56 protein-coding genes and 1 pseudogene (2 of these 57 only partly in view) are annotated in these 55,285 nt (G+C 67.2%); 18 read left to right on the top strand and 39 right to left on the bottom strand.

Features of this window, described 5'->3' with window-relative positions:
- Together K307_RS33360 and K307_RS33355 are read left to right on the top strand one after the other, a co-directional pair.
- A protein-coding gene (locus tag K307_RS33360; protein ID WP_042885263.1) for a thiolase family protein crosses the window boundary here: on the top strand, positions 1–579 show its end. Its footprint begins 591 nt before the window's first position; 579 of the gene's 1,170 nt are visible here — the last part of the coding sequence; its start codon lies off the left edge, out of view; its stop codon occupies positions 577–579.
- Positions 576–887 (top strand): Zn-ribbon domain-containing OB-fold protein, encoded by a 312-nt coding sequence (locus tag K307_RS33355; RefSeq protein ID WP_042885261.1) that lies wholly within the window; start codon positions 576–578, stop codon positions 885–887. Before K307_RS33360 ends, K307_RS33355 begins: the two co-directional genes overlap by 4 nt.
- A 12-nt stretch (positions 888–899) precedes the next feature.
- Here K307_RS33355 and K307_RS33350 read toward each other — a convergent pair whose 3' ends face one another.
- Positions 900–1,241, bottom strand: coding sequence for a cupin domain-containing protein (locus tag K307_RS33350; protein ID WP_042885260.1), 342 nt, complete (start codon positions 1,239–1,241; stop codon positions 900–902).
- Between the two features lie 32 nt (positions 1,242–1,273).
- Positions 1,274–4,804, bottom strand: coding sequence for a DNA translocase FtsK (locus tag K307_RS33345; RefSeq protein ID WP_042885259.1), 3,531 nt, complete (start codon positions 4,802–4,804; stop codon positions 1,274–1,276).
- A 252-nt stretch (positions 4,805–5,056) separates the two neighbouring features.
- On the opposite strand from K307_RS33345, the gene K307_RS33340 reads away from it, so the two are divergent.
- Positions 5,057–6,277, top strand: coding sequence for an EAL domain-containing protein (locus tag K307_RS33340; protein WP_042885258.1), 1,221 nt, complete (start codon positions 5,057–5,059; stop codon positions 6,275–6,277).
- An 18-nt stretch (positions 6,278–6,295) separates the two neighbouring features.
- On the opposite strand, the gene K307_RS33335 is transcribed toward K307_RS33340, so the two are convergent.
- The 3 genes from K307_RS33335 to K307_RS33325 form a co-directional block, all read right to left on the bottom strand.
- Positions 6,296–6,865 carry a DUF4136 domain-containing protein gene (locus K307_RS33335; protein WP_042885257.1) on the bottom strand — a complete coding sequence of 190 codons (570 nt, stop codon included), beginning with the start codon at positions 6,863–6,865 and terminating at the stop codon, positions 6,296–6,298.
- A 124-nt stretch (positions 6,866–6,989) separates the two neighbouring features.
- Positions 6,990–7,409, bottom strand: coding sequence for a DoxX family protein (locus K307_RS33330; RefSeq protein ID WP_042885255.1), 420 nt, complete (start codon positions 7,407–7,409; stop codon positions 6,990–6,992).
- Between the two features lie 213 nt (positions 7,410–7,622).
- Positions 7,623–8,570, bottom strand: coding sequence for a LysR family transcriptional regulator (locus tag K307_RS33325; protein ID WP_042887701.1), 948 nt, complete (start codon positions 8,568–8,570; stop codon positions 7,623–7,625).
- Between the two features lie 170 nt (positions 8,571–8,740).
- Between K307_RS33325 and K307_RS33320 the strand changes: the two genes are divergently transcribed.
- A complete protein-coding gene (locus K307_RS33320) occupies positions 8,741–9,364 on the top strand; it encodes an FMN-dependent NADH-azoreductase (protein ID WP_042885254.1) in 624 nt (207 codons plus the stop codon).
- A 195-nt stretch (positions 9,365–9,559) separates the two neighbouring features.
- Entirely contained in the window at positions 9,560–10,849 is a 1,290-nt protein-coding gene (gene egtB, locus K307_RS33315; RefSeq protein WP_042885253.1) for an ergothioneine biosynthesis protein EgtB, read from the top strand.
- On the opposite strand, the gene K307_RS33310 is transcribed toward egtB, so the two are convergent.
- The 8 genes from K307_RS33310 to mltG all read right to left on the bottom strand — a co-directional run bounded on the left by K307_RS33310 (position 10,846) and on the right by mltG (position 16,618).
- Positions 10,846–11,235 carry a YkvA family protein gene (locus K307_RS33310; RefSeq protein WP_042885252.1) on the bottom strand — a complete coding sequence of 130 codons (390 nt, stop codon included), beginning with the start codon at positions 11,233–11,235 and terminating at the stop codon, positions 10,846–10,848. The two genes, egtB and K307_RS33310, sit on opposite strands and share 4 nt — an antisense overlap.
- A 15-nt stretch (positions 11,236–11,250) precedes the next feature.
- Positions 11,251–12,018, bottom strand: coding sequence for an ankyrin repeat domain-containing protein (locus K307_RS33305; RefSeq protein ID WP_051975266.1), 768 nt, complete (start codon positions 12,016–12,018; stop codon positions 11,251–11,253).
- The gene (locus K307_RS33300) at positions 12,011–12,805 is read right to left on the bottom strand and encodes a TatD family hydrolase (RefSeq protein WP_042885251.1); all 795 of its coding nucleotides are present in this window, start codon (positions 12,803–12,805) and stop codon (positions 12,011–12,013) included. Before K307_RS33300 ends, K307_RS33305 begins: the two co-directional genes overlap by 8 nt.
- 46 nt (positions 12,806–12,851) lie before the next feature.
- Positions 12,852–13,376, bottom strand: coding sequence for a GNAT family N-acetyltransferase (locus tag K307_RS33295; protein ID WP_042885250.1), 525 nt, complete (start codon positions 13,374–13,376; stop codon positions 12,852–12,854).
- A gap of 37 nt (positions 13,377–13,413) precedes the next feature.
- The gene (locus K307_RS33290) at positions 13,414–13,806 is read right to left on the bottom strand and encodes a PilZ domain-containing protein (protein ID WP_022534618.1); all 393 of its coding nucleotides are present in this window, start codon (positions 13,804–13,806) and stop codon (positions 13,414–13,416) included.
- 66 nt (positions 13,807–13,872) lie between these two features.
- The gene (locus K307_RS33285) at positions 13,873–14,886 is read right to left on the bottom strand and encodes a DNA polymerase III subunit delta' (protein ID WP_042885249.1); all 1,014 of its coding nucleotides are present in this window, start codon (positions 14,884–14,886) and stop codon (positions 13,873–13,875) included.
- Between the two features lie 117 nt (positions 14,887–15,003).
- The gene (tmk, locus tag K307_RS33280; RefSeq protein ID WP_042885248.1) at positions 15,004–15,615 is read right to left on the bottom strand and encodes a dTMP kinase; all 612 of its coding nucleotides are present in this window, start codon (positions 15,613–15,615) and stop codon (positions 15,004–15,006) included.
- 7 nt (positions 15,616–15,622) lie between these two features.
- Entirely contained in the window at positions 15,623–16,618 is a 996-nt protein-coding gene (gene mltG, locus K307_RS33275; RefSeq protein WP_042885247.1) for an endolytic transglycosylase MltG, read from the bottom strand.
- Between the two features lie 223 nt (positions 16,619–16,841).
- Between mltG and K307_RS33270 the strand changes: the two genes are divergently transcribed.
- The 3 genes from K307_RS33270 (at position 16,842) to K307_RS33260 (ending at position 19,081) form a co-directional block, all read left to right on the top strand.
- Entirely contained in the window at positions 16,842–17,870 is a 1,029-nt protein-coding gene (locus K307_RS33270; protein WP_155301312.1) for a YgfZ/GcvT domain-containing protein, read from the top strand.
- A 16-nt stretch (positions 17,871–17,886) separates the two neighbouring features.
- Positions 17,887–18,177 carry a DUF4936 family protein gene (locus tag K307_RS33265; protein WP_042885246.1) on the top strand — a complete coding sequence of 97 codons (291 nt, stop codon included), beginning with the start codon at positions 17,887–17,889 and terminating at the stop codon, positions 18,175–18,177.
- Positions 18,178–18,253: 76 nt separating this feature from the next.
- Positions 18,254–19,081 carry an NRDE family protein gene (locus K307_RS33260; RefSeq protein WP_042885245.1) on the top strand — a complete coding sequence of 276 codons (828 nt, stop codon included), beginning with the start codon at positions 18,254–18,256 and terminating at the stop codon, positions 19,079–19,081.
- A gap of 15 nt (positions 19,082–19,096) precedes the next feature.
- Here K307_RS33260 and K307_RS33255 read toward each other — a convergent pair whose 3' ends face one another.
- Positions 19,097–19,525, bottom strand: a complete 429-nt coding sequence (locus tag K307_RS33255; protein ID WP_042885244.1) for a GNAT family N-acetyltransferase — start codon at positions 19,523–19,525, stop codon at positions 19,097–19,099.
- Positions 19,526–19,726: 201 nt separating this feature from the next.
- Between K307_RS33255 and K307_RS33250 the strand changes: the two genes are divergently transcribed.
- From K307_RS33250 to denD, 7 genes are all read left to right on the top strand, one after another.
- Complete coding sequence (locus K307_RS33250; protein ID WP_042885243.1) at positions 19,727–20,479, top strand: FadR/GntR family transcriptional regulator; 753 nt, start codon at positions 19,727–19,729, stop codon at positions 20,477–20,479.
- Positions 20,480–20,531: 52 nt separating this feature from the next.
- Positions 20,532–21,425, top strand: a complete 894-nt coding sequence (gene ltnD / locus K307_RS33245; protein ID WP_042885242.1) for an L-threonate dehydrogenase — start codon at positions 20,532–20,534, stop codon at positions 21,423–21,425.
- 14 nt (positions 21,426–21,439) lie between these two features.
- Entirely contained in the window at positions 21,440–22,738 is a 1,299-nt protein-coding gene (gene otnK, locus K307_RS33240) for a 3-oxo-tetronate kinase (protein ID WP_042885241.1), read from the top strand.
- On the top strand, positions 22,738–23,391 hold the full coding sequence (locus K307_RS33235; protein ID WP_042885240.1) for an aldolase: 654 nt from the start codon (positions 22,738–22,740) through the stop codon (positions 23,389–23,391). The genes otnK and K307_RS33235 overlap by 1 nt, the downstream gene beginning before the upstream one ends.
- A gap of 131 nt (positions 23,392–23,522) precedes the next feature.
- Complete coding sequence (locus K307_RS33230; RefSeq protein WP_196251630.1) at positions 23,523–24,896, top strand: MFS transporter; 1,374 nt, start codon at positions 23,523–23,525, stop codon at positions 24,894–24,896.
- Between the two features lie 68 nt (positions 24,897–24,964).
- Positions 24,965–25,747 (top strand): 2-oxo-tetronate isomerase, encoded by a 783-nt coding sequence (otnI, locus tag K307_RS33225; protein WP_042885239.1) that lies wholly within the window; start codon positions 24,965–24,967, stop codon positions 25,745–25,747.
- A gap of 37 nt (positions 25,748–25,784) precedes the next feature.
- Positions 25,785–26,759 carry a D-erythronate dehydrogenase gene (denD, locus tag K307_RS33220; RefSeq protein ID WP_042885238.1) on the top strand — a complete coding sequence of 325 codons (975 nt, stop codon included), beginning with the start codon at positions 25,785–25,787 and terminating at the stop codon, positions 26,757–26,759.
- A gap of 101 nt (positions 26,760–26,860) precedes the next feature.
- Here the strand turns inward: denD and K307_RS33215 are convergent, their stop codons facing one another.
- The 4 genes from K307_RS33215 to K307_RS33200 all read right to left on the bottom strand — a co-directional run bounded on the left by K307_RS33215 (position 26,861) and on the right by K307_RS33200 (position 30,066).
- The gene (locus K307_RS33215; protein ID WP_042885237.1) at positions 26,861–27,229 is read right to left on the bottom strand and encodes an EF-hand domain-containing protein; all 369 of its coding nucleotides are present in this window, start codon (positions 27,227–27,229) and stop codon (positions 26,861–26,863) included.
- 239 nt (positions 27,230–27,468) lie between these two features.
- Positions 27,469–27,906: a YbgC/FadM family acyl-CoA thioesterase gene (locus K307_RS33210; protein ID WP_042885235.1), complete on the bottom strand. Its 438-nt coding sequence runs from the start codon at positions 27,904–27,906 to the stop codon at positions 27,469–27,471.
- Between the two features lie 111 nt (positions 27,907–28,017).
- A complete protein-coding gene (locus tag K307_RS33205; RefSeq protein WP_042885233.1) occupies positions 28,018–29,004 on the bottom strand; it encodes a tripartite tricarboxylate transporter substrate binding protein in 987 nt (328 codons plus the stop codon).
- A gap of 48 nt (positions 29,005–29,052) precedes the next feature.
- Positions 29,053–30,066, bottom strand: coding sequence for an alpha/beta hydrolase (locus K307_RS33200; protein ID WP_051975473.1), 1,014 nt, complete (start codon positions 30,064–30,066; stop codon positions 29,053–29,055).
- Positions 30,067–30,418: 352 nt separating this feature from the next.
- Here K307_RS33200 and K307_RS33195 point away from each other — a divergent pair, with 352 nt between their 5' ends.
- Together K307_RS33195 and K307_RS33190 are read left to right on the top strand one after the other, a co-directional pair.
- The gene (locus K307_RS33195) at positions 30,419–31,567 is read left to right on the top strand and encodes an iron-containing alcohol dehydrogenase (protein ID WP_042885229.1); all 1,149 of its coding nucleotides are present in this window, start codon (positions 30,419–30,421) and stop codon (positions 31,565–31,567) included.
- A gap of 82 nt (positions 31,568–31,649) precedes the next feature.
- Entirely contained in the window at positions 31,650–32,171 is a 522-nt protein-coding gene (locus K307_RS33190; protein ID WP_042885227.1) for an O-acetyl-ADP-ribose deacetylase, read from the top strand.
- 43 nt (positions 32,172–32,214) lie between these two features.
- Here K307_RS33190 and K307_RS50700 read toward each other — a convergent pair whose 3' ends face one another.
- The 16 genes and pseudogenes from K307_RS50700 to K307_RS33115 form a co-directional block, all read right to left on the bottom strand.
- Entirely contained in the window at positions 32,215–32,763 is a 549-nt protein-coding gene (locus K307_RS50700; RefSeq protein ID WP_419187191.1) for an ABC transporter permease subunit, read from the bottom strand.
- 19 nt (positions 32,764–32,782) lie between these two features.
- Positions 32,783–33,496 (bottom strand): annotated as a pseudogene (locus tag K307_RS33180) (ABC transporter substrate-binding protein); the annotation flags it as partial.
- Between the two features lie 434 nt (positions 33,497–33,930).
- Complete coding sequence (locus K307_RS33175) at positions 33,931–35,067, bottom strand: IS110 family transposase (protein ID WP_042885223.1); 1,137 nt, start codon at positions 35,065–35,067, stop codon at positions 33,931–33,933.
- A gap of 84 nt (positions 35,068–35,151) precedes the next feature.
- Positions 35,152–35,610 carry a GntR family transcriptional regulator gene (locus tag K307_RS49945; protein WP_230626209.1) on the bottom strand — a complete coding sequence of 153 codons (459 nt, stop codon included), beginning with the start codon at positions 35,608–35,610 and terminating at the stop codon, positions 35,152–35,154.
- Positions 35,592–35,912, bottom strand: a complete 321-nt coding sequence (locus K307_RS49940; protein ID WP_230626380.1) for a GntR family transcriptional regulator — start codon at positions 35,910–35,912, stop codon at positions 35,592–35,594. Before K307_RS49940 ends, K307_RS49945 begins: the two co-directional genes overlap by 19 nt.
- Before the next feature lie 438 nt (positions 35,913–36,350).
- Positions 36,351–37,292, bottom strand: a complete 942-nt coding sequence (locus K307_RS33165; RefSeq protein ID WP_042885221.1) for an alpha/beta fold hydrolase — start codon at positions 37,290–37,292, stop codon at positions 36,351–36,353.
- A gap of 30 nt (positions 37,293–37,322) precedes the next feature.
- A complete protein-coding gene (locus K307_RS33160) occupies positions 37,323–38,225 on the bottom strand; it encodes an SDR family oxidoreductase (protein ID WP_042885219.1) in 903 nt (300 codons plus the stop codon).
- A gap of 59 nt (positions 38,226–38,284) precedes the next feature.
- On the bottom strand, positions 38,285–39,220 hold the full coding sequence (locus K307_RS33155; RefSeq protein WP_042885217.1) for a glutathione S-transferase family protein: 936 nt from the start codon (positions 39,218–39,220) through the stop codon (positions 38,285–38,287).
- 91 nt (positions 39,221–39,311) lie between these two features.
- On the bottom strand, positions 39,312–40,154 hold the full coding sequence (locus tag K307_RS33150) for a class II aldolase/adducin family protein (RefSeq protein ID WP_042885215.1): 843 nt from the start codon (positions 40,152–40,154) through the stop codon (positions 39,312–39,314).
- An 82-nt stretch (positions 40,155–40,236) separates the two neighbouring features.
- The gene (locus tag K307_RS33145; protein WP_042885213.1) at positions 40,237–41,247 is read right to left on the bottom strand and encodes an NADP-dependent oxidoreductase; all 1,011 of its coding nucleotides are present in this window, start codon (positions 41,245–41,247) and stop codon (positions 40,237–40,239) included.
- A gap of 105 nt (positions 41,248–41,352) precedes the next feature.
- Positions 41,353–41,790 carry a PaaI family thioesterase gene (locus tag K307_RS33140; protein WP_042885211.1) on the bottom strand — a complete coding sequence of 146 codons (438 nt, stop codon included), beginning with the start codon at positions 41,788–41,790 and terminating at the stop codon, positions 41,353–41,355.
- A gap of 110 nt (positions 41,791–41,900) precedes the next feature.
- Entirely contained in the window at positions 41,901–42,683 is a 783-nt protein-coding gene (locus tag K307_RS33135) for an SDR family oxidoreductase (RefSeq protein WP_022534586.1), read from the bottom strand.
- Between the two features lie 48 nt (positions 42,684–42,731).
- Positions 42,732–44,594 carry an acyl-CoA dehydrogenase gene (locus K307_RS33130; RefSeq protein WP_042885208.1) on the bottom strand — a complete coding sequence of 621 codons (1,863 nt, stop codon included), beginning with the start codon at positions 44,592–44,594 and terminating at the stop codon, positions 42,732–42,734.
- 302 nt (positions 44,595–44,896) lie between these two features.
- A complete protein-coding gene (locus tag K307_RS33125; RefSeq protein ID WP_042885206.1) occupies positions 44,897–46,075 on the bottom strand; it encodes an acetyl-CoA C-acyltransferase in 1,179 nt (392 codons plus the stop codon).
- Positions 46,076–46,122: 47 nt separating this feature from the next.
- Complete coding sequence (gene pncA, locus K307_RS33120; RefSeq protein WP_042885204.1) at positions 46,123–46,767, bottom strand: bifunctional nicotinamidase/pyrazinamidase; 645 nt, start codon at positions 46,765–46,767, stop codon at positions 46,123–46,125.
- Positions 46,768–46,797: 30 nt separating this feature from the next.
- The gene (locus tag K307_RS33115; RefSeq protein WP_042885202.1) at positions 46,798–48,879 is read right to left on the bottom strand and encodes a 3-hydroxyacyl-CoA dehydrogenase NAD-binding domain-containing protein; all 2,082 of its coding nucleotides are present in this window, start codon (positions 48,877–48,879) and stop codon (positions 46,798–46,800) included.
- A gap of 502 nt (positions 48,880–49,381) precedes the next feature.
- Between K307_RS33115 and K307_RS33110 the strand changes: the two genes are divergently transcribed.
- A complete protein-coding gene (locus tag K307_RS33110) occupies positions 49,382–50,905 on the top strand; it encodes an amino acid permease (protein WP_051975265.1) in 1,524 nt (507 codons plus the stop codon).
- Between the two features lie 179 nt (positions 50,906–51,084).
- On the opposite strand, the gene K307_RS33105 is transcribed toward K307_RS33110, so the two are convergent.
- The 5 genes from K307_RS33105 to K307_RS33085 form a co-directional block, all read right to left on the bottom strand.
- The gene (locus K307_RS33105; protein ID WP_042885196.1) at positions 51,085–51,798 is read right to left on the bottom strand and encodes an ABC transporter ATP-binding protein; all 714 of its coding nucleotides are present in this window, start codon (positions 51,796–51,798) and stop codon (positions 51,085–51,087) included.
- Positions 51,798–52,571: an ABC transporter ATP-binding protein gene (locus K307_RS33100; RefSeq protein ID WP_042885194.1), complete on the bottom strand. Its 774-nt coding sequence runs from the start codon at positions 52,569–52,571 to the stop codon at positions 51,798–51,800. Before K307_RS33100 ends, K307_RS33105 begins: the two co-directional genes overlap by 1 nt.
- Positions 52,568–53,881 (bottom strand): branched-chain amino acid ABC transporter permease, encoded by a 1,314-nt coding sequence (locus K307_RS33095; RefSeq protein ID WP_042885192.1) that lies wholly within the window; start codon positions 53,879–53,881, stop codon positions 52,568–52,570. Before K307_RS33095 ends, K307_RS33100 begins: the two co-directional genes overlap by 4 nt.
- Before the next feature lie 4 nt (positions 53,882–53,885).
- On the bottom strand, positions 53,886–54,833 hold the full coding sequence (locus K307_RS33090; RefSeq protein ID WP_042885191.1) for a branched-chain amino acid ABC transporter permease: 948 nt from the start codon (positions 54,831–54,833) through the stop codon (positions 53,886–53,888).
- Positions 54,834–55,022: 189 nt separating this feature from the next.
- Positions 55,023–55,285: the final stretch of a branched-chain amino acid ABC transporter substrate-binding protein gene (locus K307_RS33085; protein ID WP_042885189.1), read on the bottom strand. The gene runs 988 nt beyond the window's last position; 263 of the gene's 1,251 nt are visible here — the last part of the coding sequence; its start codon lies off the right edge, out of view; it ends in the stop codon at positions 55,023–55,025.

The raw sequence follows: 55,285 nt of genomic DNA, 5'->3' as shown, positions 1-55,285 counted from the left end.
CCGATGGTCGCGGATCCGCTGGGCCGTTTCGATTGTGTGCCCGTGGTCTGCGGCGCCAATGCCGTGATTGTGGCCCGAGCCGATTTGGCGCGCCGCGCGGGCGTTGCCGTATGCGTGCGGGCGCTGCAATGCCGCTATAACCTCGATCATCAGACCGGTGACGGATTGCAGACCGGGCTGGTCGCGCTGGCGGACGATCTGTGGCGGCAGGCCGGCGCCAGCCCGCACGACATGGATCTGGTGTCGGTGTATGACGATTACCCGGTCATGGCGCTGGTGCAATTGGCCGATCTCGGCTTTGCGCCAGACGGGGATTTACGCGGCCTGATTGCACGCATCGCCTCGCATGAATTGCCGGTGAATACGTCCGGCGGCCAGCTGTCCGGCGGCCAGGCGGGCGCCGCCGGGGGCATGCATGGATTGGTCGAAGCGATTACCCAGTTGCGCGCGCAAGCCGGCGCACGGCAGGTGGCTGGCGCCCGTCTTGCGGCCGTGAGCGGCTATGGCATGGTCGAATATCGCTACGGCATGTGCGCGAACGCCGTGGTACTCGAACGGGTGGACAAGGAAGCGAGATGAACCTTATCGTTTTTCATTGCCGGCAATGCGACGCGGTGCTGTTTCCCGCGCGCTATCTCTGCCCACACTGCGGCACGTCGGACTGGGAAGAGCAGGTCGCGGAAGGGGGCACGATCGAGGAAATAACGGTTGTGCGCCATCGCGTCGGCGCGCAGCGCGGTGAAGACGTGCACTTGGCCACGGTCAGGTCGACGGCCGGGCCCGCGGTGATTGCCCGTCTCGATGAAGCCATGCGCCCCGGCGCTAAGGTTCGGCTGGAATTGGACGCCGCGATGCGCGTTCTCGGACATGCCGAATCAGCGCATTGACGCACAGCGTGGCTAGCTGTCGACGCCCCCGTGATGCACCGCCAGCCAAACCGTCGGCCCCGCCGCAGCGGTCCATGCCACGCGATGCCGGCAATGCGCGGGCAGGTGCAGCCAGTCGCCAGGCTGCATCGTGTGCAGCCCTGGCTGGCCTTCCAGCTCCAGCGCGGCGCTGCCGCTGACCAACAGCACCCACTCATCGTCCGCACTGTCATACCAGAACCCCTCAGGGCTGCTCTGCCCGTTGGAGACGATGCGCTCGATCTTCAGGCCGGGGCGCGCCAGCAGCGGCTGGAAAATCTCCTCCGCCGCATTCGCCGGCACCTCTGCCAGCAGGTTTCCATGCTCAGGCTTCATCCGTGCCTCCCGAAGGTCGTGGTGCCGGAACCTCAGTCGCCCGGCCCAGGCGCCAGCACATCGCGCGCGCCGTTGCGGCCCATCGGCGACACCAGCCCCGCAACTTCCATCTGTTCGATCAGCCGCGCCGCACGGTTGTAGCCGATGCGCAGCTGGCGCTGCACCGCCGAGATCGAGGCGCGGCGGCTGGTCAGCACGAAGCTGGCGGCCTCGTCGTAGAGCGGGTCGGCCTCGCCATCGCCGCCGCCGTCGCCAAACAGGTCGGCGCCGCTGGCCTCGGCCGGATCGCCGGCGAGGATGGCTTCATCGTAGTCCGGCTCGCCGAACTGCTTCCAGTGCTCGACCACGCGGTGCACTTCGTCGTCGGCGACAAAGGCGCCATGCACGCGCTGCGGATAGCCGGTGCCCGGCGGCAGGAACAGCATGTCGCCCTGGCCGAGCAAGCTTTCCGCGCCCATCTGGTCGAGGATGGTGCGCGAGTCGATCTTGGACGAAACCTGGAACGCCACCCGCGTCGGGATATTGGCCTTGATCAGGCCGGTGATCACGTCCACCGACGGACGCTGCGTGGCCAGGATCAGGTGGATGCCGGCGGCACGCGCCTTCTGCGCCAGCCGCGCGATCAGTTCTTCGATCTTCTTGCCGGCGACCATCATCAGGTCGGCCAGCTCGTCGATCACCACCACGATCATGGGCAGCCGCGACAGCGGCTCGGGCGCGTCCGGGGTCAGCGAGAACGGGTTGGGCACCTTCTGCTCCGCGGCCTCGGCGGCGCGAATCTTCTGGTTGTAGCCGGCGAGGTTGCGCACACCCAGCGCGGACATCAGCTTGTAGCGCTTCTCCATCTCGCCAACGCACCAGTTGAGCGCGTGCGCGGCCTGCTTCATGTCGGTGACCACCGGCGCCAGCAGGTGCGGGATGCCTTCGTAGACCGACAGCTCCAGCATCTTGGGGTCGATCATGATCAGGCGCACGTCTTCCGGCGTGGCCTTGTACAGCATCGACAGGATCATGGCATTGACCGCCACCGACTTGCCCGAGCCGGTGGTGCCGGCCACCAGCAGATGCGGTGCGCGCGCCAGGTCGGTGACGACCGGGTTGCCGGTGATGTCCTTGCCCATCGCCAGCACCAGCCGCGAATGGTGGGCCTGGAACGAGGCCGCGTTGACAATCTCGGACAGGCGGATCATCTGCCGGCGCGCATTGGGCAGCTCCAGCCCCATGCAGGTCTTGCCGGGAATGGTCTCGACCACGCGGATCGAAGTCACGCCCAGCGCGCGCGCCAGGTCCTTCATCAGCCCGACCACCTGCGCGCCGCGCACGCCCATCGCGGGCTCGACCTCGAAGCGCGTGATTACCGGGCCGGCGCCGGCGCCGACCACGGCGACGGGCACCTTGAACTCGGCCAGCCGCTGGGCGATCAGTTCGCCGGTTTCGCGCAGGCGTTCTTCTGAAACCTGCTCGGCGCTGTCGACTTCGCTTTCGAGCAGGTCGAAGGGCGGCAGGCGGTAGTCGACGATGGGGCGCGCTGCTGGCGGTACCGGGGCCGGCGCGGGAACTGCCGCGGGCTGGGCGGCGGCCAGCGGCACGGTGCGGCCGACCACGGCGGGCAGCACGATGCGAGGCTTGGCTGCCGGGGCCGCGGGCGCAATGTTGGCTGGAGGTTCGATGGCTTCGGCAGCTTCGATGTCCTCGATCGTTTCGACGGGTTCTGCTGCTTGCGCGGCTTCGGCTACTTCGGCAGCTTGCGCTATTTCGACGCCTTCGTCAGATTCAGCAGATTCGGCCGGCGCTGCCGTGGTTTCGGAATCGGCATAGGCATCCTCGCCGACCAGCCCGTTGGCATCCACCAGCGCCTCGGCATCGCCGTCGGCGGCTGCCTGCGCCACGAAGGGCTCCGGCGCACTCCCCTCCTCCGCCATCGCGGAGGTGGCCACGGCTTGCGCCACGGCCTCGGCACCAGTGATCTCAGCCTGGGCCTCAGGGACTTCGAGCACGTCCTCCTGTACGGGTACCGGCTCTGCCCGAACTGTCTCTACCTGGCCTTCGGCTTCGGCTTCGGCTTCGGCTTCGGCTTCGGCTTCGGCTTCGGCTTCGGCTTCGGCTTCGGCTTCGGCTTCGGCTTCGGCTTCGGCTTCGGCTTCGGCTTCGGCTTCGGCTTCGGCTTCGGCTTCGGCTTCGGCTTCGGCTTCGGCTTCGGCTTCGGCTTCGGCTTCGGCTTCGGCTTCGGCTTCGGCTTCGGCTTCGGCTTCGGCTTCGGCTTCGGCTTGCAGGGCGATGCTGTCGGGCACGGCAAGTTCCGGATCGGCGGGAATATCGGCAGCCGTCTCCGTGGTGGCGGCGGTTACCGGCTCCGGTTCGATCGCAGCTTCCGGCATCGGAACAGGCTGGGGCACTGCCGACTTGCGCGACAAGGCCTGTAGTTCGGCCAGCAGGTCCAGCGCTTCCTGGCGGATGGCGGCCAGCGTGACTTCGTCGGCCTCGTCGGCGCTGGCGTCCGGCGCATCGTCCGCTTCAGCCGCAGCGTCCACCGCGCCCACTGCGGAACCGGGCTGGGCCGGCGCTGCGATGGCACTCGCCTCGGCTTCACAAATTGCAACAGACGGTGCCGGGGCGGCCACCGGCTCGGTCGCAGCCACGGTTGCCGCAACCGGCGCAGGCGCGACGGATGCCACCGCAGCCGGTGCCGCTACTGCAGCCGCTGCAACGGTCGCCGTAGCCGTCTTGCCGGCAGCCTCCGGCAGCGTCGTGATTGCCGCACGATCCAGCGGCCGCGGCTGGCGGAACGGGCTGCTGACGACAGTCGCGCGCAGCGCTTGCGCCGGCCGCGACGCCGCCGCGGGTGCCGGCGTGGCGGTATTGACAGGCTTGCGCGCCGCCGGCGGCGCGGGGCGCGGTGCTGGTGCCGCTGGCGCGGGCGGCACAGGCGGCACAGGCGACGACGCACGCGCCGGCTTCGTCGCCCCGGGAGAATCGGCATGGTGCAGCCAGATCTCGCCCGGCTGCGGCGGGGATTCGCGCGTGCGGCGCGGCGGCTGCCAGGCGGGCTGGCGGCGTGCGGACACGGCTTCGAAGCTGCGGTGGCGCGGGGTCGGAGCAGTCCAGCCGGCATTGCCGACTACGGTGGTATCCCGGCGCTCGGTCTCGCGCAGCGGTTGCGTAGCGGCGAACACCGCCGGCGCTTCGTCCGGCGCGGCATCGGCAGCCGGCGTGCGGCGCGGCTTACGCGAGAACAGGCCGCGCCAGGTCTCGCCGAACACCATCGGCGCGGCCAGCGCCAGCACGCCCAGCATCAGCAGCAGCGCACCGGTCCAGCCGAACAGGTTGCCCATCATGCCGGCCAGCGCGCGGCCGGCCGAGCCGCCGGCGCTCGATTCCGGATCGCCGCCTGCGGTGAGCGCCTCCAGGCTGGCGCTGGCGCACAGCACCGCCAGCGTGCCGAGCCACACGCGCAGCGAGCCCGGCCCCGCGAGCCGGCGCTCGCCGGCAAGCCAGCGCGAGACCAGCCGCCACAGCAGCGGCACTACCCAGAAGGTCGAGAATCCGAACCAGCCAAAACCCATTATCGACATGCCATGTTCAAAACTACGGGCAGCGATTGTAGCGGTTATGGCAGGCAGCCATTGGGTCGGAAAGCGCAAATATTCGTAACGCCGTGCATCTGATGCGTGTTTTCCACGAGGCAGCATGACAAACCCGGCGCCAGTCGATGGTTCGCTCCGCCGTGCGGCGCTACCATGGGGCAATCCCCGCGTCCGACTACACGCGACCACACCACAACCGCATTCCAGCGCGCCCCGGTGCCCGCCCTCCCCATGCCGATCCGCTACGCCAGCCTGCGCATCCTCGTCGTTGAAGACCATCCGCTCCAGCGGGTCGTGGCCGAAGGGCTGCTGCACCAACTGGGCGTGCAGGCGGTGGTGTCCGCGGAAAACGGCACGCAGGCGGCCGAGATCCTCGGCCGGGAGCGCTTTGACGTGGTGTTCTGCGATATCGAGATGCCCGGCGGCAACGGCCCCGAGCTGATTGCCGAGCTGCATGCGCGCGGCCCGCGCGCCTTTGCCGGGACGCCGCCAACGTGGGTATGGGTCACGGCGCTGACCGAAGACATCCTGGAATCGAACCGCGGGCTCGCGCATGCCGCCGGCATCGCGCGCGTGCATGCGCTGCGCAAGCCGCTGTCGCGCGATGCGGTGGAAGAGATCCTTTCCGGCGCGCTGGTGCACGAACCCGCCGGCGCGGCGGCCGCGCCCGCCCGGTCGCCCGACGACGCCGAGCTGCTCGCCGCCGCGCGCTCCGGCGACGGGCTGCTGGTCATGCTGCAATCCCAGCACGACATCGCCAGCGGCCGGCTGGCCGGGGCCGAGGCGCTGGTGCGCTGGCGCCATCCCGGGCACGGGCTGATGCAGCCGGACCAGTTTATCCCGCGGCTGGAAGCGCTGGACGCGGCCGACCCGGTGTTCTTCTTCGTCGCGCAGCAATGCCTGCAGGCGCAGCAGCGCCTGCGCGCGGCGGGCATCGAGATCCCGCTGAGCATCAATGCCTCGGCACAAACCCTGTGCCGGCCCGGCGTGGTGGAGCAGTTCGACGCGCTGGTGGGCATCAGCGGCGTGCCGCGCCAGACGCTGACGGTGGAACTGACCGAAGGCCACCCGGTGCCCGACCCGCTGGCGCTGTCGGTCGCCATGAACCGACTGCGGCTGATGGGCTACGGCGTGGCCATCGACGATTTCGGGGTCGGCATCGCCACGCTCAAGCTGCTGGCGGACCTGCCCTTCACGCAGCTGAAGCTCGACCGTTCCTTCGTGGCCGAGATCGACCGCCCCGGCCCGCGCGCCGCCATCTGCCGCAGCATGATCGGCATGGCCCTGGACCTGGGGCTGGAATGCGTGGCCGAAGGCGTCGAGACCGACGCGCAGCGCGGCGCGCTGGTGGCGCTGCGCTGCCCCCTTGGCCAGGGCTACCTGTGGTCGGCGCCCAAGCCGGTGGAGGCCTTCGTCGCCGATGCCATCGACCGCGCGGTGCCGCCGGCCTAGCCGGTAGCAAGCCCGTCGCTACTGCCCGGCGCGGAACGGGTACTTGGCGAAGATCTGCGCCACCACCTTGTCAATACGCTGCTGCGCGTTGGCCTGGTCGCGCGCATTGACGCTGCCCACCGCCACGCCTTCCCACACCAGCTTCTTTTCCCTGCGGTCGACCAGGTCGATATTGAGCGTGCCTTCGGTGTAGGTGTAGACGTCGTTGTAGAAGCCGTAGCCGGGCCAGGGCGCATAGAGGCCGCCTCGATAGCCGTAGTAGCCCATCATCGGCGCCGGCGACGGGCTGACCTGCACCTTCTCCTGCAGCTGCGTATTGAAGTTGACCAGCAGGTCGGGCGACTGCGCCGCGTAGCGGTAGCCGCGCGCGTCCATCTCACGATGCACGGCGGACTTCAGGTACTGGGTGGTCAGGCTTTCGTAGCCCTGCCGGTCGGTGCCGGGGTTGTCGACAAAGCCGAAGCTGCGGTAGGCGCTGAAGTTGGTGGTGCGGCTGTAGTCGGTCTTGATGTCGGGCACGCTGGCACAGCCCGCCAGGGTCAGTACCGCCACGGCCAGCGCCGGGCACAACAGCCGGAAGGATTTCACGATACACCCCCGTGAGGCCGCACCCGCGCGCGGGCGCAGCCCTTGCAGTCCGTCATCTTCAGTCCGTCATCGTCGGCGGCGCCGGGACGCGCTGCGGCGCCGTGGACTGCGGCAAGCCGGCGGACTAGTTCAGCTTGCCGTTGAGACCACCCACGCTGAGCCGGCCGGCGCCCAGCAGTGCCACTGCCAGGGCCGCGCCCAGATACATGCCCTGCAGCTCCAGCGCCCAGCCGCCGGTATCGGCCAGCATGCCGAACTGCTTGCTGTGCACCAGCGCCAGCGCAAACAGCATGTTGATGGCGACGATCACCGCCGCCAGCCGGCTCCACAACCCGATGATCAGCAGGATCGGCGCCACCACTTCCCCAATATAGACACCGTAGGCAACCCATTCCGGCAGCCCCGCGCCCGCGGCCACCTTCGCCACGAAGCCGATGCCGGATGCGCCAGTCAGCTTGGCGATCCCGTGCAGCAGGATCAGCGCGCCAAGCACGATGCGCAGCAGCGCCTTGCCCAAGTCCTGGGAACCCTGAGAGCCACCCATGCCATTCTCCTTGCCGAGTTAAATGCCGAAATCCAGCGGGACAGGCTCTGGCCGGTAATGGCCACAGCCATGCGCCTTTACCCTCACGCGCAGCGTCCGCCCATGTACCTTAGTGCGAGGCGGCGTGAAGGTAAAGCCGCAGGGATCAGACAAGCGCTTCCCCGGATGCGGCGAGGGCACCACCTTGCCAATGCCGCCGCGCCATGCGTCGCGCTACACCACCCGATGCATTGCCGGCTGCCGCGGCTCGTGCATGCCGACCTTTTGCACACACTCGGGCAGGACTTCGCCGAGAAAATCCAGGAAGCGCCGGGTGGCCGGCGTCACGCCCTTGCGCGACGGGAACACCGCGTGCAGCGTGCCGACCGGCATCTCGTACTGCGGCAGCACCAGCTCCAGCTCGCCGTTCTCCAGCGCCTCGCGGCAATACATGCGCGGCAGCATCGCGACGCCGACGCCGGCGATCGCCGCCTCGCGCAGCAGCGCGAATTCATCGGTGATCAGGCGCGGGTCGTAGGCGATCTGGACCGATTCGCCGGTCTTGCTGCGCAGCGTCCAGACATGCTTGCCGTCGTGCGGCTTCTGGCCCACGCCCGGCATGCCGTCCAGCGCCTGCGCGGTGCGCGGCCGGCCGATGCTGTCGAGCAGCGCGGGGCTGGCCACCAGCATCACCTGGCTTTCGCCGAAGGTGCGCACCACCAGGCTGGAGTCTTCCATCACGTCGCGCACACGCAGCGCCACGTCGAAGCCCTCGCCGATCACGTCCACGCGCCGGTTGGTGGCTTCGAGTTCGATCCGCACCGCCGGGTTGGCGCGCATGAACAGGCCGATGGCCGGCGCCAGCAGGTTCTGGGCGACGCCAACCGGGCAGCTCACCCGCAGGTCGCCGCCGGGCTGTTCGCGCGCCTGCTCGATGACTTCGCGGGCGGCCTCGGCCTCGTTGAGCATGGCGCGGCAGCGTTCGTAGAAGGACTCGCCAAGCGGCGTCACGCGCACCTGGCGCGTGGTTCGGCGCAACAGCTGCACACCCAGGTCACGCTCGAGCTGGGCAATGCGCCGGCTCAACCGCGACTTGGGCACGCCGGTGGCGCGGCTGGCGGCGGAAAAGCTGCCGTGTTCGACCACCTGGGCGAACAGGGACAGGTCGTTAAGGTCTTGCATGAAAGGCTCCGGGATCACCGCGCAGGGCTTGTCTGGCAGGAGGATGGCCGTAATACCCGCCAGATTGGCGTTGCATCGGTAGAACAATCCTTTGCATTTTGCCTCACTACCGATACCAATGGCCAGCCAGTATCTTTCATCCATCGCAACCGCCCCTTGTGGAGAAAGACATGAACATCCTGCAGATCGATTCCAGCGTCCTCGGCGACAACTCCGTTTCGCGCAGCCTGACCGCCAGCGTGGTGGCCGACCTGGTCGCCGCCAACCCGGGCGCCACCGTGACCGTGCGTGACCTGGACACGGACGCGCCGGCGCACCTGTCGGGCAACCTGCTGCCCGTGCTGGGCGGCCCCAAGGACGGCCTGAACGCCGCGCAGGAAGCCGAGCTGCAGCGCACCGAGCAATGGCTGGCTGAGTTCCTGGCCGCCGACGTGCTGGTGGTGGGCGTGCCGCAGTACAACTTCGGCATCCCAAGCCAGCTCAAGGCCTGGATTGACCGCATTGCGCAAGCCGGCCGCACCTTCACGTACACCGAGAACGGCCCGGTGGGCCTGGCCGGCGGCAAGCGCCTGATCGTGGTGTCGTCGCGCGGCGGCGTGCGCCAAGATGCCAATGAGCTGGACCTGCACGAGAAGACTGTCGACGTGGTGTTCCGCTTCCTCGGCATCACCGACATCACCTACGTGCGCGCCCACGGCCTGGCCATGGGTCCGCAGTTCCGCGAAGCCGGCCTGGCCAGCGCCCGCACCGAGATCGCGGCGCTGAACGACGCCAGCCGCCTGGCCGCCGCCTGATCGCGGTTGACGGGCTGCCCCGCTAGCGGCCGGCGCTGTAGGACGGCGCCGGCTCGCTCCGGGGACAGATCAGGTCTATGATGGATCGGGGCGCTACGGCGCCCCGCGTGCCATGGGCGGCGCGCTGGCGCAGGGCGCAAGCCCGGGCTGGCAGGCCGCCTGCAGTCATCGACCGATCCACCTCCGGGAGCCCGCATGACTTCAGCCCTGTTGCCCGCCGCCGCCGTCCATCCCCCGCACGAACCCGCCCTGCTTTCGCAGTATCGCCATGTACGCGCCGCCACCGAAGCGATGGTGGCCGACCTGTCCGATGCCGATGCCACCGTGCAGTCGATGGACGACGCCAGCCCGGCAAAGTGGCACCTGGCGCATACCACGTGGTTCTTCGAGGAATTCGTGCTGGCCGCCCGCATCCCCGATTACGAGCCGGTGGACCCGGACTACCGCTACCTGTTCAACTCCTACTACGAGGCCGTCGGCCCGCGCCACCCGCGCCCGCAGCGCGGGCTGCTCAGCCGCCCCTCGCTGGACGAGGTGCTGGCCTACCGCGAGGGCGTGGACGATTCGATGATGTCGCTGCTGGGCAAGGCCCAGACCGACGATGAAGCGGCGCTGATCACGCTCGGCCTGCAACATGAACAGCAGCACCAGGAACTGCTGCTGACCGACATCCTGCACCTGTTCGCGCAGAACCCGCTGCGCCCCGCCTTCGCGCCGGAGCTGACCGCGCCGGTGATCGCCGACCCGCGGCCCGCGCCGGACTGGATCGGCTTTGACGGCGGCGTGGTCGAGATCGGCCATGGCGGCGAGGACTTTGCTTTCGACTGCGAAGGGCCGCGCCACAAGGTCTACCTGCAGCCGTTCCTGCTGTGCTCGCATCCGGTCAGCAACCGGCAATGGTTCGAGTTTATCGAGGACGGCGGCTACCAGACCGGGGGCCTGTGGCTGTCGGACGGCTGGCGCTGGGTGTGCGAGCAAGGCATCCAGGCCCCGCTCTACTGGGAGGCGCGCGAAGGCACCTGGTGGCAGATGACGCTGCGCGGCATGCATCCGGTCGACCCGGACAGCCCGGTGACGCATGTCAGCTTCTACGAGGCGGAGGCCTTTGCGCGCTGGGCCGAACGCCGGCTGCCGACCGAGGCGGAATGGGAGCATGCGGCGCGCAGCCTGCCGGCGACGGGGAATTTTGTCGAGGGGCGCGCGCTGCGGCCGCTGCCGGACCGGCAGAGCACCTCGGGCGTGCTGCGCCAGATGTTCGGCGATGTGTGGGAATGGACCGGCAGTGCTTTCCTGCCATACCCGGGCTTCCGCCCCAGGGCGGGCGCGGTGGGCGAGTACAACGGCAAGTTCATGAGCGGCCAGATGGTGCTGCGCGGCGGGTCGTGCGTCACGCCGGAATCGCATATCCGGGCGACGTACCGCAACTTCTTCTATCCGCACCAGCGCTGGCAGTTCACCGGGGTGCGGCTGGCGGACGATGTCTAGGCGGGCGCCAGCCAGCGCCACGCCAGCCAGGCCAGCACTACCCACACCAGCACGATGACCACGGCGGCCGCGCGATTGCGCGGCCGTTTTGCATGCGTCGCCTGCCATGCATCGGCCCGGCTGCGGCATTCATCCTTCACCGCCACCGGAACCATCCGCAACGTCAGCCAGATGCCCAGCGGTACCAGCAGCACGTCATCGACATAGCCCAGCACCGGGATGAAATCCGGGATCAGGTCGATCGGGCTGAAGGCATAGGCCACCACCAGCGCGCCCAGCAGCCGCGCCGCCCGGGGCGTACCGGGGTGGCGGCTGCAGAACCACAGCGTCAGCAGGCTCGCCTTGAGCCCGCGCGCCCACTGGCGCAGGTGTGCGCCGACGGCCATCGCCGGGCTCCGCGCTTACCAGCCCTTGGTCTTGGGCTGCTGCGCCGCGGGTTGCTGCGCCGCGGGCTGCTGCCCGCCCGGCTCGCCGGTGGGCGCCTTCAGTGGCGGCGCCGCCACGATCGGCGTCTGCGGGTACAGCTTCTGCCAGCGGGCCTTCAGGCCCTTGGCGATCTCGGCCTGGTTGTAGCGCTCGGCAAAGTCGATCACGGTCATGCCCTGCTGGTTCTTCAGGCGCATGTCGGCGCCCTCGTCCAGCAGCAGCTTGACGGTCTCGATATGGCCCGCGCGCGCGGCCATCATCAGCGGCGTGGTGCCGTTGGGGCTTTCGGCATCGATATAGGCGGCATGGTCGACCAGGTACTTGACCACGTTGTTGTGGCCATTGGTGGCCGCGTAGTGCAACGGCGTCCAGCCGGTCTTGTTGATCTCGGCCTCCATGTCGTCGACCATCAGCTTGACCATGTCGAGCTGGCCCTGCAGCGCCGCCATCATCAGCGGCGTCTCGCCGGCCGGGTTGGCCTTGTCGAAGTCGATATCCTTGGCGCGGATCAGCACCGTGGCCGCCTTCAGCGATTTCTCGCGCAGCGCCAGCACCAGCGCCGGGTTGCCGCGGCTGTCCACCACGTTGGGATCGACGCCTTTGGCCAGCAGCTTCTTGACGGTGTTGGCGTCGTCGAATTCGACGGCCTTGCGCATGTCGTCGGCGGGCGCGGCCTGCGCCAGCGTGGCGGCGGCCAGCACCGCGACGCCGGCGGCACGGCGGACAAACTTCATGTCAAACATGAGAATTCCTGTCGATATGCTTGAAAAGATTGAAGAAGTTTTCGGTAGTCTGCTCGGCTACCTGCTCCACCGGCACCCCGCGCAGCTGGGCGATAAACTCGCCCACATGCCGCACCCAGGCCGGTTCGTTGGTCTTGCCGCGGTACGGCACCGGCGCCAGGTAGGGCGAATCGGTCTCGATCAGCATCCGGTCCAGCGGTACCTTGCGCGCGGTCTCCTGCAGGTCAGCCGCGCTCTTGAAGGTGACGATGCCGGAGAACGAGATATGGAAGCCCTCGTCCAGCGCCTGGCGCGCGACGTCCCAGGTCTCGGTAAAGCAGTGCATCACGCCGCCGGCTTCGCGTGCGTTCTCTTCGCGCATCAGGCGCAGCGTGTCCTCGGCCGATGAGCGGGTATGGATGATCAGCGGCTTGCCGGTCTGCTTCGCCGCGCGGATATGGGTGCGGAAGCGCTCGCGCTGCCATTCCATCTCGGCGATGGTGCGGCCGTTCAGGCGGTAGTAGTCCAGCCCGGTTTCGCCGGTGCCGACCACGCGCGGGTGGGCGGACAGTTCCACCAGGCGCTCGAGCGTCGGGTCCTCGCCTTCCTCGTAGTCCGGATGGACACCCACCGACGCGTACAGGTTGGGATGCTGCTCGGCCAGCGCCAGCACGCGCGGGAAGTCTTCCAGCGTGACGCAGATGCACAGCGCATGCGTGACCTGGTTGGCGCGCATGTTCTCCAGCAGCTCCGGCAGCCGCGCGGCCAGCTCGGGGAAATCGATATGGCAGTGGGAATCAACAAACATGGGAAATCTCTTTTGCGGGGGCGCACAGGCCCGGTTCAGGCCCGATTCAGGCCCGCTCGGCGCCGTCCACGCGGCGACCGAGGATGATCAGGTCGCGCTCGACGCCGTCGAGCACGGCCACGCGCGGCAGGTCGCCCCAGCGCGTGAAGCCCATCGCCTCGAACAAGCCCAGGCTGGGCGCATTGTGGCCAAAGATAAAGCCGAGCAGCGTGTTCACGCCGACCCGGGGCGCGTGTTCGATGGCCTGATGCAGCAGGTAGCGGCCCAGCCCCTGGCCGCGGCGCTGCGCGTCCAGGTAGATCGACACCTCGGCGGTGCCGCCATAGGCCGGGCGGCCATAGAAGTCAGAGAAGCTCATCCAGCCGGCCATCTGGCCGTCGGCGTCCTCGCAAACCCACAGCGGCCGGCGTCCGGGCTGGTGCGCGTCGAACCAGGCCTGGCGCGAGGCCACGGTGACCGGCTCGGTATCGGCGGTGACCATGCGCGATGGCACGGTGCTGTTATAGATGGCAACGATGCCCGGCAGGTCGCGGGGTTCGGCAATGCGCAGGGAGAATGCAGAAGAATTCATTGAAAATCAAAATATTGCGACAACAACTTCGCAACGTTCATAAGGTTTGCGTGGGGCGCCCGGACTCCAGCGTCTTGCCCAGGATCTCCTCCACCGCGCGGCGCAGGTTGCGCCCGTTGTCGTCGTCGGGGAAATGCACGCCGACGCCGGGGGTCTTCATCGGCGTGCCCGCCGGGGTGATCCAGGCCACATGGCCCGCGATCTGGTATTTCTGCGGCCGGTCCAGCAGCGACAGTACCAGGAACACCTGCTCGCCCAGCCGGAACGGCCGGTTCGACGGCACGAAGATGCCGCCGCGCGCCAGGAACGGCATATAGGCCGCATAGAGCCCGGCCTGGTCCTTGATCGACAGGGACAGGACATTGGGGCGCGATGCCGCCCCGCTGCCAGTAGGCGCTTCCGGCGATGCGCCGGCAACTGCTGTGTTCATGGTTGACCCCCTGAATGACTATCGGTGCTGCTTGTTGTTATGGTTTTGTTCTGAATCCTTGCTGCGCTACCGGAACAGCTGGCGGTATTCCAGGAATACCGCCTCCATCACCAGCCGGGCCGCCAGCGGATGGTTCTCGCTGCGGCGATGCGCGGTCAGCCGCGTCGCGTAGGCCTGCAGCCGGTGCGCGTCGCTGGTCCCGGCGCAGCGCGCCAGCGCGGCACGTTCCTTGGGGAAGTACCTCGGCGCGGTGCCGTCGCCGCCATCCAGGCGCAGCATCAGCAGATCGTACGTCCAGCGCTGCAGGATGCCAAGCACGGCGGGCACCGGTAGTTTCTGCAGTTGCTCGGCCGCCGCGGAGGCGTCAAAGGCCGCGCCCGCACCCAGTTGCCCGACCAGCCAGCGCTGCAGCGGCTGCTCCTCGGCCTCGGCCGCGTGCAGCGCGGTCAGCGGCGAGCCGCCGGCCTGGGCCAGCTGGGCCTCCGCGTCCGCCACGCCCTGCCCGCGCAGCCAGGCCAGCGCGGCCTCCGGCGTCGGGCGCTGGGCCGAGAACTGGCGGCAGCGCGACAGGATAGTCGGCAGGATGCGGTCGAGCCGGTCGGTCACCAGCAGGAATACGGTGGACGGCGGCGGTTCTTCCAGCGTCTTGAGCAGCGCGTTGGCGCCCTCGGCCTGCAACGCATCGAGCGGGTACACCACCACCACGCGCAGCCCGGCCCGGTGCGTGCCCACGCCCACGGCCTCGATCAGCGCGCGCACCTGCTCCATGCGGATGATCTTGCTGGGCGCCTTCTTCTTGCCACCTTCGTCGGTCTCGGGGTCGGCCGAAGCGTCCAGCGCCTCGGGCCGCACCACGGTGAAATCCGGGTGGTTGCCCTGGCTGAACCAGTGGCAGGCGGGGCACTGGCCGCAGGGCTGGCCGTCGGGCAGCGGCGCCTCGCACAGCAGGCCTTGCGCGAAATGCAGCGCCAGGTCGCGCTTGCCGATGCCTTGCTGGCCATGGATCAGCAAGGCATGCGGCAGCCGTTCGCGCAGCGCGCCGAGCCGTTGCCAGTCTTCCTTCTGCCAGGGATAGAGCATGCGAATCAGTAGGTTAGCAACAAAATTTAAGCCTTTACCCGAGATATGAGCCGTTTTGCGGATTTCGCATCAGCGCGGATCGCGGCGATATCACGGCAAACCTATATCGGCACAAAATCAAAGCGTTGCAATGATAGCCTCGAGTTCTTCGCGAATCTGCTCGATGCTGCGGGTGGCGTCGATCACGCGGAAACGCTGCGGCGACTGCGCGGCCCGGCGCAGGTACTCGTCGCGGGTACGGTGGAAGAAAGCGCGGGACTCGGCCTCGAACTTGTCCGGCGAGCGCGCCCCGGCCAGCCGCTCGCTGGCGGTTTCCAGCGGCACGTCGAACAGCAGCGTCAGGTCCGGCTGCAGGCCGTCCTGCACCCAGTCCTCCAGCACTTCGAGCCGCTGCGTCGACAAGCCCCTGCCCCCGCCCTGGTAGGCGAAGGTGGCATCGGTGAAGCGGTCGGAAATCACCCAGTCGCCCCGCTCCAGCGCGGGCGCGATGACCTCGGCGATATGCTCGCGCCGGGCCGCGAACATCAGCAGCGCCTCGGTTTCCAGGTGCATCTTGCGATGCAGCAGGATCTGCCGCAGGTCCTCGCCCAGCGGAGTGCCGCCCGGCTCGCGGGTGGTGACCACGGCAGGGACGCCGCTGCGCGCGCGCAGGCGTTCCGCCACCCAGTCGATATGGGTGCTCTTGCCGGCGCCATCGATGCCTTCGAAAGTGATGAATTTTCCGCGCATGGAATGCCTATTTGCCGCGCTGGTACTTGTCGACCGCGCGGTTGTGTTCGGGAAGCGAGTTGGAGAAATGGCTGCTGCCGTCGCCGCGGGCGACGAAGTACAGCGCGTCGGACGGCGCCGGCGCGGTGGCCGCCGCCAGCGAGGCCAGCCCCGGGAGCGCAATCGGCGTGGGCGGCAGGCCGGTGCGGGTGTACGTATTGTACGGGGTGTCGGCCTGCAGGTCGCGCTTGCGCAGGTCGCCGTCGAAGGTCTCGCCCAGGCCGTAGATCACGGTCGGGTCGGTCTGCAGCATCATGTTCTTGCGCAGCCGGTTGATGAATACGGCGGCGATCATCGGGCGCTCGGCGGCCTGGCCGGTTTCCTTCTCGACGATCGATGCCATCACCAGCGCCTCGTACGGGGTCTTGTACGGCAAGTCTGGGGCGCGCGCGTTCCAGGCTTCGTTCAGGCGGCGCTGCATGGCGCGGTAGGCGTGCTTGTACAGCTCGATATCGCTGCTGCCACGCGCGAACAGGTAGGTGTCAGGGAAGAACAGCCCCTCGGGCGCGGTCTCGGCCGCGCCGATCGCCTTCATCAGCTCCGCGTCGGACATGCCCTGGGTGTCGTGCCGCAGCGCCGGGCTGGCGTCCACGGCGGCGCGCATCTTGCGGAATTCCCAGCCCTCGATCACGGTGACCACGTAGTGCGTGACCTCGCCGCGCGCCAGCTTGCCGATGATCGACATTGGCGTGGCGCCCGTCTCGAACTCATAACCGCCGGCCTTCAGGTCGGGGCCGTGCCCGGTCAGGCGCACCAGCAGCATGAACAGCCGCGGGTCCATGCCGACGCCGCCGCGCTGGATCTGGCGGCCGACGCTGGCGACGCCGGAATTGGGCTTGATCACCACTTCCACCGGCGAGTTTTTGAGAGTCAGCGGGTGATTGGCCCACCACGCGAACGCGCCGACGGCTGCCAGCGCAAACACCAGCACGGCAAGTCCCAGGCGAAGGAAGAAACGTTTCATGTATCAGGAGTTGGGGGCGGCTGACCGGGCAACGGTGGGCTTGCGCACCGCCGCTTACCGCCACGTACTGCCGGCGCAGGTCGAAAATCTCATAGCCCCATATAATAACCGGCAGCCTCGCACCGACCCTGTGCAGCGGCTCCGGCGCCGCTCCGAGCACGCCGTGAAGCTTGCACGATCGGTTGCCTTCCCTCTCCCGTTTTGCCTTGACGATTGCCACGCAATGCCAGTGATGAATGCCCAAGCCCCGGAACTCGCCGCCAGCCATGATGCCCTGCAGGCAGGCGGAATCGTCTGCGCCCCCGCCGGGCTCGGACTGATCCGCGTGGCCGGCGACGATGCCGCCAGCTTCCTGCATACCCAGCTGACCAATGCGGTCGAAGACCTGGAGCCGGGCACCGCGCGCCTGGCCGGCTACTGCTCGCCCAAGGGGCGCCTGCTCGCCACCTTCCTGATGTGGCGTGATGCCGAAGGCATCGTGCTGCAGCTGTCGACCGATATCCAGCCGGCGGTGCAGAAGCGCCTGTCGATGTTCGTGCTGCGCTCCAAGGCCAAGCTCAGCGATATCACCCCGGCCAGCGCGATCCTCGGGGTTGCCGGGACCGGCGCGGCCAAGGCGCTGGAAACTGCCGGCCTGCCCGTGCCGGATGCGGCCTTCTCTGCAGTGAGCGCCGACGGCACGACCGTGATCCGCCTGCCCGATGCCGCCGGCCAGCCGCGCTGGCAGATCGTGCTGCCGGCCGACAAGGCCGAGGCCGTGCGCGCCGCGCTGACGGCCACGCTGCAAAGCGCCCCGCCGTCGTTCTGGGACTGGCTCGAAGTGCAGTCCGGCCTGCCCCGCATTGTCCTGGCCACGCAGGAACAGTTCGTGCCGCAGATGATCAACTACGAGCTGGTGGGCGGCGTCAATTTCCGCAAGGGCTGCTATCCCGGCCAGGAAGTGGTGGCGCGCAGCCAGTACCGCGGCACGCTCAAGCGCCGCATGTGGCTGGTGCAGGGCGAAGGCGAGGTGCCGGCGCCCGCGGCCGAGATCTTCCGGCCGGAAGACCCGGGCCAGCCGTGCGGCATGATCGTCAACGCCGCACCCGCGCCGCAGGGTGGCTGGGCCGGACTGGCTGAGCTGAAGATCGACGCGGCCGTCGGTGCCGCCACGTCGGCGCTGCGCCTGGGTAGCGCCGAAGGCGCCACGCTGGCGACCGCGGCCTTGCCTTACGAAGTACCGCTCGGCGAAGCCGCCCCGGCCGCCGGCTGAACCGACAGGACCTGCCATGAGCGACCATCTGTACGTCTATTTCCGCGTGCCCGAGGCCGTCGCCGCCGAGGCGTTGCCGCACTGGCACCGCTGGATGGAGACGGTTGCCGAGGCTACCGGAATTGGTGGTACGCTGATGCGCAGGCCCGAAACCCGCGCCGGCGTGCAGACCTGGATGGAGTGCTACGCCGACGTGCCGCCCGCCTTCGATGCCACGCTGGAAGGCCTGTGGCGCCAGAGCGGGCTGGACCAGTGGGTGGACGGCGAGCGGCGGGCCGAACACTTTATCGACCTGGACGTGCTGTAGGCGTCCGGGCTGCCGATGATGCGAAGTACGCCGGGCTATTGCGCAGCAGTGTCCCGGCGGGAAAGGAAGCAAAGCGATGTGTCTGATCCTGGTTGCCTGGCAATCCCACCCCGACTATGCCTTGGTCGTCGCCGGCAACCGCGATGAATTCTATGCCCGCCCCGCGGCGGCCGCGCACTGGTGGCAGGAAGCGCCGCACGTGCTGGCCGGGCGCGACCTGGCGGAAGTCATCGGCGAGCCCGGCACCTGGATGGGTGTCAATGCCGACGGCCGCTTTGCCGCGCTGACCAATTACCGCGCCCCTTCCGAGAAACGCACCGATGCCCGCTCGCGCGGCGAGCTGGTAGCCGGCTTCCTGCGCGGCCATGAGGCCCCGTTCGACTACCTCGACGGGCTGGCCGGCGAAGACGGCTGCTACAACGGCTTCAACCTGCTGGCCAGCGACCTGCGCGAGCTCTGGTGGTACAGCAACCGCTCGGCCTCACGCCAGCCGCAACGGCTGCGCCCGGGCCTGTACGGGCTGTCCAATGCCTTGCTCGACACGCCCTGGCCCAAGGTGCGCAGCCGCGTGGGCGCGCTGGCCGAGGTACTGGCGGCCGACAGCGGCCAGGCCAACGCCAGCGCCGAGCCTTATCTGAAGTTGCTGGCCGACGAACGCCAGGCGGCGGATTTCGAGCTGCCCTCGACGGGCGTCGCGCCGGAATGGGAAAAGCTGCTGTCGTCAGCGTTTATCCGCTCGCCAATGTATGGCACGCGTGCCAGCACGGTGCTGCGCGTGCGCCACGACGGCCGCTTCGACTTGAGCGAGCGCAGCTTCGACGCCGGCGGGCGCGCGGGCGACGTCACCTACCACGGCAAGCTGAACCTGTCGCGCGACACCGGCATCGTGCAGGCGCCGCGCTGATTGCCTGGGCGTACCTCAGTCCGCCAGCCGCTTGCGCATCTCGATATGCGGGATGCCGGCCTCTTCGAATTCCTCCCCGACCTGCGCAAAGCCCACGCGCGCATAGAACGGCGCAGCATGGGTCTGCGCGTTGAGCACCAGTTCCGGATAGCCGAGCTGCTCCGCCTTCGCCATCAGCGCTTTTAATACCAGCGCCCCGACGCCGGTGCCGCGTGCACTTGCCAGCACGGCCATGCGGCCGATATGGCCGTCTGGCAGCAACCGCCCGGTGGCGACAGGCGTGCCGTCCGCGGCCAGCGCCAGCGCGTGCCAGCTCGGCTCGTCCCACTCATCCCACTCCAGTTCCACCGGCACGCCCTGCTCTTCGACGAAGACAGTGTAGCGAATGGCGCGTGCGCGTTCGCGGGCTTCGGACCAGGGGCAGATCAGGACGGTGGCTGGCATGGCGATGCAATCAGGCTGGTTAAATGGCAGCGCCCGAAATCCGGGCGGGCGCTCATGATACGCCAGTGATGCGGGGGGCGTATATCGCACCAAAGTGGATCAAAGACGGCATTTCCCGCACCAGACTAGGGTTTGCCCGGGGAGGCATCCCCTTAGCAAATTTGTATGATGACCTTATTACCCAATGACCCGGAGACTTCCGTGTTCCAGAAAGTCCCTGCCCGTGCCCTGACCGACAACGTCGCCGAACAGTTGCTGGACAAGATCCAGAGCGGCGCCTTTGCCCGCGGCGACAAGCTGCCGACCGAGGCGGTGCTGTCGGAGGAGTTCGGTGTCAGCCGCACCGTGGTGCGCGAGGCGATCTCGCGGCTCAAGTATGAAGGCGTGGTCGAGTCGCGCCAGGGCAGCGGCGTATTCGTCACGCTGCAGGCCGGCATCCGGCCGCTGCGCATCGACTATACCGATACCGGCACGCTGGAATCGGTGCTGCAGATCGTCGAACTGCGCCGCGCGATCGAGGCCGAGGTGGCCGCGCAGGCCGCCATGCGCCGCACCGATGCGTCGATGGCGGCGATCGACGCCGCGCTCGCCCGCCTCGACGAGGAAGTCGGGCAAGGCGGCGACGGCGTGTCCGCGGACGTGGCCTTCCACCGCGCCATCGCGGGGGCCACCGGCAACCCCTACTTCCTGAAGACGCTGGAATTCCTTAGCCAGTACCTGGAAGCCGCCACGCGCGTGACCCGGACCAACGAGGCGCGCCGCGCTGACTTCTCGCGCCAGGTGCGCGAGGAACACCAGGCCATCGTCGCGGCGATCCGCGCCGGCGATCCGCTGGCCGCGCGCAATGCCGCGCAGAACCATATGTACAACGCCGCGCGCCGGCTGGCCCAGCTGGGCGCCGACGAAAACGGCGAGGCCGGCGATGAAGCCGGCGCCCGCGGCGCGTCCAACTGACGCGGCCAACACCATCCAACGCATTTCCCGTATCTGATTCAGGAGTCCCCTTATGTCCAGGAATATCGGCGTCATCGGCCTTGGTGCCATGGGCTACGGTGTCGCGCAGTCGCTGCTGCGCGCCGGCTTCAACGTGCATGCCTGCGACCTGCGGCCCGAAGTGCTGCAGCGCTTTGCCGATGCCGGCGGCGTGCCGTGCGCCACGCCCGCCGAACTGGGCGGCCGTTGCGATGTGGTGCTGACCCTGGTCGTCAACGCGCAGCAGACCGAGGCCGTGCTGTTCGGCGCCAACGGTGCCGCGGCCGCGATGAAGCCGGGCACGCTGGTGATCGCCAGCGCCACGGTGCCGCCGGGCTTTGCCGAGACGCTGGGCCGTCGCCTGGCCGAACAAGGCCTGCTGATGCTGGACGCGCCGGTCTCCGGCGGCGCCGCCCGCGCCGCCAGCGGCGAAATGACCATGATGACCTCCGGCCCGGCCGAGGCCTACTCGCTGGCCGAGGACGTGCTGGCCGCCATCGCCGGCAAGGTGTACCGCCTGGGCGCCGCGCACGGCGCGGGCTCCAAGGTCAAGATCATCAACCAGCTGCTGGCCGGCGTGCATATCGCCGCGGCCGCCGAGGCGATGGCGCTGGGCCTGCGCGAAGGCGTGGACCCGGATGCGCTCTATGACGTGATCACGCACAGCGCGGGCAACTCGTGGATGTTCGAGAACCGCGTGCCGCATATCCTGAAGGGCGACTACACGCCGCTGTCCGCGGTTGACATCTTCGTCAAGGACCTGGGCATGGTGCTCGACACGGCGCGCAACAGCAAATTCCCGCTGCCGCTGTCGGCCGCGGCGCACCAGATGTTCATGATGGCTTCCACCGCCGGCCACGGCGGCGAGGACGACTCGGCCGTGATCAAGATCTTCCCGGGCATCGAGCTGCCGGGCAAGGCCGACTAAGAGGGGAAGCGCAGATGACTGCAGGCACCCTCGCCCATCGCCCGCTGCTGGGCTGCATCGCCGACGATTTCACCGGCGCCACCGACCTCGCCAACACGCTGGTGCGCAACGGCATGCGCACCGTGCAGACCATCGGCCTGCCCGACGTGGGCGCGGTGCAGGATATCGGCGAAGCCGATGCGCTGGTGGTTGCGCTGAAGTCCCGCACCATCCCCGCCGTCGAGGCCGTGGCCCAGTCGCTGGCCGCGCTGCACTGGCTGCGCGCGCAGGGCTGCCGCCAGTTCGTGTTCAAGTACTGCTCGACCTTCGATTCGACCGACGCCGGCAATATTGGCCCGGTGGCCGACGCGCTGCTGGCCGCGCTGGACAGCGATTTCACCATTGCCTGCCCGGCCTTCCCCGAGAACGGCCGCACCATCTTCCGCGGCCACCTGTTCGTGGGCGATGTGCTGCTGAACGAATCGGGCATGGAGCACCATCCGCTCACGCCGATGACCGACGCCAACCTGGTGCGCGTGCTGCAGCGCCAGAGCAAGAACAAGGTCGGCCTGCTGCGCTACGACGCCGTAGCGCGCGGCGCGCAGGCGACCGCTGACCGCATCGCCGCGCTGCGCACCGACGGCGCGCGCATGGCGATTGCCGATGCGGTGTCCGACGCGGACCTGTTTACGCTGGGCGAGGCCTGCGCCAACCTGCCGCTGATTACTGGCGGCTCCGGAATCGCGCTGGGACTGCCCGAGAATTTCCGCCGCGCCGGCCTGCTGCCACAGCGCGGCGACGCGGCCTCGGTCCCGGCCATCGACGGCCCGGGCGTGGTGCTGGCCGGCAGCGCCTCGCGCGCGACCAACGGGCAGGTGGCCCGCTGGCTGGAGCAAGGCCGCCCCGCGCTGCGCATCGACCCACTAGCGCTGGCGCGCGGCGCGGCCGTGGCCGACACGGCGCTGGCCTTTGCCGAAAGTCATGACGAACCGGTGCTGATCTACGCGACCTCCAGCCCCGACGAGGTCAAGGCCGTGCAGGCCGAGCTGGGCGTGGAGCGCGCCGGCCACCTGGTCGAGCAGTGCCTGGCCACGGTTGCCGCGGGGCTGCTGGCACGCGGCACGCGCCGCTTCGTCGTCGCCGGCGGCGAAACCTCGGGCGCGGTAGTGCAGGCACTGGGAGTGCGCGCGCTGCGCATCGGCGCGCAGATCGCGCCGGGCGTGCCGGCCACGGTCACCCTTGGTGCCACGCCACTGGCGCTGGCGCTCAAGTCGGGCAACTTCGGCGGCCCGGACTTCTTCGACGAAGCCCTGCGCCAGCTCGGAGGCCACTGATGAGCACCGAAAGCAAGCTGCGCGAAGAGATCTGCCGCATCGGCGCCAGCCTCTACCAGCGCGGCTATACCGTCGGCTCGGCCGGCAATATCAGCGCGCGGCTCGATGACGGCTGGCTAATCACGCCTACCGACGCCTGCCTGGGCATGCTGGACCCGGCCGCGGTCGCCAAGGTGGCTACCGACGGGAGTTGGGTGTCGGGCGACAAGCCTTCCAAGACGCTCACGCTGCATCGCGCGATCTACGACAACAACCCCGGGGCGCACGCCGTGGTGCATACGCACTCGACGCACCTCGTGGCCCTGACGCTGGCCGGTGTCTGGCAACCGGACGACGTACTGCCGCCGCTCACGCCGTACTACGTGATGAAGGTCGGCCATATCCCGCTGATTCCCTACCATCGACCGGGCGATCCGGCGGTCGCTGCGCGCGTGGCCACGCTGGCCGCGCAGGTGCGCGGCGTGCTGCTGGAGCGCCTCGGCCCGGTGGTGTGGGAATCCAGCGTCTCGCGCGCCGCGTTCGCGCTGGAAGAACTGGAGGAGACCGCCAAGCTATGGATGATGATGAAAGACACGCCGGGCTTCGCCGCCCGCGCGGCGCTGCCCGACGGCGCACTGGCTGAGTTGCGCGACGCCTTCCAGGCGCGCTGGTAACACCGCATCCCCGATAAACGACGGCTTCACCCGGCGCGGTTGCCTTGCGGCCACCGTGCGGGGGACGCGCATGCCTGCATTCCGCGCGCCGCCGCACTAGACCAGACCCACCACCTACCCCGGAGACCACCGTGAACCCAAACCAACCGGCGGCCAGCGTGCCTGCCTTTGACACCCTGGGCGGCAACGCCCGGCTCGACACCGACGCCCAGATCGAAAAGCGCGCCTACAGCAAGGTGTTCTGGCGCGTCATGCCGTTCCTGATGCTGTGCTACGTGGTCGCCTACCTCGACCGCGTCAACGTCGGCTTCGCCAAGCTGCAGATGGGCCAGGACCTGGCCTTCTCCGAGACCGTGTTCGGCCTCGGCGCCGGCCTGTTCTTTATCGGCTACTTCCTGTTCGAGGTGCCCAGCAACCTGCTGATGCACCGCATCGGCGCGCGCATCTGGATCGCGCGCATCATGATCACATGGGGCATCATCTCGGCGCTGTTCCTGTTCGTGAAGACGCCGACCCAGTTCTATGTGATGCGTTTCCTGCTCGGCCTGGCCGAAGCGGGCTTCTATCCCGGCGTGATCCTGTACCTGACCTACTGGTTCCCGGCCAACCGCCGCGGCAAGATGATCGCGCTGTTCATGTCGGGCATCCCCATCGCGGGCATGTTCGGCAACCCGCTGTCGGGCTGGATCATGGACGCCTTCAACGGCGTGCACGACCTGCGCGGCTGGCAATGGATGTTCCTGCTGGAGGCGCTGCCCGCGTTTGTGATCGGCGTGGTGACGGTCTTCGTGCTGCGCGACGGCATCGACAAGGCGCCGTGGCTCGACGCCGATGAAAAGCGCGTGCTCAAGCGCAATATCGAGGAAGACCAGCGCAGCGCCCATAACGCCGCCACCGCCGCCGGCAAGGCGCACGGCCACTCGCTGGGCGCGGTGTTCGCCGACCGCCGCGTGTGGTGGATGTGCCTGATCTACTTTTGCTTCGTTACCGGCCAGTACGCGCTGACCTTCTGGATGCCCACGCTGGTCAAGGCCAGCGGCGTGACGGGCAACCTGAACATCGGCCTGCTGTCGGCCATCCCGTTCATCTGCGCGGTAGTCGTGATGAACATCCTCGGACACAGCGCCGATGCCCGCCGCGAGCGCCGCTGGCACCTGATCGTGCCGGCACTGATGGGTGCCGTGGGCTTTGCCATTGCTGCCTCGTTCACCAACAATACAACGGTGGCCATCGCCGCGCTGTCGCTGGCCGCTGCCGGGGTGCTGACCTGCGCGCCGCTGTTCTGGTCGCTGCCAACCTCGTTCCTCTCGGGCATTGCCGCCGCTTCTGGTATTGCCGTGGTGAATTCGGTCGGCAACCTGGCCGGTTTCGTGTCGCCATACATGGTTGGCACGCTGAAGGACATGACGCAAAGCACGCAGCTGCCCATGTATGTGCTGTCCGCGATCCTGGTCGTCGGCGCCGTGCTGGTGTGGCTCACGCCGGCTAAACTGGTCAACCGCTGATCCTGGCTGGCCCGCTTTCGACGTAGCCTCGACCGGGCCGGCTTTCACGCTTTCGCTCTGGAGTTCCCATGCCGCGCTTCGCCGCAAATCTCTCGATGATGTACAACGAGCACGCTTTCCTGGACCGCTTCGCCGCAGCCGCGGCGGACGGCTTCCAGGCGGTGGAGTACCTGTTCCCGTACGAGCACGCCGCCACCGAGCTGCGCGCGCGCCTGGACGCGAACGGTCTCACGCAGGCGCTGTTCAACGCCCCGCCGGGCGACTGGGCAGCCGGTGAGCGCGGCCTGGCCGCACTGCCGGGGCGCGAGGCGGAGTTCCGCGACGCCGTCGGCCGCGCGCTGGAATACGCCGGCGTGATCGGCAATGACCGCGTGCACGTGATGGCAGGACTGGTGCCGGCCGGTGCCGACCGCGCCCGCCACCGCGCCGCCTACCTGGAAAACGTCGCCTTCGCCGCCAAGGCCGCTGCCGCACAGGGCATCACCATCGTGCTTGAGCCGATCAACACGCGCGACATGCCGGGCTACTTCCTGAACCGCCAGGACGATGCGCAGGCAATCTGCAAGGAAATCGGCGCGGCCAACCTGAAGGTGCAGTTCGACTGCTACCACTGCCAGATCGTCGAGGGCGATATCGCGATGAAACTGAAGCGCGACATGCCCGGCATCGGCCATATCCAGATCGCCGGCGTGCCCGACCGCCACGAGCCGGACCTGGGCGAACTGAACTACCCCTATCTGTTCGAGGTCATCGACGGGCTCGGCTACGACGGCTGGATCGGCTGCGAATATCGCCCCCGCGCCGGCACTTCCGCGGGCCTGGGCTGGCTCAAGCCTTACCTCGGCCGCTGATCCTTCGCGCAAACCCAAAGAACGAATCTCTCCTGCCATGAACGTACTGATTACCGGCGGCGCCGGCTTCCTTGGCCTGCAACTCGCCCGCCTGCTGCTGCAACGCGGCACCCTGAACGTGGACGGCCAGCCCGTCGCCATCGACCGCCTGACGCTGCTGGACGTGGTGGCGCCGCAAGGGCTGGACGATGCGCGCGTGCGCGTGGTGACGGGCGACCTGTCCGACCCGGACGTGCTGCGCCAGGCCATCGACACCAACACCGGCGCCGTGTTCCACCTGGCAGCCGTGGTCAGCGGCCAGGCCGAGGCGGACTTCGACCTGGGCATGCGCGTCAACCTGGACGCCTCGCGCGCGCTGCTCGAAACCTGCCGCGAACTGGGCCACCAGCCGCGCGTGCTGTTCACCAGCTCGGTTGCGGTCTATGGCGGCGCGCTGCCGCCGGTGGTGCAGGACGATACCGCGCTGAACCCGCAGTCGTCTTACGGCGTGCAGAAGGCCATCGGCGAACTGCTGCTGTCGGACTACAGCCGTCGCGGCTTTGTCGACGGGCGCGTGCTGCGCCTGCCGACCATCAGCGTGCGCCCGGGCAAGCCCAATGCGGCGGCTTCGTCGTTTGCCAGCGGCATCATCCGTGAGCCGCTGTCAGGCGTCGCTGCCAACTGCCCGGTGGCACCGGATACTCCGCTGTGGCTGCTGTCGCCGCGTGCGGCGGTGGCGGCGCTGGTCAATGGCATCGAGCTGGCGGGCGAGCGTCTGGGCAATCGCCGCGTGGTCAACCTGCCGGGGTTGTCGGTGACGGCAGCCGGCATGGTCGATGCGCTGCGCCGCGTGGCAGGCGATGCGGTGGCGGATCGCGTCACGTGGGAGCGTGAGGAACGTGTCGAGAAGATCGTCGGCACGTGGCCGGCGGCGTGGAATGCGGAGCGGGCGCAGTCGCTGGGGTTCCAGAGCGATGCGAGCTTCGATGCGGTGATTCGGGCTTATATGGAGGATGCCGGGCTGGGCAAGTAAGCCAGGCCAGCTTCTTTATTGCGACACGCCTGCATCGCCCGCAGGCCGGCCCCCTTTCCCGCGCGCGGGAGAGGGGATCGGACCAAGCAGAGGCGCAGACGTCAGTTCCAGATGGGATCCTCTTTCTGTTGCTGTGCCTTGGACTTCGAGGTCCAGTACGCACCGATTTGACGTTCGGTTACGTAACCCGACTTCTTGACATCGATCTTGTCAAAGTGCTGGTAAACGACCGGCGCGCCTGCCTGGGCTTCTTCGCGGCTTAGCTTCCCGTCGTGGTTGGTATCGGCAGTCTTGAAACGCTCGGCGATTTTGGCCTTGACTTCGGCGGTAGTCGATGGCGCTGGCGGAATCTGGGTGGATTCTGCGCCTGGTTGGGCTGTTGATTCCGGTTTCTGCTGGGCGCTCGCCCCGGTAAAAGCGAGCGCCATCATCACTGTCAAGCCGACTGCATGCAGCTTACGCACTGTCATTGCCGTCTCCTCATGATTTGTGATTCGACATTGCCTTCTTGCAAAGAATGCTTCGGCAACAAAGCTCCTCTGTGAGCACTGGCTCACACCGATTCTAGGCAAGCGATCCCTACTTACCAACATCTTTGTGTCACCGGCCGCGTCAGCTGATGCAGGACACGGGCAGTAATTCTTACTGCACCTGGAATCCTGCGGCGCGCTACCAGCAGGTGGGTGGCTTCATTCGGTGAGGCCTTGCCTCACGCTGCCGGCTTCACCACCTCATACCCTTCAATCATCTCCCTGACCTGCCCCGGGATCGCCGCCGACTTCTGCGTCGCCGGATCCGCGCACACATAGACGATCTCCCCGGTAATCAGGTGTTCGTCACCGCGATACATCTCCACCCGGAACAACATGCTGGACCGCCCCAGCCGCGCCATGCGGCCGCGGATATCCAGCACGTCGTCAAACCGCGCCGAAGCGTGGTATTCCAGCGTGGACTTGACCACGAAGATATCCACGCCATGCGCGTGCAGCACGTCTTCGGGATAGCGGATCCCCAGCGCGCGCCAGTACTCGGTCACGCAGATATCACAATACGTCAGGTAGTGCGCGTTGAAGACGATCGATTGCGGATCGACTTCGGCCCAGCGCACGCGCAGCGGCATGCTGTGGCGGAACTCCTCTTTGGCCATTGGCGTTGTCTCCTTGTCTGTTGTTCCTGGCTTGCCAAAGCAATCAGGCCGCCGGCCCGCCGGCGGGGCCGGCAGGCGCGGCGGCCTGGGTGAAGGAAAGCGGCGTCAGGCTTATTGCTGCGCCTTGGCCAGCCCCAGCTTCTCGATGATCGCCTTTTCCTTCTTGACGGTTTCCGCCGCGAACTGCGCGTATTGCTGGCTGTTCATGTAGAACGGCTCCATGTCGAACTTGGCCAGCGATTCGCGATAGTTGGGCATCTCCATGGCCTTCTTGAAGGCGTCATGTAACTTCTGCACGATCTTGGGATCGGTGCCCTTGGGTGCCACCAGGCCGAACGGCGAGGTCTGCACGATGCCCATGCCCAGTTCCTTCAGCGTCGGCACGTTGGGGAAGCGCGCCGAGCGCTTCTCGCCCCAGGTCGACAGCAGGCGCAGCTTGCCCTGCTCCACGTACGGCGCCCACGCCGGCGTGTCGGCCACCGACATCACGTGGCCGCCCAGCAGCGCCTGCATCGACTCCGCGTTGCCCTTGTAAGGGATGTGCGAGAACTGCACGCCCTGCTTCAGCGCCAGCTCTTCCATGGTCAGGTGCAGCGTCGTCATCGAGCCCGGCGAGCCGTAGGTGAGCTTGCCCGGGTTGGCCTTGGCGTAGGCGATGTACTCCTGCATGGTCTTGATCGGCGAATCGGCCGGCACCACCAGGCCGAACGAGTAGCCGGCCAGGTTGATGATGTAGCTCAGGTCCTTGACCGGGTCCCAGTTGATCTTGGTGGTGTACGGCAGGCGGTAGACCGGCATCGCGACCTGCGCCAGCGTATAGCCGTCCGGTGCGGTGGACTGCATCATCTGCGCGGGCAGCACGCCGCCGGCGCCGGGCTTGTTCTCGACGATCACCGGCTGGCCGAGGATCTTGGAGGCGTTGTCGGCCAGCACGCGGAACGGGATATCGGTGGAGCCGCCGGCGGTGTAGCCGATCAGCAGGCGGATCGGGCGCTGCGGGAACTTGTCGGCCTGGGCCTGGGCAGGCATGGCGGCAAGGCCCATGGCCGCGGTGGCGGCGACGAGGCTCGCGCGGGCGAGGAAGTGGCGGCGTTGCATTTGACTATGTCTCCTTGTGCTGCGAGTCACTGCTGAAAGAGGAAGTTTTTAGTTTTCGGGGTGGCCGAACGCGGCGCGCAGCGCGGCGACGGCATCGGCATGCGCCTGCGCCACCGCCGGCACGAACCGGCCCAGCTTGAAGAAATCGTGGATCATGCCGGGGTAGTCCGCCAGCGTGGCGGCCACGCCCGCGGCGCGCAGCTTGTCGGCGTAGGCAACGCCCTCGTCATGTAGCGGGTCGTAGCCGGCCACGGCGATCCAGGCCGGGCACACGCCGCCCACATCGGCACCGGTGCCGCCACCGTCCAGCGGCGCGAAGCGCCAGTCGTCGCGGCTGGCTTCCTGGTCCAGGTACTGGGAAAAGAACCAGCGGATCATCTCGGCGGTCAGCAGGTAGCCCTCGGCCAGCGCGCGGTGCGACGCCGTGTTCTGGCGCGCGCAGGTGCCGGGATAGATCAACAGCTGCAGCACCGGCGCCAGGCCGGTATTGCGCGCCTCGACCGCGCACGCCGCGGCCAGCGTGCCGCCGGCGCTGTCGCCGCCCAGCGCGATGCGCGCCGGGTCGGCGCCCAGGCGCCCGGCCTCCTCGAAGACCCAGTGCAGCGCGTCGAAGGCATCATTGGCCGCGGTCGGGAAGCGCCATTGCGGCCCGAGGCGGTAGTCCACCGACAGCACCATGCAATCCGCCTGGCCGCACAGCAGCCGGCACAGCGCATCGTGCGAATCGACACTGCCCACCGTGAAGCCGCCGCCGTGGAAATACACCAGCAGCGGCAGCGGCTCGGCCCAGCTCGCCTCACGCGGCGCGTACAGCCGTACCGGGATGCCATGGCCGTCGTGCGCGCAAACGTGCAGGTCTTCCACCGCGTGCACTGCCGGCGGGTTGATATCGAGGATCGGCGCGCTTTTTTCGTAGGCGATCTTGGCGTCTTCCGGGTCCATCACGTGGATCGGCGGCCGCTTGGCGCGCGCGATCAGGTCCAGCAGCGCCGCAACCTGCGGGTCGAGCGGGCTGGACGGCATGCCGGGCGTGGCGGGGATGGAAGACGGGACAGCGGACATGAAGTAGGTGGTTTCGAGACCGGCGCCGGCGGCACACCACGGTGTGTCGGAGCGCGTCAAAGTGTGTTGGGCTTCGCCCGCCTCGGCAGAAGTTCGAATAGTGAACGGTCGTTCGATTTTAGTATGATGCCAGTGTTTCCGGCTCCCGGCAGTACGAGATAACCCCGAAATCGCCGGACCAGTCTGCCACGCGGCGAGTTTTTGCGCGATGATCGGCTGGTGCGCGCCGCTGGCGCCCCAGAAACACAACTAGAAACTCCATTGAAACGCAACGCAGCGCGCCTGGCCAGCTTCCCATCCGGGCAGCTTTCCTGGCAGATTCGCGGCAGATAACAGCAGGAGACAAGCAGACATGGCGTTTATCTACTATCTGACCCACATCCACCTGGATTTCGGCGCGGTAAGCCTGCTCAAGTCCGAATGCGAGCGCATCGGCATCCGCCGCCCGCTGCTGGTGACCGACAAGGGCGTGGTCGCCGCCGGCGTGGCCCAGCGCGCCATCGATGCGATGCAGGGCGTTGACGTCGCCGTGTTCGACGAAACCCCGTCGAACCCGACCGAGGCCATGGTGCGAAAGGCCGCGGCGCAGTATCGGGAATCCGGCTGCGACGGGCTGGTGGCGGTGGGCGGCGGATCGTCGATCGACCTGGCCAAGGGCATCGCCATCCTGGCCACGCACCCGGGCGAGCTGACCACCTACGCCACCATCGAAGGCGGCAGCGGCAAGATTACCGACCAGGCCGCGCCACTGATCGCCGTGCCCACCACCTCCGGCACCGGCAGCGAAGTGGCGCGCGGCGCCATCATCATCCTCGACGACGGCCGCAAGCTGGGCTTCCATTCCTGGCACCTGCTGCCCAAGTCCGCCGTCTGCGACCCGGAACTGACGCTGGGGCTGCCCGCGGGTCTGACCGCCGCCACCGGCATGGACGCGATCGCGCATTGCGTCGAGACCTTCCTTGCGCCCGCCTTCAACCCGCCCGCCGACGGTATCGCGCTCGACGGCCTGGAGCGCGCCTGGGCCCATATCGAGCGCGCCACCCGCGACGGCCAGGACCGCGAGGCGCGGCTGAACATGATGAGCGCGTCGATGCAAGGCGCGATGGCGTTCCAGAAGGGGCTGGGCTGCGTGCATTCGCTGTCGCACCCGCTCGGTGGGCTGAAGATCGACGGCCGCACTGGCCTGCACCACGGCACGCTCAATGCGGTGGTGATGCCCGCGGTGCTGCGCTTTAACGCCGACGCGCCCACCGTGGTGCGCGACCACCGCTATGCGCGCCTGCGCCGCGCCATGCACCTGCCTGAGGATGCCGATATCGCGCAGGCCGTGCACGACATGACCGCGCGCCTGGGCCTGCCGACCGGGCTGCGCCAGATGGGCGTCACCGAAGCCATGTTCGACAAGGTAATTGCGGGCGCGCTGGTCGACCACTGCCACAAGACCAATCCGAAAGAGGCCAGCGCCGAGGATTATCGGCGTATGCTTGAGCAATCCATGTAGTGCCCTACGCAGCGCATACCCGCCGGCCGGTCAATTGAGCCGGACCGGCCGGCGGCCCTCCCTCCACTGAGCAGGAGACACCATGACCGGCGAGCACTTGCAGGTAGTCCATGGCGACATCACCAGGATGGAAGTCGATGCCATCGTCAACGCGGCCAACAGCGGGCTGCTGGGCGGCGGCGGGGTCGACGGCGCCATCCACGGGGCCGGAGGCCCCGCCATCATGGAGGCCTGCCGCGCGATCCGCGACGCGCAAGGCGGCTGCCCCACCGGCGAGGCGGTGATCACCACCGGCGGGCGCCTGCCCGCACCGTACGTGATCCACGCGGTCGGGCCGGTCTGGCACGGCGGTGGCCAGGGCGAGGACGAACAGCTCGCCAACGCCTACCGCAACAGCATCCGCCTGGCGGCGCAGCATCACCTGCGCAGGCTGGCCTTCCCCAATATCAGCACCGGCATCTATGGCTTCCCGCGCGAGCGCGCGGCGGATATCGCCATCGCGGCCGTACGCGAGGCGCTGGCGGAGGCGCCCGAGATCGAGCAGGTGACCTTCGTCTGCTTCGACGATGAGAACTACCGCCTGTATCGGGAGCGTTTGACCTGAGACGGTGACCGCGGGGGCCTGCCCCGCGGTCCGTACCCCTGCGTCAGAACTTGTGGCGCAGGCCCACGCGCAACACCGCCTGGCTGTCATCGGCCGACGGGCGTACGCCATTGATCGCGGCTATCGCGCCCCGGCCGGTGGAATCGATCCCCGATGCCTTCTGGTAGATCGCCATCGCATAATATCGGTGCGCCTGGACAGGGTGTAGTCCGCACCCAGCACGAACTGCCGGTAGCTGGCGTCGGGGGCTCACGCCCGGCACATCGCCCAGCGCATTGCGCGTCAGCTCGTTGAACAGTTGCAGCGCCACCGCGCCGAGCAGCGGGCCGAACACCGTGGCCGTGCCGCCGATCACCGCGCCCACCAGCGCCGCCACCGAGAAGGCCGGGCCGTAGGCGATATGCGGATCGAGGTACTGCAGGTACTGCGTGTAAAAAACGCCGGCCGCCGCCATCAGCGCCGCGGACATGGCAATGGCTACCAGCTTGACGCGCAGCACATCGATGCCAAGCGCCTTCGCCGCGTCTTCGCTGTCCCGCACTGCCATGAGACAGGCACCGAAGCGCGACCAGCCACAGCGGCGCCGAGGCAAAGCGGGACCAGTGGTTTCAGTCCAGCACGTGCTGCGCCGCGGTGGGGAACTCCTTGACGAACTTGAAGCTGGAGGCCGCCCCGCCCAGGACCGAGTAGACCGCCTTGGGCCGGAACTTCTGCTGCTGCATGGTGCGCATCAGCAAGGCGTACTCGTTGTAGTAGTTGGCCGCGATCACGATGTCCGGGTTGGCCGCCTTCATCCGCAGCACGATATTGCCGAAGTCGCGCGTGGGGTTGGCGTGCCTGACCACCTCCTTGACCTCGAAGCCGAACTCCGGCAAACGCTGGCCCAGCAGCTTGGCCGTGCCGCTGCCAAAGAGCGATTCCTCGTGGATGATCATCGCGGTGCGCGCGCGGTTGCCGCTGAGCTGGTTGAGGGTGCGCAGGTTGCTCATGGCGGTTTCGGTCGCGACCTTGTAGCCGGTGCCGAAGCGGAACGTGTTGGTCAGGCCGCGCTCGACGATCGCATCGGCCACGCCCACGTCGACCACGTGCGCCAGGCCATGCGGGGCCGCCGCCTGCGTGGTCGCCAGGCAGATCGCGCTGGCATAGGCGCCGACCACCGCGCTGACGCCGGCCTCGTTCATCTTCTCGACCTCGGCCGCGCCGATCTCCGGCTGCGACTGGGCATCGCCCAGCACCGCTTCCAGCCTGGCGCCGCCCATGGACTTGATGCCGCCGGCGGCGTTGATGTCGGCAATCGCAAGCACCAATGCGCACCGGCTTGAGCTGGGCCCGTGCGATCTGCGGCGCCAGGGCACCCGCGCCGAGCAGTGCGGCCTGGCCCCGGGAATCGGCGTCTTGCCGGATAGGTTGTCGTCATGGTGGTCTCCTCCCTTCTATGAGCAGTGGTTTGTCAAGTCCCTTTGGGAGGTTGGGGCTAGTCGATCGACGATCAAACTTCCTACGTGCGGCATAGTCTGAAGCCGTTTGTGCGCGCGTCAGACGTGACGTCTGACCACCTTCTATCCGCCGGCGCTTGGCCGGCCTCGTCCTGCATGCGCATTACGCCGGAATCATCAACCAGGAGACATGCCCCATCTTGGTAAATCGGTTGCATCAGCAACCCGGGAGGAGAACGGGCATGTTCACCTCAGACCGTTTGTGCTTGCGTAGTTGCCCTGACCGACCGTTACCTCCTTCCTGCAAAACTTTTTTTGGGAGCCTACGCTGACTTCAGCCGTGCGCCTTCGGGAATCTCACCGTCTTTCAGATAGCGCCACAGCGCAATGGCGAGTCGCCGTGCGACTGCAACGATCGCGATGCGCCGGGCCCGCCGGTTTGGTCCCGTGCTCTGGGTGCGCGCGTTGAACCAGCGCGTGAGTGCACTGTCGGGTTGGTGGCGCAGCCAGCACCATGCCATCTCGACCAGTAACGCGCGCACTCGTCGGTTGCCCTGTTTGCTGATGCCCTGGTCGACCTGGCTCTCGCCGCTGTCGTAGGGCTGGGGCACCAGACCGGTACAGGCACCAACTTGGCGCCGGTTGCTGAAGTCCCTCCAGAACAGTTCGAGCGCGAGGCGCGACGCGCCCACTTCGCCAATCCCTTTCAGGCGCGCCAGGTCATCGCGTCGCTTGCGCGCGGGTGCGGGCAGGCTTGCCTGCCGCGTCTTCTCCAGCGCCGCGAGTTGCTGTTGTGCCAGCGCCAGCCGTTCGCACTCGCGCAGCAGCCGCTCGCGCATTTCGGGCGGCAACGGCGCGCCGTCGTGACACTTCACCTCGTCACGGGCGAGCCGGCCGGCGAAGTGCTTGTGATCCACCTCATCCCAGCAGCCGAACGTGGCCAGCAGTTTGCGCATGCGGTCGCGGTGCTGCAGCACTTCCTTCTGCAGTTGCCCGCGATCGCGCATCAGGTGCCGCGACGCTTCGTCCTGCGGCGATGGCGCGTGAACCACGTGCATGCGGTCGCGCTCGCCGCGTAGCCATGCGCGCAGGTTGATCACCAGCTTGATGACATCGAGCCGGTCGGTCTTCGCGCGCCGCTTGTGGCGTTCAACCGGAATGCTGGCCGGATCGATGACGTAGCACTTGATGCCGTGCGCCTGAAGCGCGCGACAGATCCAGAACCCGTCCTGGCCGGCCTCGTAGCTTACGACGACGCGCACCCCGGCTGGTAGGGACCACTTCTTTTTGTGCTGTTCGATCAGGTCCAGCACCGCCTGCAGACGCGCTGAGGCTTGCGGCTGCGCGACCGTATGCACCGCAGACTGCTCGCGGTGACCGTCGTGTAACGCGACCTTCCACTTCGCGGCCGCCAGTTCGAGCGATACCGCCAACACCCGCTCCTCGATATCTGTACGCATGATGTCTCCCCTGTGAGCCAAGCACGACACGCTGATTTTAAGCATCGGTTTGTCCTGTCTCATAGGATCTTGTTGTTTTAAGGCTCACCGCACCGCGGTGGCCAGGTCGCGCGCAAGCCAGATGCGCGCCTTGTCTTCGCCGGCACGCGTGAGCGCCATGCGGTAGTCGTAGCATTGCGGCCGGTACAGGCCCCGCAGCCACTGGACCAGGTCGCCGTCGATGTCGCGCACTACGCGCACGACGGACAGCAGCGGTGCGCCGACCGGCTCGTCCAGCAGCACCGCGGCCTGCGCGTCCGCCAGGCAGCTGGACAGCACCTGGTCGGCATCGCCGATGCGGATGCCGCCGTTCTCCATCAGCGCCAGCATCGGCTGCTGCTGCAGCGCGTCGGTGCTCAGCAGCGGCGCCACATGCGGCGGCGACCAAGTGGTGATCAGCGACACCGGGTTGCCCTGGTGCAGGTGCACGCGCGCCACGTGCAGCGCTTCTTCCGGCTCCGACAGCCTCAGCGCCGTGCGCACCTCTACCGGGCAGGGGCGCATGCCGAAATCGACCAGCCGTACCGAGGTATCGGCGACCGCTTCCAGCAGACTGTCGAGCAGCCCGCACAGGCGCGGCGGGGTACCGGCGCCCCGGACGTTGTCGACATTGACGAAAGTGCCCTGCCCGCGCGCCGGAAAATCAGGCCCTCGTTACTCAACTCTGACAGCGCCCGCCGAATCGTTACCCATGCCGCGCAATATAGTTCCATCAGGCTGAACTCCGCCGGCAGCCCACCCTCGTCATAAATCCCGCTCAGGATTTTCTGCCGTAATACCAGGTAAATACGGTGGTAACGCGGCATCGGAGAGTTGGGATTTTGCATTCTGGCGGCCTTCACTATGAGCGCAATAAAATGCCACTATCGTGTACATTTATCGAATTATAGAAATGCAGAAGGCCGATACATGGCATCCACGCGTCGAAATCATGCCATTTCGGACATGGCGGAACGATATATCAGTATTATTGCCACCTCAATAGGACAATAGATAGGACACAGTAGAGACTTACCCCAATGCAATGAATTTTATGGAAGCAAGTCCTTAATCAAGAGACCGCTGTGCTGATTATTCAATAAATGCTTCCGACGTTCTTTGGGCAGTAGCGCGTGCCCTTGGGTTGACGACACGCCACCTGCGCATCCGTGTGCGTATTGCTCGCGATCGCCCCCCGGTCCGCCCCGCGGCAGGCAATAAAAAACCCCGCCATCAAGGCGGGGCTGAAGCTGTAGGCGGGCTTCTTACGTAGCCGGCAGCGCGCTGCGGATTAACAGGTTGACCCGCTCCGGCTGTTCGTGAATAACCCAATGGCTGCCCTCTGGAATGCGTTCCACGCGCAAGTCGGGCACCAACTCGCCCAGCCCGTCCAGCAGCGACTTGGGCAGCGCGCGGTCGCGCTCGCCCCAGATCACCAGGGTGGGCACGTTGATGACAAAGGCAGCCGGGTCCAGGCGCGAAATGTCGGGCGGCGGCTCGCCCTCGCCTGGCGGATGCATCGGCGAGGCGCGGTAGAAATTGACGCCGCCGGCAAGCGGGTGGACGCCGTCCTCACCGGGCTGGGACCAGGCGGCGTGATACCTCGCCCGCGTCTCGTCGGTGAACCATGCAGCAGGTTTGCCGTCGGTATCGGCCAGCATCCGGTCCAGCAGCGCGAAGTCGTTGGCCGCCAGTGCCTTTTCCGCGCCCGGCTTGCGCAGCCAGTTCATGTAGGAGGAAGCGGCCTGCTGCTCCGGATCCGTAGCCAGCGCCTTGGCGAACAGGTAGGGGTGCGGCGAATTGACGATGACAAGCTGCCGCACCAGCTGCGGGAACTGGATCGCCAGGTTCCAGCAGATCGCGCCGCCCCAGTCGTGCGCCACCACCACGGCCTGGTCATAGCCCAGCGCGCTGACGAACTGCACCAGGTCTTCGACAATATGGCGCGGCTTGTAGGCCTCGACGGCGGGAGGCTTGCTCGACAAGTTGTAGCCGCGCAGGTCGGGTGCCACGGCAAAATGCGTGCGCCCGAACTCGGCGAGCTGCGCTTCCCATTCAAACCAGAACTCAGGGAAGCCATGCACGAACAGCATCAAAGGCTTGCCCCGCTCGCCCGCGCTGGCATAGTGCAGCCGGCTGCCGTTGGGCAGGCTGGCGTATTGCAGGTGGCGAATCACGGCGGCGGGTGCGGCCATGTCGTTCTCCATGTGCGGTCCTCCTCGTTGGTCGCGTTGCATTCAGCCGCGCAACGCGGCCACCAGGCCCGCACGGACCTCGGGCTTGTCGGCAAACGGATCGCCGGGATTGCGCGGCCCGACGATGTCCTCGAAGCGCTGGCGCACGGGTGCCAGCGCCTGGGGGTGGGAATAAATATAGAAGTTTTCTTCGCGGATGGCATCGAAGGTCTTCTGCGCGACCTCGGCCGCGGTGACCTTGCCGGAGCCGACGGCCTTGTCCGACAGCGCCTGCGACACCAGTTGCGAGCGCGTCGGCGGCGCCTGGTTGGCCAGGTCGGTAGGCCGGTTGCGCTGCGACTGGTTGATGCCGGTGGGGACGAAGTACGGGCACAGCACCGAGCAGCGCACCTGCTCAGTGACCAGCCCGAGGTCCTGGTACAGCGTTTCCGACAGCGACACCACCGCGTGCTTGGACACGTTGTACACGCCCATCGCCGGCGGATTGAGCAAGCCCGCCATCGATGCCGTGTTGACGATATGGCCCTGGTACGACGGATCTTTTTCCGCGGCGGCCAGCATCAGCGGCGTGAAGATGCGCACGCCGTGCACCACGCCGTAGAGGTTGACGCCCATCACCCACTCCCAGTCCTTCTCGGAGTTCTCCCAGATCAGGCCGCCCGCACCCACGCCGGCGTTGTTGAACAGCAGGTTGACCTCACCGAAGGCCTCGATAGCGGCATCGGCCAGCGCCTGCACTTGGTCGGCGCGCGACACGTCGGTGCGCAGGCCGATCACCGGCACGTTGCGCGCCTTGAACTCGGCCACGGTGGCGTCCAGTGCGTCTTCCTGTACATCGGCCAGCACCAGCTTCATGCCGAGGTCGGCGCCGATGCGGGCGAACTCCTTGCCAAAGCCCGAGGCGCCGCCGGTGATCACGGCCACCTTGTTGGAGAAATCCTTCATGTCGTCTGTCCTGTCGCGTGAATCGTGGTGGGAACGGCGGGCGGGTGCGTGGCGCGCGCTCAGGCGGCGCGCTGCACCTGGTAGCCCTGCCGCGGGAAATGCACGTTGAGCGCGCCCGCGCGCGTGTCCTGCCGGCGCAGCGTGACGCGGGCTGCCGTCAGCGACAGCAGCACGCCGGCCACGGGGTCGCGGGCGTAGTCGGTGGGCGTGACGGTGACGGGGTCGCCGGCCTGCAGGCCGCCATCGGCGACCACGCCCTCTTCCAGCGCCACCGGGTCGGCGCGGTGGGCCGCGGCAATGGCGTCCTCGCTGTCGATCACGCGCGGGCGGCCATGGCCGAAGGTGTTCATGCGCGCATACCAGGCCTGCAGCCGCGGGAACGCTTCCAGCAACTGTGCCAGCGCGCCGGCGCGGCGGATAAACCAGAGGTTGTGATACAGCGAGAAGTCCGCCACCGACAGCGCCGGGCCGGCCACATGCGCGATGCCGGCCGCGAACTGCCTCTCCAGGTGGCTGAAGGTCTTGTGCAGCAGCGCGCTCGCCTCGGCCAGCGGCATGCGCAGCGCGTTGGTATCGCCGCGCATGGCCTTGCGGTCGGCGGTGAAGGCCTGGATCTGCGCCGGCGACAGGTGCCCCAGCATGCTGGCGACGCCGGCCGGCTGGAACACGTAGGTCACCGACGCGGTGAACAACGCGGTATCGAACCACGCGGCTGCCAGCCGCGCCGCCGCGGCCTGCTCCGGCGGATACAGCGCCGGCGTGGGCGCCAGCGCGTCCAGCACCTCACAGATCAGCGCGGTGTCGCAATAGATGTCGGCGCCGATCTGCATCACCGGCGTACGGCGGTAGCCGCCGGTCAGCGCCAGCAGGTCGGGCTTGGGCAGGATGGCGGGGATTTCCACGGCCTGCCATGCCAGCGCCTTGGCGCCGAGCAGCAGGCGGATTTTTTCCGAGAACGGCGAGGTCGCGTACTGGTGAAGAATGATGTCGGCCATGCGATCCATCTCCTGTGTGTGGAACGATTGCGCGGAGGGCCGCGCTCGGCGGCGTGTTGCGGCAACCCCTTCTGACCCGCGCGATGGCGCTTCAGTCCAGCAGGTCTGGCTGTTCCTTGACGATGCGGGCGTACAGCGGCTGGAACTGGAACCAGCCCGCCTGCGCCGTGCCGACGATCGAATACGACTGGCGCGCGGCCGCGTCGGAGATCATCTTCAGCGGTGCCTGCGTGCGCGCGGCAGCGGCTTCGGCCAGCAGCTGCACCTGGCACGACCGCTCCATCGTGATAAACCACCACGCCGCCTCGTCCACGGTCTTGCCGACCGTCAGCAGGCCGTGGTTCTGCAGGATCGCGGCCTTGTTCTGGCCGAGTGCGTTGGCGATGCGCTGGCCTTCGTCCAGCTCCACCACCACGCCGCCGAAGTCGTCATAGACCGCGTGGTCGTTGTAGAACGCGCACACGTCCTGCGTCAGCGGATCGAGCGGACGGCCCAGCGTGGACCAGGCGCGGCCATAGGTGCTGTGCGAATGCGCCGCGGCGACCGCGTCGGGGCGGGTCTGGTGTATGCGTGAATGGATGGCGAAGGCGGCGGCGTTGACCGGATAGTCGCCCTCCACCACGTCGCCGTGGTGATCGCAGCGGATCAGGTTGGAGACCGTGACCTGGCTGAAATGCACGCCGAAGGGGTTGACCCAGAAGGTATCGGTGAACTCCGGATCGCGCGCGGTGATATGGCCGGCCACGCCTTCGTCGAAACCGAATTTCGAGAACAAGCGGAAGGCCGCGGCCAGGCGCTGCTTGCGGTGCAGGCGCTCCTCGGCCGCGGTGGCGAACTGCGGCGGGCGCGGCAGGTTGCGGTAGCGGGCCTTGACCTCTTCGGACAGGCCGGCGCCGATCTCGTCGGCGCGCTCAGTGACTTGCGGGGCGTTCATCGGTGTCTCCTCTTGTTCTGCCTGCGTTGTCCTGAACTGCGTGGCCGGCGGCACGCCCGCGGGCACGCCGCCGGTACGGGGCTCAGACCAGCTTGACCAGCTGCTTGCCGAAGTTCTTGCCCTTGAGCAGGCCGATAAAGGCCTCCGGCGCGCTGGCCAGCCCTTCGGCAATGCTCTCGCGGAACTTGAGCTTGCCCTGCGCGACGGCGGTGCCCAGTTCCTTCAGTGCCTGCGGCCAGACTTCCATATGCTCCGAGACGATAAAGCCCTCGATGGTCAGGCGCGACACCAGGATCAGCTGCGGGCTCTTCAGCGGCACCGGCTGGCCGTCGTAGCCCGCGATCATGCCGCACATGGCGATGCGGCCGAAGGCGTTCATGCGCAGCATCACCGCGTCCAGGATATCGCCGCCGACGTTCTCGAAATAGCCGTCGATGCCGTCGGGCGTGGCTTCCTTGAGCATCGTGTAGAGCTCCTTGGGATCCTTCGCCGCCTTGTAGTCGATACAGGCATCGAAACCCAGCTCGTTGACCACGTAGTCGCACTTGTCCTTGCCGCCGGCAAAGCCGACCGCGCGGCAGCCGGCCAGCTTGGCCAGTTGCCCGACCACGCTGCCGACCGCGCCCGAGGCCGCGCTCACGGCGATGGTCTTGCCCGGCTTCGGCATGATGATCTTGTTCAGCCCGTACCAGGCGGTCACGCCCGGCATACCGACCGAACCCAGGTAGGCCGACAGCGGGATATGCGTGGTGTCCACCACCTGCAGGCCGGTGCCGTCGCTGACGCCCATTTCCTGCCAGCCGAACATGCCGACCACCTTGTCGCCCGGCTTGAACTTGCTGTTCCTGCTTTCCACCACCTCGCCCACGGTGCCGCCGATCATCACTTCATTGAGCGGCTGCGGCACGGCGTAGGACTTGCTCTCGTTCATGCGGCCGCGCATGTACGGGTCCAGCGACAGGTAGTGGTTGCGCACCAGCACCTGGCCGTCGGCGATCTGCGGCACGGGGACTTCTTCCAGCCGGAAATTGGCCGGCGTTACCGCGCCCTCGGGACGCGAGGCCAGGACGATGCGCTTGAACGTATTGGACATGATCGGTTCCTTCCATTAGGAATGTGGAAACAGCATGGAAACTGCCTGGATACTGCAAGGCGGGGAGCGGCAGCGCCGCCCCGCGTACTTTCGTCTTGCCGGTGGTCAGCCGTCGGCGCCGGTGTCGGTTTCGCCCGGGCGCTGCGGCGGCATGCGCCGGATGTACTTGAAGGTGCCCGAGCCGCGCGCCACGGTCTTGCCGTCGGCGTCGACGATCTCGCCTTCGCAGAACACCATGGTGGTGGTGCGGTGCACGGTGGTGCCGCGCGCGGTCAGCGTGCCGCGCCCGGGCGCCATGAAACTGGTCTTCATCTCGATGGTGACCACGCCACGGCCGTCAGCGTCGGCGCTGCGGCCGGCCACGGCCATGGCCACGTCGAGCAGCGTCATGATCACGCCGCCGTGCGCCATGTCCCAGCTGTTCTCGTGACGCTTGAGGATCGGCAGCGCGATCTCGCTGCGCCCGCCTTCAGCCAGGCTGCAGGACACACCGAGGTCGGCGAGGAAGGGGATATGGGTCAGGGGCCCTTTGTACTGGTTCATGGCAAATGCAAGTCCGGAAAATGAGTACCTGCGAGGCAGCCGCCTCGCGCGGGCCCCAAGTTTGAGCGCAATCCGGCGTTCCGCCAAGCCGCGGCGCCGGATTGCCCCGCTCAGACCGCGCTGACGCCGCCGTCGACCGCCAGGATCTGCCCGGTGATGTGCTTGCCGGCATCGCTGGCAAACAGCAGCGCAGCACCCTTCAGGTCTTCATCGTCACCCAGGCGGTGCAGCGGCACGCCGGCGCACATTGCCTCCACGCCCAGGCGCTCGAGCGAGCCCTTGGTCATCTTGGACGGGAAGAACCCCGGCGCCAGCGCGTTGACGGTGATGTTGTGCTCGCCCCACTCGGCCGCCAGCGTGCGCGTGAAGTTGACCACCGCGCCCTTGGAGGTGTTGTAGGCGATGGTCTCCATCGTGCCCGGCGGGTTGCCGGCCAGCCCGGCGATCGACGCCACGTTGATGATGCGGCCGTAGCGGCGCGGGATCATCGACAGCTTGCCGATACGCTGGCTCAGCAGGAACAGGCCGCGGATGTTCAGGTTCATCACCTTGTCCCAGGCCTCGACCGGATGGTCTTCGGCGGGTGCGCCCCAGGTGGCGCCGGCGTTGTTGACCAGGATGTCGACGTGGCCCAGCTTTGCGATGGCTTCGTCGGCCAGGCGCGCGATCTCCGACTCCTGCGAGCCGTCGGCGGCGATCCAGTCGGCCTCGATGCCGAGCGACTTCAGGTGCGCCTGGGCTGCCTGCAGTTCATCGGCCTTGCGCGCCGACAGCACCACGCGTGCGCCCTGCTCGCCAAGCGCCTCGGCGATCTGCAGGCCGAGCCCGCGCGAGCCGCCGGTGATCAGTGCGGTCTTGCCCTTCAGGTCAAACAGTTGCTGGATGGTGCGCATGTTGTCTTCCTTCGTTCTCTTGTCTCTTGTCGATGGGGCGCGGCCCGGTCAGAACCAGGCGTCCTGCATGTCGAGCGTGGTGCGGTCGAGCGTTTCGAGCAGGTCGAGTTGCGGGCCGACCCGGGGCAATTCCCAGCGGAAGAAGTAGGCCGCCGCGGCCAGCTTGCCGCGATAGAAATCGTCGTCCTCCTTGCCGCTCGCCCGGGCCAGCCCTGCATGCGCCACCAACGCCTGCTCCAGCCAGATCCACGCCACCACCACGTGCCCGAAGGCTTCCAGGTAGACCGTGGCATTGGCCAGCGTCACGTTGGGGTCGCCCGCGCTCCACAGCGTCTGCGTGACCTCTGCCAGGCGCCTGGTAGCGGCACCGAGCGCGCGCGCCTGCTGCGCCAGTTCGGCATCGTCCGCACCCAACGCGCGCTGGATCGTGTCCTGCACGCGCTCGCCCAGCAGCTTGAACGCCGCGCCATCCTTCATCACCACCTTGCGCCCCAGCAGGTCCAGGCCCTGGATGCCGTGCGTGCCTTCGTGGATCGGGTTCAGGCGGTTGTCGCGGTAGAACTGCTCGACGTTGTACTCGCGCGTATAGCCGTAGCCGCCATGCACCTGGATCGCCAGGTTGTTGGCTTCCAGGCACCATTGCGACGGCCAGCTCTTGGCGATCGGCGTCAGGATGTCGAGCAGCAGCGCCAGGCGCGCGTGGGTGGCCTCGTCGCCAGAGGCGGCGGCCGCTTCTTCTTCGTCGACGAGTTGTGCGCAGTACAGGTTCAGCGCCAGGCCGCCTTCGACGTAGCTTTTCTGCGCCAGCAGCATGCGGCGGATATCGGCGTGCTCGACCAGCCTGACCTGCGGGCTGGCCGCATCCTTGCCGCCGGGGCCGACCGGGCGGCCCTGCGGGCGGTTGCGCGCGTAGTCGAGCGCATGCAGGTAGCCGGTATAGCCCAGCATCACCGCGCCCAGGCCGACGCCGATGCGCGCCTCGTTCATCATGTGGAACATGCAGGCCAGCCCCTTGTGCGGCTCGCCCACCAGGTAGCCGATCGCGCCGGCCTTGCCGCCCGGCTTGTACTTCATGCCTTCGCCGAAGTTGAGCAGGCAGTTGGTGGTGCCGCGGTAGCCCATCTTGTGGTTCAGGCCGGCCAGCACCACATCGTTGTGCTCGCCCAGCGAGCCGTCCTCGTTGACCAGGTACTTGGGCACGATAAACAGCGAGATACCCTTCACGCCCGGGATCAGCTTGCCGTCCGGGCCGGGGATCTTGGCCAGTACCAGGTGGACGATGTTGTCCGACAGCTCATGCTCTCCGGCGGAGATCCACATCTTGTTGCCGCGCAGGCGATATTGCGCGCCCAGCGGCGATTCGCCCTCGTACTCGGCGCGCGTGGTGATGTCGGACAGCGACGAACCGGCCTGCGGTTCCGACAGGCACATGGTGCCGAAGAAGCGCCCTTCCATCTCCGGCTTGACGAAGGTGTCGACCTGCGCCGGCGTGCCATGCTTGAGCAGCAAGTTGGCATTGCCGATGGTCAGGAAGGGATAGGAGCTGGTGCCGACGTTGGCGCCCTTGAAATAGGCAAAACCGGCTTTCTCGACCACTACCGGGAGCTGCATGCCGCCCAGTTCGTAATCCTGCCCGGCGGCCATCAGCCCGGCCTCGCAGAAGGCCTTCAGCGCGGTGCTGACCTCGGGGATGATGCTGACGGTCTCGCCGTCAAAATGCGGTTCCTGCTGGTCGTTCTTCTTGTTGTGCGGCGCGAACAGATCGGTGGCGATCTTCTCGCAGGTGTCCAGCGCGGCATCGAAGGTCTCGCGCGAGTGGTCGGCGTAGCGCGGGATGCGGGTCAGTTCGTCGACCTTGAGCCATTCGTACAGCACGAAGTTCAGGTCGCGGCGGGAAAGGATCATCGACATGGTGTCTCCATGCGGCGCACTGCGTGGCGCGCTGCGAGTTCTAATTGCCGTCTTCTTGTCTTCTTGCGAACTGCCGGTTTTCTCCCCTCTCCCATTTATGGGAGAGGGGCGGGAGAGGGCAGGCGTTTGCAGCATCAGGCGCGCTTAATGATGCTGGTGGGCTTTCGGGGCCGTTGGGCATAGCTGAACCGTCATGGTCTCTGCACGCGCCGCCCCTCTCCCCCGCCCCTCTCCCGCAGGCGGGAGAGGGGAGCAAACCGGCAGCATGCGAGCCTTGCCAGCCTTGCCGGCCTTGTCGGCAGTTACAGGACCTCGAACAGCCCCGCCGCGCCCTGGCCGCCGCCGATGCACATGGTCACCACCACGTACTTCACGCCGCGGCGCTTGCCTTCGATCAGCGCATGGCCGACCAGGCGCGCGCCCGACACGCCGTACGGGTGGCCCACCGCGATGGCGCCGCCGTTGACGTTGAGGCGGTCCATCGGGATGCCCAGCTTGTCGGCGCAGTACAGCACCTGCACGGCGAAGGCTTCGTTCAGCTCCCACAGGCCGATGTCCTCGACCTTCAGGCCGGCCTTCTTCAGCAGCTTGGGCACCGCGAAGACGGGACCGATGCCCATCTCGTCCGGCTCGCAACCCGCCACAGCAAAGCCGCGGAACACACCCAGCGGCTGCAGGCCCCTGGCCTCGGCCACGCGCGCATTCATCACCACCGCAGCCGAAGCGCCGTCCGAGAACTGCGAGGCATTGCCCGCGGTGATCACGCCACCCGGCACCGCGCTGCGGATCTTGGACACGCCTTCCAGCGTGGTGTCGGCACGGATGCCTTCGTCGGCGGAGATGGTGACTTCCTTGGTCACCAACTGCCCAGTGGACTTGTCGGCGACGCCGGCGAGCACCGTCATCGGCACGATCTCGTCCTTGAACTTGCCGGCTTCCAGCCCGGCGGCGGCGCGTTGCTGGCTGCGCACGCCGTACTCGTCCTGGCGCTCCTTCGAGATGTTGTAGCGCTTGGCCACGTTCTCGGCGGTCTGCAGCATGTTCCAGTAGATTTCCGGCTTGTTCTTGACCAGCCAGCTTTCCTGGATCATGTGGCGGTTCATTTCCTGCTGCACGCAGGAGATGCTCTCCACGCCGCCGGCGACGAAGATATCGCCCTCATCGGCGATCACGCGCTGCGCGGCCATGGCGATGGTCTGCAGGCCCGACGAGCAGAAGCGGTTGACGGTGGCGCCGGGCACGGTGACCGGGCAGCCGGCGCGCAGCGCGATTTGGCGCGCGATATTGGCACCGGTGGCGCCTTCCGGGTTGGCGCAGCCCATCAGCACGTCTTCCACTTCGGCGGCGTCGATCTTGGCGCGGGCGATGGCGTGCTGGACGGCGTGACCACCCAGCGTGGCGCCGTGGGTCATGTTGAAGGCACCCTTCCAGCTCTTGGCCAGAGCGGTCCGTGCGGTGGATACGATGACTGCTTCGTTCATGTGTTGCTCCTCGGAATCTCTTGTGTCTTTCAGTTCGGTGGTTCGGTTCAGCCCTGGCCCTTGAGCAGGTCGGCGGACATGACGCGCGCGACGCCGGCGTCGCCGAGGTCCTGCCATGCCCTGGCCAGCGACCCTTCCAGGTCGATGGCGCGGCAGGCGTCCTCGATCACGGCGGCCTCGAAGCCCGCGGCGCGCGCATCGAGCGCGCTCCATGCCACGCAGTAGTCCGTCGCCAGCCCCGCGCAGAACACGCGCTTCACGCCATGCTCGCGCAGGTAGCCAGCCAGCCCGGTGCGCGTGGTGCGGTCCGCCTCCAGGAAGGCGGAGTAGCTGTCCACGTCGGCGTGGTGGCCCTTGCGGATCAGCAACCGCGCGTGCGGCACGTGAAGGCCCGCATGCAGCGCGGCGCCCGGCGTGTCCTGCACGCAGTGCACCGGCCACAGCACCTGCTCGCCATATGGCAGCGTGAGCGACTGGAACGGCTGCGTGCCGGCATGGTTGGCCGCGAACGAGACGTGCGCGGCCGGATGCCAGTCCTGCGTCAGCACCACGTGCCCGAACGCGCGCGCCAGCCGGTTGATGACGGGCACCACCTCGTCGCCGTTGGGCACGGCAAGCGCGCCGCCCGGCATGAAGTCGTTTTGCACGTCGATCACCAACAGGCAATCGTCAGGTCCGATGGTGGTGTTCATGGCCGCTCCTGGCTGAACCCTGTTGGCGTATTAACCGTTAAAGCCCTTGCCTTCGTCCGCCAGCTTCTGCAGCAGCGGCGCGACCTGCCAGGCTTCACCGTGGTAGCCCTTGGCGTAGCGCTTCATCGCCAGCGCCACGTTGTACAGGCCGACCTGGTCCGCGTACAGCATCGGGCCGCCGCGGAACAGCGGGAAGCCGTAGCCGGTCAGGTACACCATGTCGATATCCGAGGCCTTGGAAGCAATGCCTTCTTCCAGGATCTTGGCGCCTTCGTTGACCAGCGCGAATACCAGGCGCTCGACGATCTCTTCGTCAGAGATCTTGCGGCGCGTGATACCCAGGTCCTTCGAGTGCTGCACGATCATGTCGTTGACCTGCTGGTTCGGGTACGGCTTGCGGTCGCCCGCCTTGTAGTCGTACCAGCCCGCGCCGGTCTTCTGGCCGAAGCGGCCCATCTCGCACAGCAGATCGGCGGTCTTGGAGTACTGGATGTCCGGCTTGTCCACCGCGCGGCGCTTGCGGATGGCCCAGCCGATGTCGTTGCCGGCCAGGTCGCCCATGCGGAACGGGCCCATGGCAAAGCCGAACTTCTCGATGGCCTTGTCGACCTGCTCGGGCAGCGCGCCTTCGTCCAGCAGGTAGCCCGCCTGGCGGCTGTACTGCTCGATCATGCGGTTGCCGATAAAGCCGTCGCACACGCCCGACACCACGGCGGTCTTCTTGATCTTCTTGCCGATCTGCATGACCGTGGCCAGCACGTCCTTGCCGGTCTTCTCGCCGCGCACCACTTCCAGCAGCTTCATCACGTTGGCCGGGCTAAAGAAGTGCATGCCGACCACGTCCTGCGGACGCTTGGTGAACGAAGCGATCTTGTTCACGTCCAGCGTGGAGGTGTTCGAGGCCAGGATCGCGCCTTGCTTGGCGACTTCATCCAGCTTCTTGAACACGGTCTCCTTGACGCCCATTTCCTCGAACACGGCCTCGATGATGAGGTCGGCGTCCTTGAGGTCGTCATAGGACAGCGTGGTGCTCAGCAGGCCCATGCGCTGCTCGACCTTCTCTTTCGTGAGCTTGCCCTTCTTGGCGCTGTTCTCGTAGTTCTTGCGGATCGTGGCCACGCCGCGGTCCAGCGCTTCCTGCTTGGTTTCCAGCATGGTGACCGGGATGCCGGCGTTCAGGAAGTTCATGCTGATGCCGCCACCCATGGTGCCGGCGCCGATCACGGCGACCTTCTCGATCTTGCGGGTCGCGGTGCCTTCAGGCACGTCGGGGATCTTGCTGGCGGCACGCTCGCCGAAGAAGGCGTGGCGCAGCGCGCGCGATTCCGGCGTGGTCACCAGGAACAGGAAGCCCTCGCGCTCTTCCTTCAGGCCTTGCTCGAACGGCTTGAGCGAGCCGGCCACCGCTTCCAGGCACTTCAGCGGCGCCGGGAAGTTCTTGGCCATCGCGGCCACGGTGTTGCGGGCAAAGCCCAGGTAGCCTTCGGGGTTCTCGTGGCGCACCTTCAGGTCGCGCACCTTGGGGTGCGGGCCGGTGGCGGCGCCAACGTTCTGCGCAAACTTGACCGCTGCGGGCAGCACGTCACCGTCGACGATCTCGTCGAACAGCTTGGTACCGGCGAACTTCTCGGACAGCACCGGGGTACCCGACACGATCATGTTGGCCGCGGCCTCCAGGCCGATCACGCGCGGCAGGCGCTGCGTGCCGCCGGCGCCGGGCAGTAGGCCCAGCTTCACTTCCGGCAGCGCGATCTGGGCGCCCTTGGACGCCACGCGGTAGTTACAGCCCAGCGCCAGTTCCAGGCCGCCACCCATGGCGACCGAGTGCACCGCGGCCACCACCGGCTTGGACGAAGCTTCCAGCACGCGGATCACCGAGTGCAGCGTCGGCTCCTGCATGGCCTTGGGCGTATTGAATTCACGGATGTCGGCGCCGCCCGAGAATGCCTTGCCAGCGCCGGTGATGACGATCGCCTTGACGGCGGCATCGTCCAGCGCGCGGGTCATGCCTTCGACGATGCCAAGCCGGGTGCTGTGACCCAGGCCGTTGACAGGGGGATTGTCGAGCGTGATGACGGCTACGCCGTCCTGAACCTGATACTGCGCTGTCATGCTGGTTCCTTTGTTCAGAAGTTGTCTCGGGATTCGAATTCTCGAATTCATTTTTTACCGCACCTGCACGGCCAGGCATGGCCGTTTACTGCCCGGGTGGCTCGCACCGCGGAGGGTAAACCCTCCAACCGACTTGCCGCATTCCCGCGCCCATCAACGCCTTCCGGCTGTCGGGCGAAACAAGCATACACAGAATAGCACGGTCGTTCAATTTTAATTTTGGCCGTTTTCCTATGGCATGAGCGGCGCGCATTGTCGCCCTTACCGGGATGCATGACGGGCACCTGGGATGGCCAGGAAATTCGCCGTGTCGTGGTCGAATTAATGCCGATTACAGCACACGACAGACCAACCGAGGACCTGCTCTAAACCCAGTATCGGACTTTTATTTGCCCCGATCGGACGACTCGCTGAAAAAGACACGGTAGACTCGCGGCTTTTCGTTTTTTGCCGTCCCAGGCCTCCACAAGACGCCGGGCCGGCGGAAGTTCCAGCGACCCTGATGTCTTCCCATTCACATTCACACCCGCACGAACACCAGCACCCGGTGGTCGAGCATGACGACCTCAAGCGCAAGCTCAAGGCCCGCCACCTGACCATGATCGCCATCGGCGGCGCGGTGGGCACGGGGCTGTTCGTCGCCTCGGGCGCCTCGATCGCGCAGGCCGGGCCCGGCGGCGCGCTGCTGATGTATATGCTGCTCGGCCTGATGGTCTATTGCCTGATGACCAGCCTGGGCGAGCTCGCCGTGCATATGCCGGTGGCCGGCTCCTTCGTCACCTACAGCGCGCTCTATGTCGACGAGGGCTTCGGCTTCGCGCTCGGCTGGAACTACTGGTTCAGCCTGGCGGTGACCATCGCCGTGGAGCTGACCGCGGCGCAGCTGGTGATGCAGTACTGGTTCCCACATGTGCCGGGAGTGGTGTGGAGCGCGGCCTTCCTACTGCTGATGTTCGGGCTCAACGCCTTCTCGGTGCGCGGCTTCGGCGAGGCCGAGTACTGGTTCGCGCTGATCAAGGTGGTGACCGTGGTGGTGTTCCTGGGCGTGGGCCTGCTGATGATCTTCGGCATCATGAAGGGCGGGCCGCAATCGGGCTGGCACAACTTCACGCTCGGCGACGCGCCCTTTGTCGGCGGCATCCCGGCCATGTTCGGGGTGGCGATGATCGCGGGGTTCTCGTTTCAGGGCACCGAGACCGTAGGCGTGGCCGCGGGCGAGGCTGAAAACCCCGCCAAGACCATCCCGCGCGCGATCCGGCAGACCTTCTGGCGCATCCTGCTGTTCTATGTGATCGCCATCCTGATCATCGGGGTGCTGATCCCCTATACCGATCCCAGCCTGCTGCGCAATGACGTCACCGACGTCGGCGTGAGCCCGTTCGCGCTGGTGTTCCGCCACGCCGGGCTGGCCTTCGCCGCGGGCCTGATGAATGCCGTGGTGCTGACCGCGCTGCTGTCGGCCGGTACCTCCAGCATGTATGTGTCCACCCGGATCCTTTACGGCCTGGCCGTCAGCGGCCGCGCCCCACGAGCTTTCGGCAAGCTGACGGTGAGCGGCGTGCCGTTCAATGCGCTGCTGCTCACCACTGGCGTGGGCGCGCTGTGCTTCTTCAGTTCGCTGTTCGGCGACAAGGCGGTCTATCTCTGGCTGCTCAATACCTCGGCCATGACGGGATTCTTTGCGTGGCTGGGCATTGCCGTCAGCCACTACCGTTTCCGCCGCGGGCTGGTGCATCAGGGGTATGACGTCAGCATGCTGGCGTACCGGTCGCCGCTGTATCCGTTCGGGCCGATCTTTGCCGGGGTGTTGTGCGTGGTGATCGTGGCCGGGCAGAACTACCAGGCGTTCGCGGATATCCCGAACCGGTGGCCGGAGATCGTTGCGACGTATATCGGCGTGCCGGCGTTCCTGGCGCTGTGGTGGGGGTATCGGGTAGTGAAGAAGTCGCGGATGATCGACTACGAGGATATGCCGTTTGAGCTGCCGAAGCCGCAGGTAGCGTCCAAGGAAAAGCTGGCAGCCTGACCAACCTGCCGGTTTGCTCCCCTCTCCCGCTTGCGGGAGAGGGGCCGTGGGAAAGGGCAGGCCTGTCCCTGGCGACAAGGCGTGTCAGCACCGGACGCTCCTGCCCTCTCCCAACCCTCTCCCGCAAGCGGGAGTGGGAGCACACAATTGGCGAAGCTAGGTCTTCGCCCGTCTCTGGCTCAAACCTCCAGCCACTCCTTCCGCACCTGCGAATTCGCCTTCAGCTCCGCGGGCGTCCCTTCGAACACGATATGCCCGTGTCCCATCACATAGACCCGCTGCGAGATATCCAGCGCGATCGCCAGCTTCTGCTCGATCAGCAGCACCGACACCCCACGCTCCTTCAGCGTCTTCAGGTAATCCCCCACCAGCGTCACGATCATCGGCGCCAGCCCTTCGGTCGGCTCGTCGATCAGGATCAGGTCGGGATCGCCCATCAGCGTGCGGCACAAGGTCAGCATCTGCTGCTCGCCGCCTGACAGCACGCCGGCCGAGGTGTTTTCCCGCTCCCTCAACCGCGGGAACATGTTGAACATATCGTCCACCGACCAGCGCGGCCTGGCCTGCCGCGGGTTGCGCTTCTCGCCCAGCAGCAGGTTCTGCCGCACCGTCAGCGTCGGGAAGATATCCCGGTTCTCCGGCACATAGCCGATCCCCAGGTGCGCGATCTCGAAGGTCCGCCGCCCCAGGATCTCCTCGTCGCGAAACTTCACCGAGCCCTCGGCCTTGACCATGCCCAGGATGGCCTTGGCCATGGTCGAGCGCCCCACCCCGTTGCGGCCCAGCAGCGCCACGATCTCGCCTTCGTCGATATGGGCATCCACCCCGTGCAGGATATGGCTCTTGCCGTAGTAGGCGTGCAGGCCCGTGACGTCCAGCATGCGCTTGCCCATCAGTGCGCTCCTTCGGTGGTGTTTTCGTCCAGCGTGGTGCCCAGGTAGGCTTCCTTGACCTTGCGGTTGTTGCGGATCGCCTGCGGCGTGTCGGTGGCGATCACCTCGCCATAGACCAGCACCGAGATGCGGTCGGCCAGGCCGAACACCACGCTCATGTCGTGCTCCACCATCACCAGCGTCTTGCCCACGGTAACCTTGCGGATCAGCTCGACCGCGTGGTCCGATTCCGAGCGGCTCATGCCCGCGGTAGGTTCGTCCAGCAGGATCACCTCGGCGCCGCCGGCGATGGTGATGCCGATCTCCAGCGCACGCTGCTCGGCATAGGTCAGCAGGCCCGCCTGGCTATCGCGGCGGTGCTGCATGCCGATCAGCTCCAGCACTTCCTCGGCGCGCTCGCGCGCATCGCGCAGGCCCTTGAGGCGGTGCCAGAACGAGTATTTGTAGCCGAGCGACCACAGCACCGCGCAGCGCAGGTTCTCGAACACCGACAGCCGGTGAAAGATATTGGTGATCTGGAAGCTGCGCGACAGCCCCATGCGGTTGATCACGAAGGGCTGCAGCCCGCCGATCTCCTCGCCGTTGAGCCGCACCGTGCCGCTGGTCGGCGCAAAACGGCCGGAGATCAGGTTGAAGGTGGTGGACTTGCCCGCCCCGTTCGGCCCGATCAGCGCGTGGCGCTCGCCCTTGGCAATGTTCAGGTTCACGCCGCGGATGATCTCCGTCTGGCCGAACTTCTTGCGTACATCGGTCAGTTCCAGCGCCGCCGTCATGCCCTGCCTCCCGCGATTTCTGCCTGCACCTTGTCCCACTCAGCCCGCGCGCCGCGCACCGCCAGCCGCCATGCGGCCAGCCCGGCGGCCCACAGCACCGCCGCCACCGCCCATGGCATCCACGTCGCGGCATCGAAGCCGATGCCGAACAGCTTCATGGCGGTACCGTTGGCGCTGTCGACCTGGACCTTGTAGACCAGCTCCACCGTCAGGATCATGGCCAGCAGCAGCACCACGCCGGCGGCGCCGGCACGAGCGTACGACGGCAGCATGCGCTTGAGCTTGCCCTTGCCCAGCAGTGGCAGCTGCATCAGCAGCAGGCTGGCCAGCCCGCCCGGCACGAACATCACCATCAGCACGAAGAACAGCCCCAGGTAGAGCAGCCAGGCCTTGGTCAGGTCCGACAGCGCCACCGCGAACAGCACGAACACCACCGCACCGATGACGGGCCCGAAGAACACGCCCGCGCCGCCGATAAACACGGCCAGCAGCACGCCGCCGGAGCGCACCGCGCTGACGTTCTCGGCCGAGACGATCTCGAAGTTGATTGCCCCCAGCGCGCCGGCGATGCCGGCGAAGAACGCCGACAGGATCAGCACCAGGTAGCGCACGCGCTGGGTGTTGTAGCCGATGAACTCGACCCGCTCGGGGTTATCGCGCACGGCGTTGGCGATGCGGCCCAGCGGCGTCTGCGTCCACGCGTACATCGCCACCATCGACACCACGCACCAGACCGCGATCAGGTAGTAGACCTGGCGGCCCGGTCCGAAGGTGAGGCCAAGGAAGGGGTCGCCGACCACGCGATTGGTAGAGATGCCGCCCTCGCCGCCGAAGAACTCGGGGAACATCAGCGAGCTGGCAAACACCATCTCGCCGATGCCCATGGTGATCATGGCGAAGGTGGTGCCGGCCTTCTTGGTGGTGACGTAGCCGAAGATCACGCCGAAAAACGCGCCGGCCAGCCCCCCGACCAGCGGCAGCATCGACACCGGCAGCCATACCTTGCCGGCGCCGACCATGTTCAGCACGTGCACGGCAATAAAGGCGCCCAGGCCGGAATACACCGCATGGCCGAACGACAGCATGCCGGTCTGGCCGAGCAGCATGTTGTACGACAGCGCGAAAATGATCATGATGCCCATCTGCGACATCAGCGTGATGGCGAAGCCCCCGGTAAAGACCAGCGGCAGCACCAGCATGACCAGCATGGTCAGGCTCCAGATCATCCAGCGCGCCAGGTTCAGCGGGCGGTAGCGCATGGTGCGGCCGGTGACTACCGGCTCGCGGCGTTGTTGCATCGCTTGCTCCATGGTGTCAGCTCTCCCGGGTTCCCATCAGTCCACGCGGGCGGAAGATCAGCATCACCACCAGCAGCAGGTAAGGCAGCACCGGCGCCACCTGGGCCACCGTGAGCTTCCACAAGGAATAGAACGGCGTGGCGTCGCTGACTGCCAGCCCCAGGCTGGTCAGCAGCCCCGCGAGCGACGCGTCGATGGTGACGGCAAAGGTCTGCAGCACACCGATCAGGATCGATGCGATGAACGCCCCCACCAGCGAGCCCATCCCGCCCACCACCGCCACCACGAATACGATCGAGCCCACCGCCGCGGCCATCGAGGGCTCGGTGACGAAGGCATTGCCGCCGATCACGCCCGCCAGCCCCGCCAGCGCGGCGCCGCCGCCGAACACCATCATGAACACGCGCGGCACGTTGTGGCCGAGCGCCTCGACCATCTCCGGATGCGTCAGCGCCGCCTGGATCACCAGCCCGATGCGCGTGCGCGTCAGCATCAGGTAGATCGCCACCAGCATGCCCAGCGACACCAGCATCATGAAGGCGCGGTACTTGGGGAAGGACGAGGTGAACACCGTGAACAGCGGCCCGTCCAGCTCGGCCGGGATCCGGTACGGCACCGCGGCCAGGCCCCACACCAGCTTGACGCCCTCCTCGATCAGGTACGCCAGGCCGAAGGTGAACAGCAGCTCGGCCACGTGGCCGTACTTGTGCACCGTGCGCAGGCCGAAGCGCTCCACCAGCGCGCCCGCGCCGGCCACCAGCAGCGGCGCGAAGATCAGCGCCGGCCAGAAGCCGATCTTGCTGGCGATGGTGTATGCGAAATAGGCGCCCAGCATGTAGAAGCTGGCGTGCGCGAAGTTGAGCACGCCCATCATGCTGAAGATCAGGGTAAGGCCCGACGACAGCATGAACAGCAGCAGCCCGTAGCTGATGCCGTTCAGCAGTGAGATGACGAAGAATTCCACAGCGTGTCCTTCAAGCTGGCGCCGGCGTGCGTGGGGCGTGCCGGCATCCGTCCGGTTGGATTGAGGGTAAGCGTCCCCCACCGGAGGCAATGACGCCCCGGACGCTCCCCACTATCGACCCAAAAAGACCGAAAGTATGCAGGAACGGGCGGCCACTTTGTCAGCGTGGCCGGCCCGCCATGGACAGGATCAGCCCGGCCGCTTCATCTGGCAGGACGTGGGCTGCGCCGACACGTACTGGTCCATCAGCGCATTGGTCTTCCAGCCGTAGCCGGTGTTCTCCTGGTCGTACTTGACTTCCTTGCCATCGACCTTGGACCAGGTGGCAACGACCAGCGGCTGCTGGGCCTGGTGGTCGGTGTTGCGCATCTCGACCGTGCCGTTCATGCTGTCGACCTTGATGCCTTCCAGCGCCTTGGCCACCTTGACCGGATCGGTCGAACCGCCGTCCT

This window comes from Cupriavidus necator A5-1 (assembly GCF_000744095.1).
Classification (GTDB): Bacteria; Pseudomonadota; Gammaproteobacteria; order Burkholderiales; family Burkholderiaceae; genus Cupriavidus; species Cupriavidus necator_A.
This window is presented reverse-complemented; position numbering and strand designations above follow the sequence as displayed.

What these genes read in the sequence shown, in the direction of transcription:
- egtB (WP_042885253.1), top strand. Translation starts at nt 9,560, where the DNA reads ATGACTTCAGCCCTGTTGCCCGCCGCCGCCGTCCATCCCCCGCACGAA.
- K307_RS33115 (WP_042885202.1), bottom strand. Translation starts at nt 48,879, where the DNA reads ATGACAGCGCAGTATCAGGTTCAGGACGGCGTAGCCGTCATCACGCTC.
- K307_RS33095 (WP_042885192.1), bottom strand. Translation starts at nt 53,881, where the DNA reads ATGGAGCAAGCGATGCAACAACGCCGCGAGCCGGTAGTCACCGGCCGC.
- K307_RS33320 (WP_042885254.1), top strand. Translation starts at nt 8,741, where the DNA reads ATGAACATCCTGCAGATCGATTCCAGCGTCCTCGGCGACAACTCCGTT.
- K307_RS33200 (WP_051975473.1), bottom strand. Translation starts at nt 30,066, where the DNA reads ATGTCCGCTGTCCCGTCTTCCATCCCCGCCACGCCCGGCATGCCGTCC.
- K307_RS33295 (WP_042885250.1), bottom strand. Translation starts at nt 13,376, where the DNA reads ATGAATTCTTCTGCATTCTCCCTGCGCATTGCCGAACCCCGCGACCTG.
- ltnD (WP_042885242.1), top strand. Translation starts at nt 20,532, where the DNA reads ATGTCCAGGAATATCGGCGTCATCGGCCTTGGTGCCATGGGCTACGGT.
- K307_RS33165 (WP_042885221.1), bottom strand. Translation starts at nt 37,292, where the DNA reads ATGGAGAACGACATGGCCGCACCCGCCGCCGTGATTCGCCACCTGCAA.
- otnI (WP_042885239.1), top strand. Translation starts at nt 24,965, where the DNA reads ATGCCGCGCTTCGCCGCAAATCTCTCGATGATGTACAACGAGCACGCT.
- K307_RS33350 (WP_042885260.1), bottom strand. Translation starts at nt 1,241, where the DNA reads ATGAAGCCTGAGCATGGAAACCTGCTGGCAGAGGTGCCGGCGAATGCG.
- K307_RS33310 (WP_042885252.1), bottom strand. Translation starts at nt 11,235, where the DNA reads ATGGCCGTCGGCGCACACCTGCGCCAGTGGGCGCGCGGGCTCAAGGCG.
- K307_RS33345 (WP_042885259.1), bottom strand. Translation starts at nt 4,804, where the DNA reads ATGGGTTTTGGCTGGTTCGGATTCTCGACCTTCTGGGTAGTGCCGCTG.
- K307_RS33235 (WP_042885240.1), top strand. Translation starts at nt 22,738, where the DNA reads ATGAGCACCGAAAGCAAGCTGCGCGAAGAGATCTGCCGCATCGGCGCC.
- denD (WP_042885238.1), top strand. Translation starts at nt 25,785, where the DNA reads ATGAACGTACTGATTACCGGCGGCGCCGGCTTCCTTGGCCTGCAACTC.
- K307_RS33100 (WP_042885194.1), bottom strand. Translation starts at nt 52,571, where the DNA reads ATGACGGCGGCGCTGGAACTGACCGATGTACGCAAGAAGTTCGGCCAG.
- mltG (WP_042885247.1), bottom strand. Translation starts at nt 16,618, where the DNA reads ATGAAACGTTTCTTCCTTCGCCTGGGACTTGCCGTGCTGGTGTTTGCG.
- K307_RS33330 (WP_042885255.1), bottom strand. Translation starts at nt 7,409, where the DNA reads ATGGGTGGCTCTCAGGGTTCCCAGGACTTGGGCAAGGCGCTGCTGCGC.
- K307_RS33140 (WP_042885211.1), bottom strand. Translation starts at nt 41,790, where the DNA reads ATGAACCAGTACAAAGGGCCCCTGACCCATATCCCCTTCCTCGCCGAC.
- K307_RS33325 (WP_042887701.1), bottom strand. Translation starts at nt 8,570, where the DNA reads ATGCAAGACCTTAACGACCTGTCCCTGTTCGCCCAGGTGGTCGAACAC.
- K307_RS33155 (WP_042885217.1), bottom strand. Translation starts at nt 39,220, where the DNA reads ATGGCCGACATCATTCTTCACCAGTACGCGACCTCGCCGTTCTCGGAA.
- otnK (WP_042885241.1), top strand. Translation starts at nt 21,440, where the DNA reads ATGACTGCAGGCACCCTCGCCCATCGCCCGCTGCTGGGCTGCATCGCC.
- K307_RS33355 (WP_042885261.1), top strand. Translation starts at nt 576, where the DNA reads ATGAACCTTATCGTTTTTCATTGCCGGCAATGCGACGCGGTGCTGTTT.
- K307_RS33205 (WP_042885233.1), bottom strand. Translation starts at nt 29,004, where the DNA reads ATGCAACGCCGCCACTTCCTCGCCCGCGCGAGCCTCGTCGCCGCCACC.
- K307_RS33125 (WP_042885206.1), bottom strand. Translation starts at nt 46,075, where the DNA reads ATGAACGAAGCAGTCATCGTATCCACCGCACGGACCGCTCTGGCCAAG.
- K307_RS33190 (WP_042885227.1), top strand. Translation starts at nt 31,650, where the DNA reads ATGACCGGCGAGCACTTGCAGGTAGTCCATGGCGACATCACCAGGATG.
- K307_RS33265 (WP_042885246.1), top strand. Translation starts at nt 17,887, where the DNA reads ATGAGCGACCATCTGTACGTCTATTTCCGCGTGCCCGAGGCCGTCGCC.
- K307_RS33285 (WP_042885249.1), bottom strand. Translation starts at nt 14,886, where the DNA reads ATGCTCTATCCCTGGCAGAAGGAAGACTGGCAACGGCTCGGCGCGCTG.
- K307_RS49940 (WP_230626380.1), bottom strand. Translation starts at nt 35,912, where the DNA reads ATGCCGCGTTACCACCGTATTTACCTGGTATTACGGCAGAAAATCCTG.
- K307_RS33135 (WP_022534586.1), bottom strand. Translation starts at nt 42,683, where the DNA reads ATGCGCACCATCCAGCAACTGTTTGACCTGAAGGGCAAGACCGCACTG.
- K307_RS33270 (WP_155301312.1), top strand. Translation starts at nt 16,842, where the DNA reads ATGCCAGTGATGAATGCCCAAGCCCCGGAACTCGCCGCCAGCCATGAT.
- K307_RS33105 (WP_042885196.1), bottom strand. Translation starts at nt 51,798, where the DNA reads ATGGGCAAGCGCATGCTGGACGTCACGGGCCTGCACGCCTACTACGGC.
- tmk (WP_042885248.1), bottom strand. Translation starts at nt 15,615, where the DNA reads ATGCGCGGAAAATTCATCACTTTCGAAGGCATCGATGGCGCCGGCAAG.
- K307_RS33150 (WP_042885215.1), bottom strand. Translation starts at nt 40,154, where the DNA reads ATGAACGCCCCGCAAGTCACTGAGCGCGCCGACGAGATCGGCGCCGGC.
- K307_RS33195 (WP_042885229.1), top strand. Translation starts at nt 30,419, where the DNA reads ATGGCGTTTATCTACTATCTGACCCACATCCACCTGGATTTCGGCGCG.
- K307_RS33290 (WP_022534618.1), bottom strand. Translation starts at nt 13,806, where the DNA reads ATGAACACAGCAGTTGCCGGCGCATCGCCGGAAGCGCCTACTGGCAGC.
- K307_RS33130 (WP_042885208.1), bottom strand. Translation starts at nt 44,594, where the DNA reads ATGTCGATGATCCTTTCCCGCCGCGACCTGAACTTCGTGCTGTACGAA.
- K307_RS33255 (WP_042885244.1), bottom strand. Translation starts at nt 19,525, where the DNA reads ATGCCAGCCACCGTCCTGATCTGCCCCTGGTCCGAAGCCCGCGAACGC.
- K307_RS33145 (WP_042885213.1), bottom strand. Translation starts at nt 41,247, where the DNA reads ATGTCCAATACGTTCAAGCGCATCGTCCTGGCCTCGCGTCCCGAGGGC.
- K307_RS33160 (WP_042885219.1), bottom strand. Translation starts at nt 38,225, where the DNA reads ATGAAGGATTTCTCCAACAAGGTGGCCGTGATCACCGGCGGCGCCTCG.
- K307_RS33340 (WP_042885258.1), top strand. Translation starts at nt 5,057, where the DNA reads ATGCCGATCCGCTACGCCAGCCTGCGCATCCTCGTCGTTGAAGACCAT.
- K307_RS33215 (WP_042885237.1), bottom strand. Translation starts at nt 27,229, where the DNA reads ATGACAGTGCGTAAGCTGCATGCAGTCGGCTTGACAGTGATGATGGCG.
- K307_RS33175 (WP_042885223.1), bottom strand. Translation starts at nt 35,067, where the DNA reads ATGCGTACAGATATCGAGGAGCGGGTGTTGGCGGTATCGCTCGAACTG.
- K307_RS49945 (WP_230626209.1), bottom strand. Translation starts at nt 35,610, where the DNA reads ATGCGCCCCTGCCCGGTAGAGGTGCGCACGGCGCTGAGGCTGTCGGAG.
- K307_RS33110 (WP_051975265.1), top strand. Translation starts at nt 49,382, where the DNA reads ATGTCTTCCCATTCACATTCACACCCGCACGAACACCAGCACCCGGTG.
- pncA (WP_042885204.1), bottom strand. Translation starts at nt 46,767, where the DNA reads ATGAACACCACCATCGGACCTGACGATTGCCTGTTGGTGATCGACGTG.
- K307_RS33260 (WP_042885245.1), top strand. Translation starts at nt 18,254, where the DNA reads ATGTGTCTGATCCTGGTTGCCTGGCAATCCCACCCCGACTATGCCTTG.
- K307_RS33305 (WP_051975266.1), bottom strand. Translation starts at nt 12,018, where the DNA reads ATGTTTGACATGAAGTTTGTCCGCCGTGCCGCCGGCGTCGCGGTGCTG.
- K307_RS33300 (WP_042885251.1), bottom strand. Translation starts at nt 12,805, where the DNA reads ATGTTTGTTGATTCCCACTGCCATATCGATTTCCCCGAGCTGGCCGCG.
- K307_RS33210 (WP_042885235.1), bottom strand. Translation starts at nt 27,906, where the DNA reads ATGGCCAAAGAGGAGTTCCGCCACAGCATGCCGCTGCGCGTGCGCTGG.